This window comes from Telluria sp. Soil_C_11, assembly GCF_057657395.1.
On record NZ_JBDGIN010000005.1, the window covers coordinates 1 to 54135 of the forward strand.

The 54135-nt window shown below is 67.7% G+C and carries 54 protein-coding genes and 2 tRNA genes (1 of these 56 only partly in view); 24 read left to right on the forward strand and 32 right to left on the reverse strand.

Features of this window, described 5'->3' with window-relative positions; genetic code table 11:
- Nucleotides 1-154: 154 nt before the first annotated feature.
- Nucleotides 155-1354 (reverse strand): selenoneine synthase SenA, encoded by a 1200-nt coding sequence (gene senA / locus AC3A6M_RS10260; protein ID WP_487852622.1) that lies wholly within the window; start codon nt 1352-1354, stop codon nt 155-157.
- Between the two features lie 44 nt (nt 1355-1398).
- On the opposite strand from senA, the gene senB reads away from it, so the two are divergent.
- The 3 genes from senB (at nt 1399) to AC3A6M_RS10275 (ending at nt 4820) form a co-directional block, all read left to right on the forward strand.
- Nucleotides 1399-2367 (forward strand): selenoneine biosynthesis selenosugar synthase SenB, encoded by a 969-nt coding sequence (senB, locus tag AC3A6M_RS10265; RefSeq protein WP_487852623.1) that lies wholly within the window; start codon nt 1399-1401, stop codon nt 2365-2367.
- A 10-nt stretch (nt 2368-2377) separates the two neighbouring features.
- Nucleotides 2378-3430 (forward strand): selenide, water dikinase SelD, encoded by a 1053-nt coding sequence (gene selD, locus AC3A6M_RS10270; protein ID WP_487852624.1) that lies wholly within the window; start codon nt 2378-2380, stop codon nt 3428-3430.
- A gap of 85 nt (nt 3431-3515) precedes the next feature.
- Nucleotides 3516-4820 carry a metal-dependent hydrolase family protein gene (locus tag AC3A6M_RS10275; protein ID WP_487852625.1) on the forward strand — a complete coding sequence of 435 codons (1305 nt, stop codon included), beginning with the start codon at nt 3516-3518 and terminating at the stop codon, nt 4818-4820.
- A 15-nt stretch (nt 4821-4835) separates the two neighbouring features.
- Here the strand turns inward: AC3A6M_RS10275 and AC3A6M_RS10280 are convergent, their stop codons facing one another.
- Complete coding sequence (locus AC3A6M_RS10280; RefSeq protein WP_487852626.1) at nt 4836-5480, reverse strand: DUF1906 domain-containing protein; 645 nt, start codon at nt 5478-5480, stop codon at nt 4836-4838.
- Nucleotides 5481-5784: 304 nt separating this feature from the next.
- Here AC3A6M_RS10280 and AC3A6M_RS10285 point away from each other — a divergent pair, with 304 nt between their 5' ends.
- From AC3A6M_RS10285 to AC3A6M_RS10295, 3 genes are all read left to right on the forward strand, one after another.
- Nucleotides 5785-5910, forward strand: coding sequence for a hypothetical protein (locus AC3A6M_RS10285; RefSeq protein ID WP_487852627.1), 126 nt, complete (start codon nt 5785-5787; stop codon nt 5908-5910).
- Nucleotides 5911-5993: 83 nt separating this feature from the next.
- Nucleotides 5994-7688: a 2-isopropylmalate synthase gene (gene leuA, locus AC3A6M_RS10290; RefSeq protein ID WP_487852628.1), complete on the forward strand. Its 1695-nt coding sequence runs from the start codon at nt 5994-5996 to the stop codon at nt 7686-7688.
- The gene (locus AC3A6M_RS10295) at nt 7688-8554 is read left to right on the forward strand and encodes a cupin-like domain-containing protein (RefSeq protein WP_487852629.1); all 867 of its coding nucleotides are present in this window, start codon (nt 7688-7690) and stop codon (nt 8552-8554) included. The genes leuA and AC3A6M_RS10295 overlap by 1 nt, the downstream gene beginning before the upstream one ends.
- A 4-nt stretch (nt 8555-8558) precedes the next feature.
- Here the strand turns inward: AC3A6M_RS10295 and AC3A6M_RS10300 are convergent, their stop codons facing one another.
- The 4 genes from AC3A6M_RS10300 to egtD are packed head-to-tail and all read right to left on the reverse strand — an operon-like array spanning nt 8559 to nt 12595.
- The gene (locus tag AC3A6M_RS10300) at nt 8559-9377 is read right to left on the reverse strand and encodes a YdcF family protein (protein WP_487852630.1); all 819 of its coding nucleotides are present in this window, start codon (nt 9375-9377) and stop codon (nt 8559-8561) included.
- On the reverse strand, nt 9374-10327 hold the full coding sequence (locus tag AC3A6M_RS10305; protein WP_487852631.1) for a YihY/virulence factor BrkB family protein: 954 nt from the start codon (nt 10325-10327) through the stop codon (nt 9374-9376). Before AC3A6M_RS10305 ends, AC3A6M_RS10300 begins: the two co-directional genes overlap by 4 nt.
- A complete protein-coding gene (gene egtB, locus AC3A6M_RS10310; RefSeq protein ID WP_487852632.1) occupies nt 10324-11547 on the reverse strand; it encodes an ergothioneine biosynthesis protein EgtB in 1224 nt (407 codons plus the stop codon). Before egtB ends, AC3A6M_RS10305 begins: the two co-directional genes overlap by 4 nt.
- A gap of 40 nt (nt 11548-11587) precedes the next feature.
- A complete protein-coding gene (gene egtD, locus AC3A6M_RS10315; RefSeq protein ID WP_487852633.1) occupies nt 11588-12595 on the reverse strand; it encodes an L-histidine N(alpha)-methyltransferase in 1008 nt (335 codons plus the stop codon).
- Between the two features lie 79 nt (nt 12596-12674).
- Between egtD and AC3A6M_RS10320 the strand changes: the two genes are divergently transcribed.
- Together AC3A6M_RS10320 and AC3A6M_RS10325 are read left to right on the forward strand one after the other, a co-directional pair.
- Nucleotides 12675-13322 (forward strand): ABC transporter ATP-binding protein, encoded by a 648-nt coding sequence (locus AC3A6M_RS10320; protein ID WP_487852634.1) that lies wholly within the window; start codon nt 12675-12677, stop codon nt 13320-13322.
- A 177-nt stretch (nt 13323-13499) separates the two neighbouring features.
- Complete coding sequence (locus tag AC3A6M_RS10325; protein ID WP_487852635.1) at nt 13500-13811, forward strand: hypothetical protein; 312 nt, start codon at nt 13500-13502, stop codon at nt 13809-13811.
- 53 nt (nt 13812-13864) lie between these two features.
- Here AC3A6M_RS10325 and AC3A6M_RS10330 read toward each other — a convergent pair whose 3' ends face one another.
- From AC3A6M_RS10330 to AC3A6M_RS10345, 4 genes are all read right to left on the reverse strand, one after another.
- Nucleotides 13865-14443 (reverse strand): hypothetical protein, encoded by a 579-nt coding sequence (locus AC3A6M_RS10330; protein WP_487852636.1) that lies wholly within the window; start codon nt 14441-14443, stop codon nt 13865-13867.
- Nucleotides 14444-14525: 82 nt separating this feature from the next.
- A complete protein-coding gene (locus tag AC3A6M_RS10335; protein WP_487852637.1) occupies nt 14526-15500 on the reverse strand; it encodes a Ppx/GppA phosphatase family protein in 975 nt (324 codons plus the stop codon).
- A 77-nt stretch (nt 15501-15577) separates the two neighbouring features.
- Nucleotides 15578-16750 carry a GGDEF domain-containing protein gene (locus AC3A6M_RS10340; RefSeq protein ID WP_487852638.1) on the reverse strand — a complete coding sequence of 391 codons (1173 nt, stop codon included), beginning with the start codon at nt 16748-16750 and terminating at the stop codon, nt 15578-15580.
- A 7-nt stretch (nt 16751-16757) separates the two neighbouring features.
- A complete protein-coding gene (locus tag AC3A6M_RS10345; protein ID WP_487852639.1) occupies nt 16758-17033 on the reverse strand; it encodes a hypothetical protein in 276 nt (91 codons plus the stop codon).
- Nucleotides 17034-17118: 85 nt separating this feature from the next.
- Between AC3A6M_RS10345 and AC3A6M_RS10350 the strand changes: the two genes are divergently transcribed.
- The 3 genes from AC3A6M_RS10350 to AC3A6M_RS10360 all read left to right on the forward strand — a co-directional run bounded on the left by AC3A6M_RS10350 (nt 17119) and on the right by AC3A6M_RS10360 (nt 21179).
- Nucleotides 17119-17853: a fused MFS/spermidine synthase gene (locus tag AC3A6M_RS10350; protein WP_487852640.1), complete on the forward strand. Its 735-nt coding sequence runs from the start codon at nt 17119-17121 to the stop codon at nt 17851-17853.
- 117 nt (nt 17854-17970) lie between these two features.
- Nucleotides 17971-20814, forward strand: coding sequence for a bifunctional diguanylate cyclase/phosphodiesterase (locus tag AC3A6M_RS10355; RefSeq protein WP_487852641.1), 2844 nt, complete (start codon nt 17971-17973; stop codon nt 20812-20814).
- Between the two features lie 170 nt (nt 20815-20984).
- A complete protein-coding gene (locus AC3A6M_RS10360) occupies nt 20985-21179 on the forward strand; it encodes a hypothetical protein (RefSeq protein ID WP_487852642.1) in 195 nt (64 codons plus the stop codon).
- A 3-nt stretch (nt 21180-21182) separates the two neighbouring features.
- Here AC3A6M_RS10360 and AC3A6M_RS10365 read toward each other — a convergent pair whose 3' ends face one another.
- Together AC3A6M_RS10365 and AC3A6M_RS10370 are read right to left on the reverse strand one after the other, a co-directional pair.
- The gene (locus tag AC3A6M_RS10365; RefSeq protein WP_487852643.1) at nt 21183-21557 is read right to left on the reverse strand and encodes a hypothetical protein; all 375 of its coding nucleotides are present in this window, start codon (nt 21555-21557) and stop codon (nt 21183-21185) included.
- Nucleotides 21558-21616: 59 nt separating this feature from the next.
- The gene (locus AC3A6M_RS10370) at nt 21617-21754 is read right to left on the reverse strand and encodes a hypothetical protein (protein WP_487852644.1); all 138 of its coding nucleotides are present in this window, start codon (nt 21752-21754) and stop codon (nt 21617-21619) included.
- A gap of 186 nt (nt 21755-21940) precedes the next feature.
- Here AC3A6M_RS10370 and AC3A6M_RS10375 point away from each other — a divergent pair, with 186 nt between their 5' ends.
- On the forward strand, nt 21941-22144 hold the full coding sequence (locus tag AC3A6M_RS10375) for a hypothetical protein (protein WP_487852645.1): 204 nt from the start codon (nt 21941-21943) through the stop codon (nt 22142-22144).
- A 22-nt stretch (nt 22145-22166) separates the two neighbouring features.
- Here AC3A6M_RS10375 and AC3A6M_RS10380 read toward each other — a convergent pair whose 3' ends face one another.
- The gene (locus tag AC3A6M_RS10380) at nt 22167-22343 is read right to left on the reverse strand and encodes a hypothetical protein (protein WP_487852646.1); all 177 of its coding nucleotides are present in this window, start codon (nt 22341-22343) and stop codon (nt 22167-22169) included.
- Nucleotides 22344-22552: 209 nt separating this feature from the next.
- A complete protein-coding gene (locus AC3A6M_RS10385) occupies nt 22553-22735 on the reverse strand; it encodes a hypothetical protein (RefSeq protein ID WP_487852647.1) in 183 nt (60 codons plus the stop codon).
- A 159-nt stretch (nt 22736-22894) separates the two neighbouring features.
- Between AC3A6M_RS10385 and AC3A6M_RS10390 the strand changes: the two genes are divergently transcribed.
- A complete protein-coding gene (locus AC3A6M_RS10390) occupies nt 22895-23794 on the forward strand; it encodes an alpha/beta hydrolase (RefSeq protein ID WP_487852648.1) in 900 nt (299 codons plus the stop codon).
- Between the two features lie 7 nt (nt 23795-23801).
- Here the strand turns inward: AC3A6M_RS10390 and AC3A6M_RS10395 are convergent, their stop codons facing one another.
- Nucleotides 23802-24098, reverse strand: a complete 297-nt coding sequence (locus AC3A6M_RS10395; RefSeq protein ID WP_487852649.1) for a 2Fe-2S iron-sulfur cluster-binding protein — start codon at nt 24096-24098, stop codon at nt 23802-23804.
- Between the two features lie 128 nt (nt 24099-24226).
- Between AC3A6M_RS10395 and AC3A6M_RS10400 the strand changes: the two genes are divergently transcribed.
- Both AC3A6M_RS10400 and AC3A6M_RS10405 read left to right on the forward strand, forming a co-directional pair.
- A complete protein-coding gene (locus AC3A6M_RS10400; RefSeq protein ID WP_487852650.1) occupies nt 24227-25405 on the forward strand; it encodes a L,D-transpeptidase family protein in 1179 nt (392 codons plus the stop codon).
- A gap of 26 nt (nt 25406-25431) precedes the next feature.
- Nucleotides 25432-26121: a M23 family metallopeptidase gene (locus tag AC3A6M_RS10405; RefSeq protein ID WP_487852651.1), complete on the forward strand. Its 690-nt coding sequence runs from the start codon at nt 25432-25434 to the stop codon at nt 26119-26121.
- Nucleotides 26122-26142: 21 nt separating this feature from the next.
- Here AC3A6M_RS10405 and AC3A6M_RS10410 read toward each other — a convergent pair whose 3' ends face one another.
- From AC3A6M_RS10410 to AC3A6M_RS10430, 5 genes are all read right to left on the reverse strand, one after another.
- Nucleotides 26143-27927: a M4 family metallopeptidase gene (locus tag AC3A6M_RS10410; protein ID WP_487852652.1), complete on the reverse strand. Its 1785-nt coding sequence runs from the start codon at nt 27925-27927 to the stop codon at nt 26143-26145.
- 223 nt (nt 27928-28150) lie between these two features.
- Nucleotides 28151-28726 carry a hypothetical protein gene (locus AC3A6M_RS10415; protein ID WP_487852653.1) on the reverse strand — a complete coding sequence of 192 codons (576 nt, stop codon included), beginning with the start codon at nt 28724-28726 and terminating at the stop codon, nt 28151-28153.
- Between the two features lie 10 nt (nt 28727-28736).
- On the reverse strand, nt 28737-29921 hold the full coding sequence (locus AC3A6M_RS10420; protein WP_487852654.1) for a zinc-dependent alcohol dehydrogenase: 1185 nt from the start codon (nt 29919-29921) through the stop codon (nt 28737-28739).
- Between the two features lie 271 nt (nt 29922-30192).
- Nucleotides 30193-31059 (reverse strand): KPN_02809 family neutral zinc metallopeptidase, encoded by an 867-nt coding sequence (ypfJ, locus tag AC3A6M_RS10425; protein ID WP_487852655.1) that lies wholly within the window; start codon nt 31057-31059, stop codon nt 30193-30195.
- Nucleotides 31060-31074: 15 nt separating this feature from the next.
- Nucleotides 31075-31260: a hypothetical protein gene (locus AC3A6M_RS10430; RefSeq protein ID WP_487852656.1), complete on the reverse strand. Its 186-nt coding sequence runs from the start codon at nt 31258-31260 to the stop codon at nt 31075-31077.
- A gap of 164 nt (nt 31261-31424) precedes the next feature.
- Between AC3A6M_RS10430 and AC3A6M_RS10435 the strand changes: the two genes are divergently transcribed.
- Both AC3A6M_RS10435 and AC3A6M_RS10440 read left to right on the forward strand, forming a co-directional pair.
- A complete protein-coding gene (locus tag AC3A6M_RS10435; protein ID WP_487852657.1) occupies nt 31425-32387 on the forward strand; it encodes a methyltransferase in 963 nt (320 codons plus the stop codon).
- A 157-nt stretch (nt 32388-32544) separates the two neighbouring features.
- Nucleotides 32545-34155, forward strand: coding sequence for a methyl-accepting chemotaxis protein (locus AC3A6M_RS10440; RefSeq protein WP_487852658.1), 1611 nt, complete (start codon nt 32545-32547; stop codon nt 34153-34155).
- Between the two features lie 45 nt (nt 34156-34200).
- Here the strand turns inward: AC3A6M_RS10440 and AC3A6M_RS10445 are convergent.
- From AC3A6M_RS10445 to AC3A6M_RS10485, 9 genes are all read right to left on the reverse strand, one after another.
- Nucleotides 34201-34290, reverse strand: a tRNA-Ser gene (locus AC3A6M_RS10445).
- 295 nt (nt 34291-34585) lie between these two features.
- Nucleotides 34586-34675: transfer RNA gene (locus AC3A6M_RS10450), tRNA-Ser, on the reverse strand.
- 82 nt (nt 34676-34757) lie between these two features.
- Nucleotides 34758-36053 carry a serine--tRNA ligase gene (serS, locus tag AC3A6M_RS10455; RefSeq protein WP_487852659.1) on the reverse strand — a complete coding sequence of 432 codons (1296 nt, stop codon included), beginning with the start codon at nt 36051-36053 and terminating at the stop codon, nt 34758-34760.
- A 110-nt stretch (nt 36054-36163) separates the two neighbouring features.
- Complete coding sequence (locus tag AC3A6M_RS10460; protein WP_487852660.1) at nt 36164-36376, reverse strand: hypothetical protein; 213 nt, start codon at nt 36374-36376, stop codon at nt 36164-36166.
- 205 nt (nt 36377-36581) lie between these two features.
- On the reverse strand, nt 36582-37898 hold the full coding sequence (locus tag AC3A6M_RS10465; RefSeq protein WP_487852661.1) for a replication-associated recombination protein A: 1317 nt from the start codon (nt 37896-37898) through the stop codon (nt 36582-36584).
- A 55-nt stretch (nt 37899-37953) separates the two neighbouring features.
- Nucleotides 37954-38634, reverse strand: coding sequence for an energy transducer TonB (locus AC3A6M_RS10470; protein WP_487852662.1), 681 nt, complete (start codon nt 38632-38634; stop codon nt 37954-37956).
- Nucleotides 38631-39254: an energy transducer TonB gene (locus AC3A6M_RS10475; RefSeq protein WP_487852663.1), complete on the reverse strand. Its 624-nt coding sequence runs from the start codon at nt 39252-39254 to the stop codon at nt 38631-38633. The genes AC3A6M_RS10470 and AC3A6M_RS10475 overlap by 4 nt, the downstream gene beginning before the upstream one ends.
- Nucleotides 39251-39892 (reverse strand): outer membrane lipoprotein chaperone LolA, encoded by a 642-nt coding sequence (lolA, locus tag AC3A6M_RS10480; protein ID WP_487852664.1) that lies wholly within the window; start codon nt 39890-39892, stop codon nt 39251-39253. The genes AC3A6M_RS10475 and lolA overlap by 4 nt, the downstream gene beginning before the upstream one ends.
- Before the next feature lie 86 nt (nt 39893-39978).
- Complete coding sequence (locus AC3A6M_RS10485; RefSeq protein WP_487852665.1) at nt 39979-42660, reverse strand: DNA translocase FtsK; 2682 nt, start codon at nt 42658-42660, stop codon at nt 39979-39981.
- 187 nt (nt 42661-42847) lie between these two features.
- Between AC3A6M_RS10485 and trxB the strand changes: the two genes are divergently transcribed.
- The 4 genes from trxB to AC3A6M_RS10505 all read left to right on the forward strand — a co-directional run bounded on the left by trxB (nt 42848) and on the right by AC3A6M_RS10505 (nt 47597).
- On the forward strand, nt 42848-43801 hold the full coding sequence (gene trxB, locus AC3A6M_RS10490; RefSeq protein WP_487852666.1) for a thioredoxin-disulfide reductase: 954 nt from the start codon (nt 42848-42850) through the stop codon (nt 43799-43801).
- Between the two features lie 58 nt (nt 43802-43859).
- Entirely contained in the window at nt 43860-44540 is a 681-nt protein-coding gene (locus tag AC3A6M_RS10495; RefSeq protein WP_487852667.1) for a Smr/MutS family protein, read from the forward strand.
- Nucleotides 44541-44718: 178 nt separating this feature from the next.
- The gene (locus AC3A6M_RS10500; protein ID WP_487852668.1) at nt 44719-46911 is read left to right on the forward strand and encodes an ATP-binding protein; all 2193 of its coding nucleotides are present in this window, start codon (nt 44719-44721) and stop codon (nt 46909-46911) included.
- An 80-nt stretch (nt 46912-46991) separates the two neighbouring features.
- The gene (locus AC3A6M_RS10505; RefSeq protein ID WP_487852669.1) at nt 46992-47597 is read left to right on the forward strand and encodes a trimeric intracellular cation channel family protein; all 606 of its coding nucleotides are present in this window, start codon (nt 46992-46994) and stop codon (nt 47595-47597) included.
- A gap of 6 nt (nt 47598-47603) precedes the next feature.
- Here AC3A6M_RS10505 and AC3A6M_RS10510 read toward each other — a convergent pair whose 3' ends face one another.
- The 3 genes from AC3A6M_RS10510 to AC3A6M_RS10520 all read right to left on the reverse strand — a co-directional run bounded on the left by AC3A6M_RS10510 (nt 47604) and on the right by AC3A6M_RS10520 (nt 50495).
- Nucleotides 47604-47945 carry a response regulator gene (locus AC3A6M_RS10510; RefSeq protein WP_487852670.1) on the reverse strand — a complete coding sequence of 114 codons (342 nt, stop codon included), beginning with the start codon at nt 47943-47945 and terminating at the stop codon, nt 47604-47606.
- A gap of 115 nt (nt 47946-48060) precedes the next feature.
- Nucleotides 48061-48399, reverse strand: coding sequence for a P-II family nitrogen regulator (locus tag AC3A6M_RS10515; RefSeq protein WP_487852671.1), 339 nt, complete (start codon nt 48397-48399; stop codon nt 48061-48063).
- A 26-nt stretch (nt 48400-48425) separates the two neighbouring features.
- Nucleotides 48426-50495: an NAD(+) synthase gene (locus tag AC3A6M_RS10520; RefSeq protein WP_487852672.1), complete on the reverse strand. Its 2070-nt coding sequence runs from the start codon at nt 50493-50495 to the stop codon at nt 48426-48428.
- Between the two features lie 31 nt (nt 50496-50526).
- On the opposite strand from AC3A6M_RS10520, the gene AC3A6M_RS10525 reads away from it, so the two are divergent.
- The 3 genes from AC3A6M_RS10525 to AC3A6M_RS10535 all read left to right on the forward strand — a co-directional run.
- Complete coding sequence (locus tag AC3A6M_RS10525) at nt 50527-51678, forward strand: GNAT family N-acetyltransferase (RefSeq protein ID WP_487852673.1); 1152 nt, start codon at nt 50527-50529, stop codon at nt 51676-51678.
- A 64-nt stretch (nt 51679-51742) separates the two neighbouring features.
- Nucleotides 51743-52756, forward strand: coding sequence for an SDR family oxidoreductase (locus AC3A6M_RS10530; protein WP_487852674.1), 1014 nt, complete (start codon nt 51743-51745; stop codon nt 52754-52756).
- Nucleotides 52753-54135: the 5' portion of a thiamine pyrophosphate-requiring protein gene (locus AC3A6M_RS10535; protein ID WP_487852675.1), read on the forward strand. Its footprint extends 402 nt past the window's final position; the window shows 1383 of its 1785 coding nt (coding positions 1-1383); it begins with the start codon at nt 52753-52755; its stop codon lies off the right edge, out of view. Before AC3A6M_RS10530 ends, AC3A6M_RS10535 begins: the two co-directional genes overlap by 4 nt.

A 54135-nucleotide genomic window follows, 5' to 3' on the forward strand; every position in this document is an offset into this window, starting at 1 on the left:
AGCCGCCTTTACCGTCCAGGTATTGCTGTACCACCGAGAGCTTGAAACGCTCATCGTATTTCGTCATGAAAAAACCCCAAAAGTTGGTGTCCAACTTTCGGGGTTCAGTTCACTCGGCCGCTTTTTTTTCGTCCGCACCCAGGCGCCCGGGCGCTCAGGGCGCGCAGGTGCGGAAGCCGTTGAAGATATCGTCGCGTCCGGGCGTGAAGAAATTCCGGAATGCCGGGCTGCGGAAGCGCGCCGGCGTGGCGAAGGATGCCCCGCGCAGCACCTGCCGGCTGCCGAACCAGGGCGCCGAATATTCCAGGTAGCGGTCCGGCGCAAAGCCGGCATAGGGCAGGAAGGGCGTGGCCGTCCATTCCCATAGTTCGCCCCAGTTGAAGTCCGGATGCGCGGACGCGGCCGCGAACTCCCATTCCGCTTCAAGCGGCAGGCGCCGGCCGCTCCAGCGGCAGAAGGCCTGGGCCTCGTGCAGGGTCAGGTGCCGGACCGGCGCATCCGGTGCGAGCGCCACGCGGCGGCCGAAGCGCAGCTGCTGCCACCGTCCGTCGTCGCCGCGCCGCCAGTAACGCGGCGCGGAACGCGTTGTCTCCATCAGCCATGCCCGGCCCGCCTCGGACCAGTGACGCGCATCCTGGTAGCCGCCCTCCTCGACGAAGGCGAGGTAACGGGCATTCGTCACCAGCCCGGCGTCGATCGCGAACGGCGCCACGCGGCACACTGCGGCGTCTTTCTCGTTGTCGAACAGGAAACCGCGCGACTGGTCACCGCCGCGCAGGAAGCTGCCGCCGGCGAAGGCGATCTCCCCTGCCGGCAGCGGCGCCGGCATCGTTCCCACCATCTCGCTGCGCAGCGCCACGCCCAGGGTCTGCAGCGTGTACAGCAGGGCTTCGCCATGCATGTCCTCATGCGCCAGCGCGAGGCGGTACGGATACAGGGCTGCGTCATCGTTCGGCTCGGCGGCCAGGCGTTCGAGGATCCGCTCCAGCACCTCCTCGCAATAGGTCTGGATCGCGCCCGGCCCGGGCAGGTCGAGCGCCCAGCGCGTGCGGTGCGCCACCAGGTTCGAATCGAACCAGTCGTCGCCGCGCGCCAGCAGGCTGTGGCCGAACGCGTCGCCCGGCCGGCTGCTGCTGGCGGCGCGCAGCACGAACCATTCGGCGAACCAGGCCGTGTGGCCCAGCTCCCACAGGGGCGGATTGATGATGGGAAGGCGCGGCACGCGCGCCGCGTCGGCATAGCCAGCCTCCGCGAGAGTATCGAACAGCGCCAGCGTATAATGCCGCGCATCCCGCAGCATGCTTGCCAGCCGGTCAGGTCCGGTGTGCCGGAACGATGGGTCGAAGTGGTCCATGCGGGCATTCTACGATCGTTTTCACCAAAGTCTTCCCAAAACCGATGGCGCGCCCCCACATCCTGATCGTCAGCCCCGCCTCCGCCCGCGAGAACAACGGCAACTGGCAGACCGCCAGCCGCTGGATGCGGCACCTGTCCGCGCACGCGCGCGTCACGGTCGCGCAGGGATGGGCCAGAGGCCAGCCGGCGCCCGACCTGATGATCGCCCTGCACGCGCGCCGCTCCGCCGCCGCGCTGGCCGCGTTCGCCGAGGCGCACCCGGACCGGCCCAGCGTGCTGGCGCTGACCGGCACCGACCTGTACCGCGATATTCAGCAGGACGCGGCCGCGCGCGCCTCGCTCGCCCTCGCCACCGCCCTGGTGGTGCTGCAACCGCAGGGGCTGGAGCAACTGGCTCCGGCGGAGCGCGGCAAGGCCCGCGTGATCTACCAGTCGGCCCCGGCGCTGCGTCCGGCGCGCGCCCGCGCGGGCGACTGCGATGTCGCCATGATCGGCCACCTGCGCGAAGAAAAGGACCCGCTCACCTTCATGCAGGCGAGCCGCCTGGTGACGGCGCCCGGGGTGCGCCTGCTGCACGTGGGCGGCGCGCTCGACCCGGCGCTCGGGCAGGCGGCGCGCACGACCCGGCTCGACGAACCGCGCTACCGCTGGCTGGGCGCCCTGCCCCACATGGCCGCCCGGCGACGGCTGGCCCGCTGCCGCGCGATGGCGATCTGCTCGCGCATGGAAGGCGGGGCCAACGTGATCATCGAGGCGATCACGAGCGGCGTGCCGGTGCTGGCTTCCGATATCGGCGGCAACCGCGGCATGCTGGGCGAGGACTACGCCGGCCTGTTCCCGGTAGGGGATCCCGCCGCGCTGGCGCGCCTGATCGACCGCATCGCCATCGACGACCGTTTTCGTGGGCGGCTGCTGCGCCAGTGCGCGGCGCGGCGTCCTTTGTTTGCTCCAGCCAGGGAACGAGCGGCCTTGCTCGACCTGGTGGATAATCTCCTTTTACGCACTCCTTGACGAGCCATCCATGACCACTCCTGACCAAGCCATCAAACTCACCTCCTTCTCTCACGGCGGCGGCTGCGGCTGCAAGATCGCGCCCGGCGTGCTGTCCGAGATCCTGAAGAAATCGACCGGCTTCCCGGTGCCGAAGGAACTGATGGTCGGGATCGAGACCGCCGACGACGCCGCCGTCTACAAGCTGAACGACGAGCAGGCCCTGATCGCCACCACCGACTTCTTCATGCCGATCGTCGACGATCCCTTCGACTTCGGCCGCATCGCCGCCACCAATGCGATCTCCGACGTGTACGCGATGGGCGGCACGCCGATCATGGCGCTGGCCCTGGTCGGCATGCCGGTCAACAAGCTGCCGCTGGAGACGATCGGCAAGATCATCCAGGGCGGCGAATCGATCTGCGCCGAAGCCGGCATCCCGATCGCCGGCGGCCATACCATCGATTCGGTCGAGCCGATCTACGGCCTGGTGGTGATGGGCCTGGTGCATCCGTCCAGGGTCAAGCGCAACGCCGATGCGCGCGCGGGCGACGTCCTCGTGCTCGGCAAGCCGCTGGGCGTGGGCGTGCTGTCGGCCGCGCTGAAGAAGGACAAGCTGGATGCGGACGGCTACGCGGCCATGATCGCCAACACCACCAAGCTGAACAAGCCGGGCAAGGCGCTGGCCGAACTCGACGGCGTGCACGCGCTGACCGACGTCACCGGCTTCGGCCTGCTGGGCCACCTGCTGGAACTGGCGCGCGGCGCCAGGCTTAAGGCGCAACTCGACATGGCGAAGATCCCGCTGCTGCCGGGCGTCGAGCAGCTGGCCCACGAGGGCTTCTTCACCGGCGCCTCCGGCCGCAACTGGGACGCCTACGGCAACGACGTCGAACTCGGCGCGGGCGTGAGCGACACCCAGCGCGTGCTGCTGACCGACCCGCAGACTTCCGGCGGCCTGCTGGTGTCCTGCGACCCGGCCAGCGTCGACGAAGTGCTGGCCCTGTTCGCGCGCGAAGGCTTCGGCCACGCCGCCGTGATCGGGCGGATGGAAGCGGGCGAGCCGAAGGTGACAGTGCGCTGAGCAATGGGTTAAACTTTTCGCAGCTGCAGACCAGGCCTTCCCAACGCAGGAAGGCCTTTTTTTCGACCATGCGAGAGGAGACGGGATGAACAAGCTTTACCAGGCGGGCCTGCTGCTGGCCATCGGCGGTGCGGGACATGCGGCATGCGCGGCCACCCAGACGGTCGACTGCGGCCGGCTGCTGGACGTGAAGAGCGGCACCTGGGTTGACAAGGTCAGCATCGTGATCGAGGACGGCACCGTCAGGTCGGTCGGCCCGACGACCGGCAGCCCGGGCGGCGCCGGCCACCTCGACCTGTCGCGCCACGCCTGCCTGCCGGGCCTGATCGACATGCACGTGCACCTGACCAGCGAGACCCAGCCGCTGATCGAGGATTACCGCGACCGCCTGACCGCCGATGCGCCCGACCTGGCCTACCGTTCGGTGGGCTACGCCAGCCGCACCCTGATGGCCGGCTTTACCACGGTGCGCGACCTCGGCGCCCAGGATGCGCTGAACGTCTCGCTCAAGCGCGCCATCAACGCCGGCACGATTCCCGGACCGCGCATGTTCACCGCCGGGAACGCCATCGCGACCATGGGCGGCCACGCCGACCAGACCAACAACCTGTCGCACCGCCTGAGCCATGCGATCGGCACGCCGGGCCCGATGGAAGGCGTGATCGGCAGCCCGGACGAAGGCCGCCAGGCGGTGCGCGCCCGCTACAAGGAAGGCGCGGACCTGATCAAGGTGACCGCCACCGGCGGAGTGCTGAGCCAGGCCGCCAATGGCCAGAACTCGCAGTACACCGAGGACGAGCTGCGCGCCATCGTCGGCACCGCCAGGGACTACGGCTTTCGCGTCGCCGCCCATGCCCACGGCGCCGAGGGCCTGAAGCGCGCCCTGCGCGCCGGGGTCGACTCGATCGAGCACGGCACCCTGATGGACGAGGAAAGCATCGCCCTGTTCAAGAAGATGGGCGCCTGGTACGTGCCGACCATCTCGGCCGGGCGCTTCGTGGCCGACAAGGCCAGGGACCCGACATATTACTCGCCGCTGGTGCGCCCGAAGGCGGCCGCCATCGGACCGCAGCTGCAGGCCACCTTCGCGCGCGCCTACAAGGCCGGCGTGAAGATCGCCTTCGGCACCGACGCCGGCGTGTTCCCGCACGGGCAGAACGCGAAGGAATTCGGCTACATGGTGGAGGCCGGGATGACGCCGATCGACGCGATCCGCGCCGCCACCATCCACGCCGCAGCCCTGCTCGACCAGCCGGCCCGGCTGGGCCAGGTGGCGCCCGGCTTCGCCGCCGACATCGTCGCGGTCGAGGGCGACCCGCTGCGCGACATCCACCAGCTCGAACAGGTGAAGTTCGTGATGAAGGAAGGCGTGGTCTACAAGAGCTTGTGAGCCGGGCCTTGTGCGCTAGACGCTGAACAGCCCGGCGTCGCGCTCCGGATGGGTGGCGTCGGGATCGACGCCGAGCACGATGCCGTCGGCGCCCACGATGCGCGCCGGCAGCATCTGGATGAGGTCGTAGCGCTTCTGGTCGGCATATTGCCGGGAGCCGGCGAATCCGCTGGACTGCGACAGCCAGCTCAGGCTCGCGATGCCGCGCTCGACCAGGGTTCCGCAGCACAGTCCCGAACCGTACACGCCGACCCGGTACGAGGGCTGGCCGTGGTTCGCGACATACAGCGCCGCGTGCACGCCGGTGAAGTAATTGCTGATGCCGCCATCGAGGTCGGCCTGGGTCGGATCGTAGTCGACCGCGAAGTAAATGGCCGTGCCGAACGGCTGGCCGATGCTTTCCCGCGCCATGCGGAAGGCCTGGGCGCCGTCCGCCAGGCCCTGGGCGCGGGTAAAGAAGCTCGCATGGGTGCCGGACGTCTCCCACACCACGCCGATCCGCAGGCCGGCGCCCGACAAGGCGCGCGCCTCGCCCAGCGACAGATTCTTGGCCGCGTTGTTGCTGTAGTAGCGCAGCACGAAGTCGTAGCCCTGGGCCTTCAGCGCCCCGGCGTGGCGCGTCAGCTCCATGGTCGTGTCCAGGCCGTTCAATACTGGCATGTCGCCTCCCCGAGGTTCCCGATAAGAAGCGTGTACGGTGCCATCCCGGCCGCTTTGGAGCTTATTTGGCGTCAACAATCTTTTGTGAAACTTTGCCGTGGTAACCAAACGACAAGTCAATAAAGGCTTGACAGACCAAACAATATTCACATAGAGTGAAGAAATGTTCTCCCAAATGCCTCTGTCGACTTCCCTACCGCTGACCAGCGCGCTATCGCTGGCAGGCCTGCTACTACGCGCGTAAATCGCCGCGTCGTCCTCCCGGCTCCCCGCCGGAACCCGTAGCCCAAGGAAAGTTGTACCGATGTTTGCCACCGATTTCACACCTGTCATCACCACCGCCGGAGCTTCCGGGCTGATTGCCGGCGAACGCGCGCTGCCCTCCTCCGCATCGCTGTTGCTATCGCTACCGATCGGTTGCCGGGCCTAGCGTTCCGTGGCCCGTCCGGCAGCCTGCGCCACACCGAAATCACCGTCTTTCGTCCAGATTCAGCACATACCAGGAGCTCCACCATGTTGACCAATCCCGCCGCCAAATACCGCCCCTTCCCCGCCGTCCAGCTGGCCGACCGCCAGTGGCCGAGCCGTGTCATCACCCAGGCCCCTATCTGGATGAGCACCGACCTGCGCGACGGCAACCAGGCGCTGATCGAGCCGATGAGCCCGGAAAAGAAGCTGCGTTTCTTCGAGAAGCTGGTGCAGATCGGAATCAAGGAGATCGAAGTGGGCTTCCCGTCCGCCTCGCAGACCGACTTCGACTTCGTGCGCATGCTGGTCGAAGAAAACCGCATCCCCGATGACGTCACCATCATCGTGCTGACCCAGGCGCGCGAAGAGCTGATCCGCCGCACCGTGGAATCCTGCATCGGCGCCAAGCGCGCCATCGTCCACGTCTACAACTCGGTGGCGCCGGTGTTCCGCCGCGTGGTGTTCGGCATGAGCCAGGACGAGATCGTGCAGATCGCCGTGAACGGCACCCGCCTCATTAAAGAACTGGTCGCGCAGCATCCGGAAACCCGCTGGGGCCTGGAGTATTCGCCGGAGTCGTTCTCGACCACCGAGCTGGAATTCTCGAAGCGCATCGTCGACGCCGTCAGCGAAACCTGGCAGCCGACCCCGGAGAACAAGCTGATCGTCAACCTGCCTTCGACCGTGGAGGCCAGCACCCCGAACGTCTACGCCGACCAGATCGAATGGATGTCGCGCCACCTGGAGCGCCGCGACAGCCTGGTCATCAGCGTCCACCCGCACAATGACCGCGGCACCGCCGTGGCGGCCGCCGAGCTGGCCGTGATGGCCGGCGCCGACCGCGTCGAAGGCTGCCTGTTCGGCAATGGCGAACGCACCGGCAACGTCGACCTGGTGACCCTGGCCCTGAACCTCTACACCCAGGGCGTGCATCCGGGCCTGGACTTCTCGGACATCGACAGCGTTCGCCAACTGGTCGAAGAGTGCAACCAGATCCCGGTCCACCCGCGCCATCCGTATGTCGGCGACCTGGTGTTCACCGCCTTCTCCGGCTCGCACCAGGACGCGATCAAGAAGGGCTTCGCGGTGCAGAAGAGCGACGCGATCTGGGAAGTGCCTTACCTGCCGATCGACCCGGCCGACCTGGGCCGCAGCTACGACGCCGTCATCCGCGTCAACAGCCAGTCCGGCAAGGGCGGCATGGCCTACCTTCTGGAGCAGGAATACGGCCTCGAACTGCCGCGCCGCCTGCAGATCGAATTCTCGCGGGTGGTGCAGCGCCACGCCGACGCCACCGGCACCGAAGTGGCGGCGTCGGATATCCACGCCCTGTTCGCCCGCGAATATTTCGACCAGCAGGACCCGGCCTACCGCTACGTCTCGCACCGCATGGCCGAGGACAGCGAAGGCGAACACCGCGTCCAGATCGACGCCTCGGTCGAGCATGAGCGCGTCACCCAGCACCACGCCGGCCAGGGCAACGGCCCGATCGACGCCTTCGTGAATGCCATCGGCCTGGACATCCGCCTGATGGACTACCACGAGCACGCGATCGGCTCGGGCGCCGATGCGAAGGCGGCCTGCTACGTCGAACTGCGCGTCGGTAACGGCCCGACCCTGTTCGGCGCCGCCATCGACAGCAACATCCTGACCGCGTCGTTCAAGGCCGTGCTGTCGGCGGTAAACCGCCACCTCGCCATGGCTGCGCAGGACCAGCAGCCGGTCGCGCGCGCGGCCTGATGAGCGAAGGCGGTACCGTCAAGCGCCTGCCGCCGCGGCTGGACCTGCAACCGGCGGCGGCGCGCGAACAGAAGGCCGCGCAGGTGCGCGGCGTGTCGTCGATCCAGGCGATGCGCGAAGCGATCCGCGCCGCCGCCCGCGACCTGCCGGCCATCACCGAGGTGCCGCGCCTGGGCCGGCTCGACAGCGCCGCCTTCCGCGCCCGCGCCGCCGAGGGCCTGCCCTTTTTGATCAGCGGCGTGGTCGGGCGCTGGCCCTTGTGTTCCCTGACCCCGCAGGCGCTGCGCGAACGCTTCGGCGAGGTGCCGGTGCGGGCGCGCGTCGGCGACTACGTGGCGACGGCCTTCGCGCCGGACCGCGCGATGCGCGACATGTCCCTGCGCGCGTACCTCGACCTGAGCGCGGCTCCCGCCGACGATCTTCCCCCTTATGTCGGCAACCTCGAACTGCGCGAGCTGAACGCCATGTGCCACTGGCCCGCCTGGTTCGACAAGATGGGACCGCCGCGCTTCTGGCTCGGCCCGGCGCGCACCGTCACGCCGCTGCACTGCGACTACGACGACAATATCTTCGCGCAGATCTGGGGGACCAAGCGGATCTTCCTGGCGCCGCCGCACCACGACCAATTCCTCTACACCCGGGAAGCGAATCCCGTCCTGTTCGGCTCTCCCTTCGATCCGGAAGCGCCGGATTTCGACGCCTTTCCGCTGGCGCGCCAGGCGGCGATCGTCGAGGTCGTGGTCGGGCCGGGCGACATGTTGTACGTGCCGGCCGGCTGGTATCACCAGGTGCGGGCGCTGACGTTTTCGCTGTCGTCGAACCGCTGGGCGCGGGCGGTGCCGCTGGCCTTGCGGGACGGCGCCTAGCCGGTCAGGACGCGCCGCCAGCGCTGCCGGCGAAGCGCAGCCGGTACCAGGCGAAGCCGAGCAGTTCATACATCGCGTACCAGGAGCGGCGCATTCCCTCGGCACTGGGCACCCAGGAGGCGGCCGACCGCGCCTGGCCGCCGAAAAACATGGTCGGTGCGCTGACCACGTCCAGCCCTTCGCGTTCGAAGGCCATCCGGGCGCGCGGCATGTGCATGGCATCGGTCACGAGGAGGATGCGCCGCACGCCCTGCGGCCGCAGCATCGCGGCGCTGAAGGCCGCGTTTTCGCCGGTGTCGCGCGAGCGCGGCTCGATCCACCTGACCGGCACGCCGAAGTCTTCCCGCAAGGCGATGGTCATCGCATTGGCCAGCGCGCCGGCACGGAGATCGGCGCGGGAATAGCCTGCCTGCGCGCCGACGCCGCCGCTGACGAGGATGGGCAGCCCCGTGCGCCGCTGCAGGTGCGCCGCGTAGCGCAGCCGCGCCAGGGCAAGGTAGTCGGGAATATCGAGGCCGCCGTATTCGGGCGCATCCTGCAGTCGTCCGGCGGCCAGCACGACGATCGCCTGGGCGCCGGCGCGTTCCGGCGCCAGCAGCGGCGAGGTCAGGCCTTCCAGCGGCCTGACGAGCAGGGACGCGCCGGCATTGGTGGACAGGAAGGCCAGGAATGCCAGGCCCGTGCCGGCGACGATGCGTCCGGTGCGCGGCCAGCGGCGCCACAGCAGGAGGCCGATCGCGATCCACAGGAACAGGCTGGCGGGAGGAAGGATCAGGCTGCGCGGAATGGCGTTGAGCAGGTCGAGCACCGGACTGAAGATCATGGATCGTCCTGGTTGCTGCCGCGCGGCCGCGTCTCCATCTTCTTCGGCTCCCGGCCGGCCCCGCCCTGCCCCACCCGCTCGTACTCGGCGATCACCTGCGCCCCGAACAGCAGCAGCGCCGCCCCGATCTCGAGGCTGAACATCACCACGATGGCGGTGCTCATCGAGCCGTACACGACGTTCACCTTGGACAAGGTCGAGAAGTACCACACCAGCACATGCCGCGCCGCCTCCCACAGCAGCGCCGCGGTGACGCCGCCCACCAATGCATGCGACAGCGACAGCCGGCCGACCGGCATCACCAGGTAGATCGAGGTCAGCACCAGGATCTCGCCCGCCAGGCCGAGCAGGTACAGCAGGGCGCCCGACACCCCGTGCAGCGACCAGCGGTGGCCGAACAGGTCGACGTACTCGGTGCCGATCACCTGCAGTGTGCCGGCCACCAGGGTCACGATCATGACCCCGAAGCCGAGCGCCAGGATGTAGCAGTAAGGCAGCAGCGCCGAGACCAGGAAGTGGCGGCGCCGCACGGCGACGCGGTGCACGAAGATCACGCTCATCGCGTTTTCCAGCACCGTGAAGGCGAAGGAGCTGAAGAACAGCATGGTGGCGACCAGCACCCAGGTGATGAGGTCGCGCGCGTCGAGGAAGTGCGCGACCTCGGCCACGATCGAGGCCGACTGGCCGGGCACCAGCAGCTCGAGGTAGCGGCGCATGGTCAGCAGCAGCTCGGCCTCGTCGAGGAAGTGCGACAGCACCACCACCACCAGCATCAGGAAGGGCACGATCGACAGCAGCGCGTAGTAGGCGACGGCGCCGGCCAGCAGCAGGCCCTGGTTGGCCCGGAAGCTTTTCAGTACGCCCAGCGCGAAGGCGAACGGATGGGCCAGGATGTAGGCATTCGCGCGCCGGTTCAGGAGACGCAGGCGCAGGCCGCGCGTGCCCTTCATCTGGCCAGCCTGATGCCGGTAAACTGCCAGCGGCTGCCTGCCGGGAAGAAGTTGCGGTAGCTGGCGCGCGCGTGCCCGTGCGGGGTGGCGCAGGACGAGCCGCGCAGCACGTACTGGTTGACCATGAACTTGCCGTTGTACTCGCCCAGCGCGCCGGGCGCCGGCGCATAGCCGGGGTAAGGCGCGTAGCTGCTGCTGGTCCACTGCCAGCATTCGCCGAACATCTGCGCCAGGCCATCGCTGCCGGCCGCGCGCGGGTGCAGGTCGCCGCAGGAGACCGCGACGTCGCGCGCCGCGAATTCCCACTCGGCTTCAGTGGGCAGGCGCGCGCCGCGCCAGCGCGCATAGGCGTCGGCTTCGTAGAGCGAGACGTGGGTGACGGGCCGCGCCGGGTCGAGCGGATGCAGGCCGTGCAGCGTGAACTCCATCCATTCCCCGCCCTCCTGGCGCCAGTAGAAGGGCTGGACGATCTCGCCGCTGCAGACCCGGTCCCAGCCTTCCGACAGCCACAGGCCCGGGTCGCGGTAGCCGCCGGCCTCGACGAATTCGAGGTACTCGCCGTTGGTCGCCAGGCGCGAGGCCAGCTGGAACGGCGCCAGGTACTGGCGGTGGCGCGGCAGTTCGTTGTCGAAGCAGAAGCCGGGCCCGCGCTGGCCGATCTCGGCCAGGCCGCCTTCGAAGTCCAGCCAGTCCAGCGTCCCCGCCGGGCAGGATTCGGGCAGCGCCGAGTTCAGGTAGGCCGGGTACAGCGGGTTCTGCGCCAGCAGGTGCTTCAGGTCCGTCAGGATCAGTTCCTGGTGCTGCTGCTCGTGCTGCATGCCCAGCTCCACCAGCGCGGCCAGCTCCTGGTCCTGCGGCGCGTCCTGGAGCAGGCGCGCGATGCGGGCGTCGACGTTGCGGCGCCAGGCCAGCACCTCGTCGAAGGCGGGGCGGGTCAGCAGGCCGCGCCGGGCCCGCGGGTGCTTGTCGCCGACGCCGTTGTAGTAGGAGTTGAACAGCACCCGGAAGGCCGGGTGGAAGGGCCGGTAATTGCGCTCGCGCGGCTCCAGGATGAAGGTTTCGAAGAACCAGGTGGTGTGGGCCAGGTGCCACTTCACCGGGCTGGCGTCCGGCATCGACTGCGCGCAGCAATCCTCGGCCGACAGCGGCTCGGCCAGGTGCACCGAGCGCTGGCGCACCTGCTCGAATTCGCGGGCCTGGCGCTGTTCGTTCGCTCCCATGATGTCCTCCGCGTGGTTCGGTACAAGCTCGGTGACAGGCTCAGTGCATGGCGCCCGGCGGGATCGCGCGGGCGTGGATCACCGCGAACCATCCGCGCTCGTCGGTCCAGACCCCGGAGGCGGCGAAGCCGGCCTGCTCCAGCAGTCCGACCGCGCTGCTTTGCCGGTACTTGTAGCTGTTCTCGGTGTGGATGCACTGGCCGGCCTCGAAGCGGCGGCTGCCGCCCTGCCAGCTGACCTGCTGCGCGGTGCGCGCTTCCAGGTGCATCTCGACCCGGCCCATGCGCTCGTTGTAGAAGCCGTGGTGGCGCCAGGCGCGGATGTCGAAGTCGGCGCCCAGCAGGCGGTTGGCGTGGCGCAGCACGTTCAGGTTGAAGGCGGCCGTGACGCCCAGCGCATCGTCGTAGGCGGCGTCCAGCACCGCGCGCTCCTTGGCCAGGTCGATGCCGATCAGGATGCCGCCGTCCGGGCCGCACTGGGCGCGCACGCGGCGCAGGAAGGCCAGCGCCTCTTCCGGCGTGAAGTTGCCGATCGAGGAGCCCGGGTAGAAGAACAGGCGGCGCTCATGGCGCACCACGTCCGGCAGGCGCCAGTCGCCGCCGGAAAAGTCCATGCCGAGCGCGTTCATCTCGATGTGGCGGAAGCGCTGCTGCAGGCGCTCGACGGCGTCCTGCAGGAAATCGGCCGAGATGTCGACCGGGACGTATTGGGCCGGATGCAGCAGCGGGAACAGGCGCGCCGCCTTGGCGCAGTTGCCGGCGCCGAGGTCGACCAGCGTCGTCCCCGGGCCGACCGCGCGCGCGATCTCGCCGCCGTGGCGCGCGAAGATCGCCGCCTCGGTGCGGGTCGGGTAGTACTCGGGAAGCTCGCAGATGGCCTCGAACAGCTTCGAGCCCAGCGCGTCGTACAGGAACTTGGGCGAGATGCACGCGTGCGGCGCGCGCAGGCCGGCCTCCAGTTCGGCCCTCAGGCGCAGCGTCTCGGCCGAGGTGTCGGAGGTGTTGTCGAGGGCGGCCAGGGCAGGCGCGTCGGACGGATGGTTCAGCATCGGTGGTTCCCGGGATGTTGACGTTCTTTCCATCATACGCGAATTGGGTCAAGGTCGACGCATGCTAAAGTATCATTCTATGCTCGAACTCGTCGACCTCTCCAAATCCTATGGCGGCAGCAAAGTGCTGGCCCATCTCTCGCACCGCTTCGCACCTGGCGAATTCGTCGCCGTGATGGGCGAGTCCGGGGTCGGCAAATCTACCCTGCTGAACCTGATCGCCGGCCTGGATACGCCCGACAGCGGCCAGGTGGTGGTCGACGGGGTGCCGATGTCGGCGCTCGACGACGATGCCGCCACCCGGCTGCGCCGCAGCCGCATGGGCTTCATCTTCCAGGCCTTCCATGTGCTGCCGCACCTGACGCTGGAACAGAACGTGGCCCTGCCGCTGCTGCTGAACGGCAGCCTCGACACCGGCCGCGCGCGCGCCATGCTCGACGCCGTCGGCCTGAAGGGACGCGGCGACGATTTTCCGCGCCAGCTGTCCGGCGGCGAGCTGCAGCGCGTGGCGATCGCGCGCGCCCTGGTGCACCGCCCCGCCCTGCTGCTGGCCGACGAGCCGACCGGCAACCTCGACCCGGAAACGGCGGGCGGCATCCTCCACCTGCTGCGCGACGAGATCCGCGAGAGCGGCGCCGGCGCGATCATGGTCACCCACTCGCACGCCGCCGCGGAGATGGCCGACCGCATCCTCGTCTTGACACGTTCTGGATTGAAATTGGCGTAAGTTCCGTGCAGAAAGACGGATCTTGCAAGCTTTTATTCCTGAACAGTGCGTCAAACTTGTCAAAGCCGTAGTAGCATTCCAACAAACCCACCCAGCATAAGCCACACAATTACGGTCGGGCAAATTCTCCAAAACAGTCGGTCTGTCTTGAATGTTCATCCACACTGGAGAAAATTCATGAGCGTACGACAGAAAAAACAGGAGCTGCTGGAGGCCATGCACCGTGCCCGGGCCATGGAGCCGTCCAGCTTCGTTCCGAACCCTTTGCTCGATACCCTGATCCAACGCATGCAGCTGAAGAACGACGCAGAACTGTGCCGCGTCCTTGAAGTGCAGCCGCCGATCATCAGCAAGATCCGGCACCGCAAGCTGAACGTCGGCGCCACCATCCTGCTGAGGATGCACGAGAAATCGAATATCCCGATCCGCGAGCTGAAGGAACTCACGGCCGAGGCGCGGGTGAATACCCCGGGCCGTACCACGCACTGAGGGCGCGGACCGCGATCGCCGGCCCGCGCGCATGACGCCGCCGGGCCGGCGCCTCACTCTGCCGGAGGGCGCCCGGTCTTGAGCTGAGGCAGGCCGCCGAGCACCGCGCGCAGGCTGGCCACGTCGAGCTGGCCCAGCAGGGCCACGCCGATACGCAGCAGTTCGCTCTTCTTGACCTCGAAACCGGCCTTCAGGCAGGCCTGCTTGACGGCGCCGAGCACGGCGTACTCCTGCTCGGGCATGGTGAAACTGTCGCGCACCAGCGTGGGCCGCGCCTGTGGCGCCGCTTCCGGGCGGGCGGTTTCCGCTGCCCGGCCTGCGCGGGCTTTCGGGGCCGGCCTGGCGGCGGATTTGGCCGCCGCCCTGGCGGCCTTGGCGGCCGGCGCGACGGCGCTCTTCGCGGGCTTTGCCGCGGCCGGCTTCTTCACCGCTGCCTTGGCCGCCTGCGGGGCGGCCGGCTTGCGTGCAGCCGGCGCGGCAGTCCGGATGGCCGTGGCGGTCCTGGCGGCTTTCGCGGCCGTGGTCTTCGCGGCCGTGGTTCCTGCGGTCCTGGCGGCAGTGCCCCTGGCCGCCCCTGCTGCTTTCGCGCGCGCCGTTTTCGCGGCGGCGCCGGCGGCTGTCGTCTTCGCCATCCCGTGCTCCATCGTCAAACAAACCAAACAATATAGTCGATTTGGAGCCGATCCGGAAGGATGGCACGCGCGGCGCCGGGATTCAGGCCGGCAGGACCTGGCGCTGGCGGTGCAGCTCGTGCAGCAGGCCGTGGCGCAGGCCGGCATCGGTTTCCAGCAGCGTGCCGATCTCCAGCTCTTCCATCAGCGCGATCAGGATCGCCAGCGCGGCGGCCACGTCGCGCACCAGCAAGCGTCCGAGCCCGGCCAGCGGGCGCCCGCCGCGCGCGTGCTCCAGCACCCGGGCGCCGAGCAGTTCGAGGCCGGCGCGGTCGACACCGGCGGCGCCTCCGCAATCCGCGCCCACGCCGGCACCGCAGTCGGCGCCATTCTCGCGCGCCAGCCGGGCCAGGGTGCGCACCGTGCCGGATGCGCCGTACACGCAGTCGCGCGCGTCCGGCGCGTAGTCGGCCGCATGGTCGGCCAGGCGCACGCGCGCCGAGGCCACCGCGGCCGCGAACGACACCGCGTCGATGCGGCCGTTGCCGAAGAAGGTCAGGGCCTGGCGCACCGTGCCCAGCGCCACCGAGCCGGCGCGCCTGACCCGCATCCCCTGCCCCAGCGCGAACTGGGTCGAGCCGCCGCCGATGCCCAGCACCAGCGCGCGCACGCCTTCGGGGGCGGCGCCGGCCACGCCCATATAGGTCAGCATGCCCTCCTCTTCGCCGGACAGTACCCGCACCTCGTGGCCGAGGGTCTGCTGGGCCGCCGGCAGGAACAGGTGGGCGTTGCGCGCCATGCGCAGGGTCGAGGTCGCGACCGCGCGCATGGCGGCCAGCGGACGCGCGCGCAGGCGCTCGCGCAAGCGCGCCACGCAGTCCAGCGCGTCGCGCATCGCATCCTGGCTCAGGCAGCCGCTGGCGTCGAGGCTGGCGGCCAGGCGCAGCGGCACGTGCTCGGCGTCCAGCGCCACCGGGACGCCGTCGCGGTAGCTCGCCACCAGCAGGCGGAAACTGTCCGAGCCGAGCACCAGGGCGGCGTAGGTTGGCGCGGACGGATCGGGTTGTTGGTCGTTCATGACGGTTCCGGCGAAGTAAACGGCGACACGATAGCGGGCCGGGATGACGCTTCGATGACAGCGCCGGGCCGCATCGCTCAGGCCTCGACGGGAATGGCCGGCGCCGGCGGCGCCAGCTCGACGCGATTGCGCCCGCTGTTCTTGGCCGTGCGCAGGGCCTCGTCGGCGCGCGCCAGCAGGGTCACGCTGCTGTCGTCGGCGCGGATCGTGGTCACGCCAAAGCTGGCGCTCAGCGTGAGCATGGCACGATCGAGCTTGACCGGGGTGGCGGCGATCGCGGCGCGCATGCGCTCGGCGACCATGGCGGCGTCGTCCAGGCAGGTGCGCGGCAGCAGGATCGCGAATTCGACGCCGACCAGGCGGCCCAGCATGTCGCTGTCGCGCAGCTGGCGCTTGCAGACGTCGACCAGGGTGCGCAGCACCACGTCGCCGGCCGGGTGGCCGTAGCTGTCGTTGACGCGCTTGAACTGGTCGAGGTCGAACAGCACCAGCGCGGTCGGCGGGCCGGGGCGGCGCGCCAGCGCCATCCACGGCGCCAGCATCTGGAAGAAGCCGCGCCGGTTGGCGCAGTCGACCAGCGGGTCGACCACCTCCAGGCGCGCCAGCTGGTCCTGGACATCTTCCTTACCCAGCAGCAGCCAGCCGAAGCCGCCCAGCAGCATCAGCAGGTACAGGGCGCCGGAATACAGCTGGCGCAGCAGTTCGTTGCTCATCCAGCCCCAGCCGGACGGCGCCACCAGCACCAGGGCGCCGCGCGCGCCCACCACCAGGGCCAGCAGGGCGGTCGCCAGCGCCAGGAAGCGGCGCAGCATCGATGCCTGGCCCCAGCGGCGCGCGAGGGCGGCGGCGGCCGACAGGTAAAAGGCGCCGAGGATCAGCGACGCCGCCAGCGCGCGCAGGCCGATCTCGTCGATCCAGTAACACAGCAGGAAAGCGGCGAGCGCCAGCCCCAGCGCCGGGGTCGTCACGCTTTTCCAGCGGCGTCCGCCGGCGCGCTCCCACAAGGCCCCGGCTTCCCAGGCCACGCCGGCGATCACCAGGCCGTAGGCCACCGGCAGCGCCAGCCGCTCGGGCACCACGCCGGACGCGCCGATCGCCAGCAGCAGCCAGCCGGCCGCCTGCATCTGGCGCGACCAGCCCCAGGTCGACAGGGCCGCGGAGCGTCCGTCGCCGTGTTCGAAGAAAAACAGGGCCGCGCAGATCGCCAGGTTGCCGAGCGCCAGTGCGAGGACGATGGTGGTGGAATCCATGGGCGCCTCAGAATTCGTGGACCACGGCGCTGCTGCCGTCGCCGACCTTGCTGGCCCAGGCGCGCGCCCAGTACTGCATCTGGGGCTCGCTCGGGGCGTCGTGCCAGAACACGATCAGGGTGCCCTTGTGGTCGTGGATCTGGGTCAGCTTTTCCACGAAGCCCGCGTCGCCCTCCGCATCCGCCAGCGCCATCGCATAGCCGTAGACGCGGTCGAGCCGCTCGATGCGGTCGGGCTCCGTCTGGCTATTGGTGGCGGTGATGGTGGGATGGTCCAGGAACATGAGGTCTCCGTAAGGCTGCGGCGGCCAGCTTATCAGAAACTTATCCATCGCAACAAGCTGGACCCCGGTCGCATATACTCGGGCCATGCCGAATCTTCCGAAGCCGCTGGTGCGTACCGAAGGCGACCGCCGCATCCTGGAATTCACGCCCGGCGACATCCAGAGCGCGATGCGGCTGTCGCGCCCGGGCGCGCTGGTGCTGGCCTACACGCGCGCCATGATGTGCTTCGCCCTGTTCGTGCCCCGCCCCCGCCACATCCTCATGGTCGGGCTGGGCGGCGGTTCGATGGCCAGGTTCTGCCACCGCCACTTCCCGGCCAGCCGCATCACCGTGCTCGAGCTGCGCGCCGACGTGATCGCCCTGCGCGAACAGTTCCTGGTGCCGCCCGACGATGCCCGCTTCCGGGTCATCCACGCCGACGCCGCCGGCTGGATGGCGCGCATGGCCCGCGAGGGCAAGGCGATTGCGGACGTGATCGTGGCCGACGGCTTCGACGAGGCCGGCCTGCCCCCTGGCTTGTCCAGCCGCTCCTTCTACGAGGATTGCCGGCGCCTGCTGCTGCCGCACGGGGTGCTGGCGGCGAACGTGTTCAGCTACGACCCGCGCCACGACGCGGTGCTCGATGCGCTGGACCGGGCGTTCGACGGCCGCAGCTGCCGGCTCGACAAGGTGGCCGGCAACAACCGCATCGTGTTCGCGGGCGGCGGCATCCAGCCGCGCGCCGCCCGGCTGCTCCCGGACTCACGGCTGGGATTATTGAACCGGCTATATGTGCGCCTGATTCTTATGCGGATTGCATTGCGCGCTGTTTTTGCCTAGCCACACCTGGCTGCGCCACCGGCTTGCGAGCGACAATTTGTTTGCGGAAACAACCGTTTATGTGACAAACTTGGCCGTTCTCATGCCTTCAAGCAAGTACTCTTTATAGGATCCTGGATGCCGCGTCGCCGACTGCCGATTTCGCTCACGCTTGCGGCGGCCCTCACGCTTGGGGGCGGCCTGGCCACGACCGCCGTGCTGACCGTCGCGGTCAACCGGCTCGAGATCGACAACAAGACCCTCGCCTTCGAACAAGGCACCAAGGTACGCGTGGCCGCCCTGCGCCAGGGCATGGACGAGGCGATCGAGGTCCTGAACGTCACCAACCAGCTGTTCACCACCGTGCAGCCGGTCACGCGCCCGCAGTTCCACGATTTCACCAGCCCTCTGCTGCTGCGCAACCCGTACATCAAGGCCTTCAACTTCCACCGCGCGGTGGCGGACGCCGACCGTGCCGCGCTCGAAGCCGAGCTGCAGCGGGTCCGTCCGGGCACGGTCCTGCGCGAGAACGTCGACGGCAAACTGCTGCCGGCGCCGCGCCGCCCGCACTACAACGTGGTCGACTACCTCGAACCGATGCAGGGTAACGAGCCGGCGCTCGGCCTGAACGTCGGCGTGAACGGCGAAGTCGCGGGCGCCCTGGCGCGCGCCCACGCCACCGGACGTGCGACCGCCACCGGCCTGCTGCGCCTGGCCCAGGACCCGGACGGCAACCCCAGCTTCGAGGTGGTGATGCCGGTCTACGGTCCGGCCGGGAACCTGCTCGGCGACACCGCCGCCGTCATCTGCGTCCAGACCCTGGCGCGCTCCGCGCTGGCGCGCGCCGGCCTGCTGGAAGACGGCAGCATCCTGCTGAAACTGTATATCGGCGCCCGGCCGGCCACGGGTGCGATGGTGTACGCCAACCACGAGGCCGGCGAGGCTGCCGTGCCGCAACAGCCGGCGCCGCGCTGGCTGGCCCGCCCCGTCGCGCACTCGCTGGACCACTTCGTCTCCGCCGGCCAGACCTGGACCGTGGAAGCGGCCGTCGCACCCCGGCCCTGGCTGGCCGACCACCTGGCGTCGACCCTGCTGCTGGCGGGCGGCGCCCTGTCCACGCTGCTGCTGGCCGCCTTCGTGCAAGCCGCCGGCCAGCGCGCGCGCAAGGTGCAGGAACTGGTGCGCGAGCGCACCGCCGACCTGAAGCTGAGCAACCAGCGCCTGATCGACGACGTGCTGGCCAGGAAGCGCACCGAAAAGGCGCTGCAGGAAAGCGAGCAGCGCTTCCGCCAGCTGGTGGCGATGTCGTCCGACTGGTACTGGGAACAGGACGACCAGCTGCGCTTTGTCGCCGTGACCGGCGATTTCGCCGAGAAATCCGGGATCGCCGTCGATCGCATCCTCGGCAAGACCCGCTGGGATTTCGTGTCCGGCCTCGCCGACAGCGACTCCGGGCGCGAGCACATCGCCGCCGTGGCGGCGCGCGAACCCTTCAAGAACCTGGAATACCGCGCCCTCGACGACAACGGCGAGGAGCGCTGGTTCTGCGTCAGCGGCCAGCCGATGTTCGACGATACCGGCCGCTTCACGGGCTACCGCGGCACCGGCAGCGACATCACGGCGCGCAAGATCACCGAGCAGCGCGTGCACCACGTGGCCCAGCACGACGTGCTGACCGGCCTGCCGAACCGCTCGCTGCTGCAGGACCGCCTGGGCCAGGCCGTGGCCTACGCGACCCGCAGCGGCCATCCGGTATGGGTGATGCTGATCGACCTGGACCGCTTCAAGTACGTCAACGACAGCATGGGCCACAAGGCCGGCGACGTGCTCCTGATGACGGTGGCGGCGCGCCTGCGCGGCTCGCTGCGCGACACTGACACCGTGGCGCGCCTGTCGGGCGACGAATTCGTGGTGATCCTGTCGCAGCACGAGGACCAGCCGCTGTCGAGCGACATCGTGCAGCGCGTGATGGACTCGGTGGCCCAGCCGGTGATGCTGGGGCCGAAGGAATTCTTCGTCACCTGCAGCATCGGCGTGGCGGCCTATCCGAGCGACGGCACCCCGGCCGAGAGCCTGATCGAGCATGCGGACATCGCGATGTACTGCGCCAAGAAGGCTGGCCGCAACAACTTCCAGTTCTACACCCCGGCGATGAACGAGGAGTCGCTGGAGCGGGTGCGCATCGAGAGCGCGCTGCGCAACGCGCTGGAGCGCAACGAACTGGTGCTGCACTACCAGCCGCAGGTCGACCTGAAGACCGGCCAGATCGTCGGGATGGAAGCGCTGATCCGCTGGAAGCATCCGGAGCTGGGCATGGTCCCGCCCTCGCGCTTCGTCGGCGTGGCCGAGGACACCGGCCTGATCGTGCCGATCGGCGCCTGGGTGATGCGCACCGCCTGCGCCCAGAACAAGGCCTGGCAGGATGCCGGCCTGGGACGCCTGCGGGTGGCGGTGAACCTGTCGGCGCGCCAGTTCAGCGCCACCGAGCTGCTGCCGGGGATCGAGCAGGTGCTGCGCGACACCGGCCTCGATCCGTCCTGCCTGGAGCTGGAGCTGACCGAGAGCCTGTTCATGAGCGACGTCACGCCGGCGGTCGAACTGCTGCACCGCATGAAGGCGCTCGGCATCAAGCTGTCCATCGACGACTTCGGCACCGGCTACTCGAGCTTCTCCTACCTGTCGCGCTTCCCGATCGACGTGCTGAAGATCGACCGCTCCTTCGTCAACGACATCACGCACGACGCCAACGACGCCGCGATCGTGGCCTCGATCATCGCGCTGGCGCACAACCTGCGCCTGTCGGTGATCGCCGAGGGCGTGGAGACGGCCGAGCAGCTCGATTACCTGCGCCACCAGGGCTGCGACGAAATGCAGGGTTATTACTTCTCGCGCCCGCTGCCGGCCCAGGAATTCGAGCAATTGCTGCGCCAGCGCCGCGGCCTGGCGGCGCTCGAAGACGAGCCGCAGGTCGCCGTCGCTTGACGATTCTTTGACAATTTGTTGAACAAAGACCGCTAAGGCCTTGTATTCTTTGTTTTATCCACAATTTTTTGTGGCAGAAAAGAAATCATTCCCCTACAATAGCCGTGAATCTTTTGCAACAATGATCCACGGATAATAAGAGGGATGATATGAACTATGAGGCGGGCGGAGTGAACGACACCCTGAGCGTGGCGGACCGCAAGCAGCGCACCGATATGCGCACCCGTGACCTGGTCAACCAGGCGATCGCGTCGATTCCGACCCTGGGCCTGCAGCGCGCCGCCGAATTCCTGGCGGCGATGAACGTGCCGGCCGAGATCGCGGTGCGCACCCTGGTCTATCCGCACCGCCGCCGGGCCAACTGAGTCTTAACGTTCCTGGGCGCTGATGTCGGCCAGCGATTCGCGGCCGCGTTCGGTGAGTGCATAGCCGCCGTCCACCGCGGCGATATGGGACTTACGGCTCAGGAACTGCACCACATCCTCATCCAGCGCGCTCGCGGGATCCCGCTCCAGCGCGCGCAGCGCTTCGACACAGCGCCGCAGGAACAGCACTTCCTGCCCCTTCTCGGTCAGCGACAGGCTGCCGTTCTTCGCATACTGCACCAGCTTCAACCCGGACAGGCGCTTGGCGTTGCGGCCGACGCAGGCATTCATCGAAGCACTGCGCCGGTCGCCGCGATCTCCGCGGCGGATGAGTTCGAGGGCGTCGTATTCGTCGCCCGTCAGTTTTTCGTTCTTCATTCAGACTTTCGTTGGGAGCAAAGGTCGCCATGGTAAGGCGGCCCGGGTTCCGCCGCAACTTACTTCAAGGCCCGCAACGCCGCCCAGGCCAGCCCGGCCCCGGCCAGCGCACCCAGCGCCAGTGCCGCCTGCAGCCGCCGCGACGCCAGCAGCGAGCCGCGTCCGAGATAGATCTTGTTATGCAAGGTGCTGCCCATGCTGTCCTCCCCGGGAAATGGTTGACCGATGAACCATTATAGAAAGTTTCCAGAAGGCACTATGTGCGCAAGCATACAAATGTCGATTTTGTATCCATAAAGCAACGTTCGTATCGAGCGCCGGAGGGCTGGCGTGACTGTTAGGATTACAGCAACAAGTCAACCAGCCAACCCAAGGAGTTCACCATGAATACCTCGACCCCCAAGCCGGATCCCGGCGCCAAAGGCCCGCCGATGATGCACGAAGGCGATATCGGCAGCGGCGAAATCACGCCGGGCCAGCATGAAACCAATGAGATGATCAAGGAGATCCCTCCGCTGCCGCGCAATGGAGGCAAGCAGGATGCCGGCGAGACCGGCAACCGGCAGGGCGGCCAGGGCAAGGCCTGAACCGCCAGGCTTCCAGCCCGCCCTAGCCCGCCTTGATCGGCGCCTGGGGCGCCCGCGGTTCCTCGATCGGGGCGCGCGACGGTGCGGGCACGTCGTCGGGATCCGGGCTCGGCTGCGGTGGCGGCTGGTCCGGATCGGTCGGATCGGGCGTGGTGTGGGCGCGCAGATCCGGATTCGGTTCTTGTTCGCGGATAGTCATCCTTTTTTCCTCCATCGTGCAAACAGCGCGGCTGTGGAAGCCGCGCCGTTGTCGCTTATCGGCCGGAGGGCCTCCCGTCATCGCCCGGAAGGGCTCCAATCATCGACCGGAAGGCCTCCAATCATCGACCGGAAGGGCTCCGGTCATCGCCCGGAAGGGTTCCGGTCATCGCCCGGAAGGGCTCCCGTCATCGCCCGGAAGGGCTCCCGTCATCGCCCTTCCTTTTGTTTCGCTCCGCCGCCGGCGCCTTTGCCCTTGCCGGCCTTGATGGTGGTCTTTTCGTTGTGGCTGCTCTTGTCCGGATTGACGCCGGCCCGGCGCTTGGCCAGGTCCTCTTCCGAGGCGTTGGCCGACTGCTTGTTCTGGTTGCCGCTGGATTTCGATTGAGTCATGGCAATTCTCCTGAAGTGGAAAACGAAAAAATGTGAAAACGTGACAAATGGATGACGTTTTCGCGCAGACTAGCATGCCAGGGCGGTGCCGGCTTTCAATCGTGCGCGGTGTTGGTATGATGGCCTTCTTGCCGTTTTTACATTGGAAAGATCTCACCCATGCTGCGCCGCCTGCTCCCCCTTGCCCTCGCCATGACCTGTGCCGGCGCCACCGCCGCCGCGCCGAAACCCATGACCCTCGCCGACTACCTGGCCCTGAAGGGCCCGGTGCCGAACGCCACCTTCGAATACGGCAGCGCGCCTTCGCAGTTCGCGGAGCTGTTCCTGCCGGGCGGCCCCGGCCCCTTCCCGGTGGCGGTGCTGGTGCACGGCGGCTGCTGGACCAGGGAATTCGGCGGCATCACGCAATTGCGCAACCTGGCCGGCGCGCTGGCGGAGCGCGGCATCGCCTCCTGGAACATCGAATACCGGCGCGTCGACGAGGCGGGCGGCGGCTATCCGGGAACCTACCAGGACATGAACGCCGCCCTCGCCATGCTGGCCCAGCAGGCGCGGCGTTATCCGCTCGACCTGAACCGCCTGGTGGCGGTCGGCCACTCGGCCGGCGGCCAGCTGGTGCAATGGATGGCGGGCCGGCCGCGCATTCCGGCCACGAGCCCGCTATACCAGCCGGACCCGCTGCCGGTGCGGAACGTGGTGAGCCTGGGCGGGCTGGCCGACCTGCGCCGCGAACAGGCCCTGATCAAGTCGAGCTGCGACCGCGAGATCGGGCAGTTGACCGGCGCGCCCGGCGACAAGCGCAGCGACGTGTTTTCCGACACGAATGCCGGCGACCTGCTGCCGAACGGCAGCCGCATCATCCTCGTGACGGGCGAGCTGGACCGCATCTCGCCGCCGCGCGTCGCCAGGGATTTCGCGGCGCGCGCACGGGCCGCAGGCGATGCCGCCGAGGTCGTGATCCTGCCGGGCGCCAGCCACTACGACGAAGTCTCGGCCCATTCGCACGCCTGGCCGCTGGTGCTGCAGGCGATCGAATCCGCGCTCAAGCCGAACCGCTGACCGGCCGTCAATCCCAGGCGATCCGCCTGGCCAGCCGCTGCTCCACCGTCACGTCGCCTTCCGGCACGGCGACGCAGGGCAGCACATGGCCTTCGCGTTTCTCGTCGAAGGACAGCCCCGGCCACTCGACCAGGTAGCGCACCTTGCCGCTCGCCAGCCGGCAGATGCAGGTGCGGCAGGTGCCGTTGCGGCAGGAGCTGGGCAGGTCGATGCCGGCCTGCTCGGCGGCATGCAGGATGGTCGTGTCCGCGGGTGCGGGAACGGTCCATCCGGAAGGCTGGAAGGTGATCGTGAAGTCGGTCATGATGGCGATTGTACCGTCCTCCGTGGCGTCCGTACGCCGGCCCAAGGATGGGTTCGTTCGCGCACAGACCCTGGCCCGGTGCGGCACTACGCTGAGGTTTCCAACTGTAAGTAATGCAGGAAACCAATATGAAAAAAATCGCCCCCGCCATCCTGGCAATCCTGGCCGGCAGCGCATGCGCCGCCGCCGGCGCCCAGCAGGCCTACCTCGTCAAGAACAGCCAGGCCGCGACCGTGCAACAGGCTCCCCGGCAAACCACGCAGGCGACCCAGCAGCGCCCGGCGACGGCCGTCAACGTCCAGCCCGCCGCGCCCGCGCGCGCGCAGGCGAGCGCGGCCCAGCCGGCTCCTGCGGCTCCAGTCCCGGCGCCGGCCCCGGCAGCCCCGGACCCCGCCGCGCAAATGCCGGCCGCGGCCCCGGCCCCGCAGGCACCCGCCGCCGGCGCGCCGGCCGCCGCCCTCACCGAGTCCGACCGCCTGTTGCGCGCCCAGGTCCTGCTCGACCGCGCCCACTTCTCGCCGGGCGAGATCGACGGCGCCTACGGCTCCAACATGCGGCAGGCGCTGGCGGGCTTCCAGAAGGCGCGCAACCTGCCGGTCACCGGCAAGCTCGACGACGCCACCTGGAACGCCCTGAATGCCGATACGGCGCCGACCCTCATCGGCTATACGCTGGCGGACGCCGACGTCGCCGGCCCGTTCCGCCCGGTCCCCGACGACATGATGGAAAAGGCCAAGCTGCCCTCGCTCGGCTATGCCAGCGTGCAGGAAGGCCTGGGCGAGAAGTTCCACGCCAGCCCGGGCCTGATCGAGAAGCTCAATCGCGGCAAGAATCTTGCCCGCGCCGGCGAGCAGATCATGGTGCCGAACGTGACCGGCACCCCGGCGCTGCCGCCCGCGGCCCGGGTCGTGGTCTCGCGCGACGCGCACATCCTGACCCTGGAAGACGCCGGCGGCCAGGTGCTGGCGCAGTATCCGTCCTCGACCGGCAGCGAGCACGATCCGCTGCCGATCGGCACCTGGAAGGTTGAGGGCGTGGGGCGCAATCCGACCTATAACTACAACCCGAAACTGTTCTGGGACGCCAAGCCGGGCGATGCCAAGGCCAAGGTCCCGGCCGGCCCCAACAACCCGGTCGGCGTGGTGTGGATCGACCTGTCGATCCCGCACTATGGCATCCACGGCACCCCGGTGCCGGGCCTGGTCGGCAAGACCGAATCGCACGGCTGCATCCGCCTGACCAACTGGAGCGCGGCCGAAGTCGCCGGACTGGTCAAGGCGGGTACCGAAGTCGTGTTGCAGGAGTAAGTACTACCAACCACGAGGAGACCACGATGAGATGGCTGTTGACCTTCCTGCTCGGCGTGCTGGTCGGCGCCGGCGGCCTGTTCGCCTGGCTGCGCCAGATGCCCCATGAGCCGCCGGCGCCCGCCCAGGCTGCGAACACCGGTTCCCTGCCCGCCCCGCCGGGACCGGACATCGAGAGCAAGCTGCCGCCCGCGCCGAAGGTCACGCCCGACCTGACCGAACTCGACCTGCCGCTGCGCCCGTCCACCGCCGCGCTGCCGGCCGGGACCAGCGTACCCGAGCTCCCCTCGGGCAAGCTGATGGTGCCGGTCGAAGGGATGGCGCTGGCGAGCATCAAGGACAATTTCGACCAGCCGCGCGGCGCCGAGCGCCACCACGAGGCGCTCGACATCATGGCGCCCAAGGGCACCAGGGTGGTGGCGACGGCCGACGGCAAGATCGTCAAGCTGTTCACCAGCAAGCCCGGCGGCCTGACCGTCTACCAGTTCGATCCCAGCGAAAAATACGCCTATTACTACGCCCACCTCGACCGCTACGCCGACGGCCTGAAGGAAGGCATGGAGATCAAGCGCGGCGACCCGATCGGCTATGTCGGGTCGACCGGCAACGCCGACCCGAACGCGCCGCACCTGCACTTCGCGGTGTTCGAGCTGACGCCCGAGAAGCAGTGGTGGAAAGGGACACCGGTCGATCCCTATCCGCTGCTGGCGCAGTAAACAGGCCGGGCGGCCCCGCCCTCACTCGTCGACGTCGGGGCCGACGTTGATCGCCGCATAGGCGCGCTGCACGGCGATGGCCTCGCGGCTGCCCTTGCCGTACAGCTCCTCGGCCGACTCGATCATCCTGGCGCGCGCATTCGCATAGTTGGTGCTCGCGGTGAACTTGGTGGTGTTCGCCTTGAACCAGATGCGGTACGCCTTGTCGAGGCCGATGCCGCTCATCGCCGCCGGCGCCTTGACCAGGTATTTGCTGTAATAGTCGCTGGCCTTGTCGGCGCTCGAGCCTTGCGACAGGAAGTAGAACATGCGGTTGTTCGGCCCGCTGCTGTAGTGCACGTCGATGCGCTTGAGCGAGCTGCTCCAGGCGTCCGGGCTGCTGCCGTCCTTGCTCGGCTTGTACATCCAGCGCAGCGGCGTGCCGCTCTTGCTGATCTCCTTGCCCAGCACCCAGTCGTTGCCGGTGGCGGGAATCGTCTCGCCCTTCCCGCCCGCGCGCGCGTAGGCTTCGACCACTTCGCCGTTGATATCGGAAGCGGATTCGTTCAAGCCGCCCGATTCGCCCGAGTAGGTCAGGTTCGAGGTGGCGGCCGTCACGCCATGGCCCATCTCGTGGCCGATCACGTCGATCGAACCGAGGCTGGTGAAGCTGGAGCCGTCGCCGATGAACATGCAGCGGCAGGTGTCGCTGTAATAGGCGTTGTCGTAGGCGGTGTCGACGTGGGCCGCGATATAGGTCGCCGTGTTGTGGCCGTCCAGCGATTGCCAGCCGAAGATGTTCGAAAGCAGGTCGTAGGTGTTCATCAGGCCCCACATGGCGTTCACCGCCGCGGTCTGGCCATTGGCGTCCGTGGTCGAGCCGCCCGGCACATAGTTCTTGCCGTCGCCCCAGGTGTTGGTGTCGTTGACGTAGACGTTGCCGGCGGTGGTGCCGTGGTTGGCGTTGGTGATCGCCATCGCGCCGAACATGCCGCCCGTGCCGCGGCTGTCGTCGATCATCCTGTACTTGCCGTCGGCCAGGGTGGTGTTGATCGGTACTTCGCCGTTGTACTGGCTCTTGCCGACGCCGACCACGGTCTGCAGCATGTTCCACTGCGCGAGGATGCTGCCGTCGCGCGCGCTCACCACGGTGTCGAGGTAGACCGGCTTCTCGCCCACGTGCATGCGGGTGTGGACCAGGTAGGCCAGCTCGTAGTGGTCGACGACGTCCTCCACGTCGAGGGCGTTGAGTTCGTATTCCGGCTTGTCCCGGGCGGCCGCGGTGCGTTCGGTGCGCATGACCGGATAGATGATCAGCTCGGCGCTCGGCGGGGCCACATGGCGCGCCGTCGCGCCCTGGCTGCCGAGGGCCACGTCGATCGCCTGCTTGGGCGAAATCGCTGGCGTGACGCTGAAATCGCTGCCCGGACCGCCGCCCTCGGCTGCGCCCGCACCGGTATTCTTTCCGAGGCCGAGGCGGCGCTCGGAGCTCGACTCGGACTGGATCCGTCCGTTCGGGTCCAGCACCACCACCGATTCCGAACCGAAGACCGGCACGCCCTTCCAGGTATGGGCGACGCGCGCGACCTGGGTGCCCTGCATGCCGGGATGCTGGGTCAGCACCGTGAAGCCATGGCGTGGGTCCAGGCCGCGTTCGGCCCGGCGCGCTTCGAGCTGGGCCACGATGGCGGCCTTCGACTGCGGCGTGGCCGGCGCCGGCGCGCTGACGGTCGTCAGGGGAAGCGGCGCCGCCATGAGCGGAGCGCCGGACAGGGAGAAGACGGCGCCGATCGACGCCGCCAGAAGTGTGCGGGAACGCAGGTTCATCTCGCCTCCATTCGGTTGGACTGCACCAGGAGCCGGTTCGGGCGAACTCGGCTTTGGGCGCCATCAGAGTGTGGACGAGGTTCCGTAAAGAGATTTGCTCAAGCACAAAAAGCCCCACAGCGGCCGAGGCCGGTGTGGGGCGTATCGTGGGGCGGTACGACCGGTACCGTCTTGCCAGCGTTACCGCTACACACGCAAAACTTGGCGGGATAGCGCCGGTATTTCAGCGCTGGCGCCGGCGCATCAGGTAAACCGCGGTACCCACCACCGCCGTGGCAAGCGCTGCCTTCTTCACCAGCCCCGCCTTGTTGTGCTCCCACTCGGCCTTGATGCCCATCTCGGCGAACACGTTCGGCACCTTGCCCTTGGCCAGGTCTTCGCCGATGCCCTCGACCACGTTGACGCGGTCGGCGGCCAGCAGGATCAGCCAGTGGCGCATGTCGTTCTCGGACCAGCGGAAGGCCAGCCGGCGCATCATGCCGGACAGGCCTTTCGGCGGCTGGGCGGTGCCGAAGATCGGCGTGATGCCGGGGCGCTCGGTCGACGTCAGGATCTCGACGGTTTCCGGTTGCTGCGGCAGCTTGCCCTCATGCGCGTGGATGAAGCGCGGCGGGGTGCGTTCCATCGGCACGGCCGGGCGGTTCTTGCGGTCGAGGTCGGCGCCCCAGCCCTTGATGTGGGCCAGCTGTTCGCGCGAGGGCCGCTGCGGCACCATCGGATAGTCGTTCTGGTGCTCGTCGGCGTGGCCGTGGCCGTGGTGCTGGTGCGAATCCGGATTCACTTGGTCGGAAGTTTGCATGGGGGGCTCCTTAATGCAGTGCGCTGGCCTGGACCGCGCGGACCTCGTGGGCGCGCGGCGGGATCAGGACGGTCTTGATGCAGTTGTCGAGCTTGCTCGAGAAGATGTGGTAGGCGTCGGCGATTTCTTCGAGCGGCACGCGGTGGGTGATGATGTCCTTCGGGCTCAGGCGGCCTTCGCGGATATGCTCGATCAGGCGCGGCAGGTGGCGCTTGACGCTGGCCTGGTTGGCGCGGATCGTCAGGCCCTTGTTCAGCACGTTGCCGATCGGGACCATGTTGAAGGTCGGCCCATACACGCCCACGATCGACACGTTGCCGCCCTTGCGCACAGAGTTGATGCACCAGTGCAGGACCGTGGAGGAGCCGGCCTGCATCTTCATCAGGCGCCCGGTCAGGGTCTGGGCGATCGAGCCGGCGGCGTCGCCGCCCACCGCGTCGATGCAGACGTCGGCGCCCATCCAGTCCGTCATCTTCTTGATGTGCTCGGCCATGTCCTCGACTTCGCGGAAGTTGACCACCTCGCACTGGGCCCAGCGCTTGACGAATTCGAGGCGGTATTCGAGCTCGTCGACCACGATCACGCGCCCTGCCCCCATCAGCCAGGCCGACTTGGCGGCCAGGATGCCGATCGGGCCGGCGCCGAAGATCACCACGGTGTCGCCTTCGCTGATGTCGCCCATCTCGGCCGCCTGGTAGCCGGTCGGCGTGACGTCGGTGAGCAGCACGGCGTCGTCGTCGTGGATGTCGTCCGGGATCACCATCGGGCCGACGTCGGCCATCGGCACGCGCACGTACTCGGCCTGCCCGCCGTCGTAGCCGCCGGCCGTGTGCGAGTAACCGTAGATCGCCCCGACCGCGGTCGATTCGGGGTTCGTGTTGTGGCAGTTGCCGTACAACTCGTGCTGGCAGAAGAAGCAGGAGCCGCAGAACAGATTGAACGGCACCATCACCCGGTCGCCCACCTTCAGCGTCTGCACGTCCGAACCGACGTCCTCGACCACGCCGATGAACTCGTGGCCGAAGGTATGGCCGACGCGGGTATCGGGCACCATGCCATGGTACAGGTGCAGGTCGGAACCGCAGATGCAGGTGCGGGTCACGCGCACGATGGCGTCGCCAGGATGTTCGATGACGGGATCGGGCTTGTAATCTGCGCGGACGCGATATGGCCCCCGGTAATTCATTGCCAGCATATGTCCTCCTCGGATTGGTTGACGGCCCGCAGCTCAAGCGGGCACTTGGACAAGAAGTTATGTCAAAACGCCAAGGAAGGCGATACGCGCACGGAAACGAACGCGGGTTTCCGGACAAATTTTGTATCCGATTGTTTTTAAAAGGAAATTTCTTATTCGCTAGAAACGACAACGGCCGAGAAGCGCAGCCGTACATTCGGTACGGCCGGTCCGCCGTAGCGGAGCATCACCGGCCGCTCCCGCGACGCGCAGTAGGTTTGCGAGGCTCTCCTCAAAGCTGGCGCGCCTCGAAGGTGTTGCACTGCTCCACGCTACCGGTCTGCAAGCCCTTCGTGAACCAGCGTACCCGCTGGGCCGAGGTACCGTGGGTGAAGGAATCGGGCACCACCTCGCCGCGCGACTGGCGTTGCAGCGCGTCGTCGCCGATTGCGCTGGCCGCTTTCAGGGCCGACTCGACGTCGCCCTGCTCGATGATCTGCTTGGCCTCGTTGGTGTGGTAGGCCCAGACGCCGGCGAAGCAGTCGGCCTGCAGTTCCACGCGCACCGACAGCGCATTCGCCTCGGTCTCGGACAGGCGCTGGCGCATGCTGTCGACCTTGCCGGAGATGCCCAGCAGGTTCTGCACGTGGTGGCCGACCTCGTGTGCGATCACATAGGCCTGGGTGAATTCGCCGCCCACGTGGAAGCGCTGCTGCATCATGTTGAAGAAGGACAGGTCGATGTAGACCTTGCGGTCCGCCGGGCAGTAGAACGGCCCGACCGCCGCCTGGCCGGTGCCGCAGCCCTGGGTCGGCGTGCGGCCGTCGTACAGCACCAGCACCGGCGGCGTGTAGGTGCCGCCGTTGGCCTTGAAGATCTGGGTCCAGGTGGTTTCGGTGTAGCGCAGGACCGTCCGCACGAACTGCGTCTCCTGGTCGTTGGCGGGCGGATGCGAAGGCGCCTGCTGGACCTGGGCCGGCGAACCGCCGGACAGCAGGTTCAGGATCGTGCCGGGCGAGACCCCGAAGAACCAGGAACCGATCAGCGCGATGACGATCGTGCCGATCCCCACCGTGCCGCCGCCGATGCCGAAGCCGCCGCCTCCACCACCGCGGCGGTCCTCCACGTTGTTACTCTGTTCGTCGCCTTGCCAACGCATGCTGTTCTCCTTGCTTTATCGTCCCGTGGGCCGCTTCAGGCCCACCGCGCCCGCCTGTTCGCGGGCATCCTTGTTGCGGAATTCCTCATCGGCCGCGATACCGGCGCGCCGCTCGTCGTGCAGCTGGCGCTCGTGGCGTTCGCGTTCGACTTCACGCTCGAGGCGGGAATTGAGTGAAGCGTTCGGCAGTTTCGTGCTCATGACCATCCTTCGTGATTTGCCGGGCGCCATCGCCCAGCCCGTTGTTCGAGTATGCGCGGGCATGCCCGGCGGGTATGTACGACCCTTCACATAATGCATCGACTTTTCACTATTATGTACGCTGTCGCACGGAGACGTCCCGACACCGAAGTCATGCTGGCGCCATGACCCTGAACCTGCGCTCCCCGTCCGCCCTCTCCGCCCTCGGCCGCCGGCTGCTCGGCCAGGATTATCGCTTCACCACCGTCACCCCTGCCACCCACAGGCGCGTCAACCGCCGCCCGGAAAACGCCTGGGCGCAGGACCTGCGCGGCGTGCTCGGCTGGAATCGCCCCTACCGCGCCGGCGTGCTGCCGGCGGAGCTCGACGCCCTGCTGCTCGATGCCGGGCTGCGCGAGGAGGTCGAGCAGGATGGCAGCAGCGGCTGGCGCGCGCGCATCCGCGCCTCGACCATCGGCCGCCAGCTCTACTTCCATTCCGCCTGGCCGACCGACGACGACGACGCCGTGTTCTTCGGCCCCGACACCTACCGCTACGTCGCCGCGCTGCGGCGCGCGCTGGCGTCGAAACTGCTGCGCCGCCCGGTCCGGCGCGCGGTCGACATCGGCTGCGGCGCCGGACCGGGCGCGATCGAGCTGGCCCTGTGCCGGCCCGACGCCACCGTGTACGGCGCCGACATCAACGCCGACGCGCTCGCGCTCACCGAGATCAACGCGGAACTGAACGGCGCCGCGCAACTGATCCCCTGCCGCAGCAACCTGCTGGACGGCGTCGACGGCCACTTCGACCTGGCGATGTCGAACCCGCCCTACATCCTCGATCCGGACGAGCTGCCCTATCGCCACGGCGGCGGCGAGCATGGCGCCGCGCTGTCGATCCAGATCGTCAGGACCGCCCTGGCGCGCCTGCATCCGGGCGGCAGCCTGCTGCTGTACACCGGCGTCGCGATCGTTGACGGCGAGGACCGCTTCCTGGCCGCGATCCGCCCGCTCCTCGACGCCGCCTGCGAGGAATGGCATTATGAAGAGCTGGACCCGGACATCTTCGGCGGCCAGCTCGACTGCGAAGGCTACGAACAGGTGGAGCGCATCGCCGCCGTGTGGCTGCACGCGGTGAAGCGGCGCTGAACGCCGGCGCCGTCGAAAGAAAACCACAGATCCATTATCAGGCTGTAATCGATTGCCAAAATTCCCAGTCGGCAATTTTCATTGCATCATATAATCGGCTGCACCCGTTCAACGCCAGGCCTCAGCTCCGGCCATCGGCACCCATTGCTGAATCCCTATGAAGATCACCAACCTCAAGGTATGGGCGCGGCTTGCGCTCGCTTTTTCCATCGTCCTCGTCCTGATGGTGGCCCTGGCCATCAACGGCGTCGTCAACATGGCGACCATGCAGGACAAGATGACCCGGATCGTCGAGAGCGACAACGTCAAGGTGCGCCTGGTGGCGGGCCTGCGCCAGTCGGTGATGAACGCGATCATCAACGGCCGCAACATCGCGCTGATGAGCGACGCGGCCGAGATCGACGCCGAGAACAAGCGCCTGGCGGCCAACCGCGCCGAGTACAAGGTCCTGTCCGACAAACTGTCCGCCATCATCTCCAGCGAGGCCGAGAAGGCCGACCTGGCCAGGATCGCCGCCACCCGCGCCGCCGCGGTCGACGTGGTGACCAAGATGACGGCGCTGGTGAAGGCCGGCGAGCGCGAGCAGTCGAACCGCGTGCTGCTGGACGAACTGCAGCCGCTGCAGACCAAGACCATCGTCGCGATGGACGACATGGTCAAGCACCTCGAACAGCAGATGAACGCCGCCGCCGATGAAGCCGCGGCGGCGCACCAGGCGGCGCGCCGCGAGACCCTGGCGATCACCCTGGCGGCCCTGCTGCTGGGCGGCGCCATGGCCTGGATGATCACGCGCAGCCTGCTGCGCCAGCTGGGCGGCGAACCCGGCTACGCGGCCGACATCGCCGGCCGCATCGCCAACGGCGAGCTGGACGTGAAAGTCGCGCTGCGCGACGGCGACCGCGCCAGCCTGCTGTTCGCCATGGAGACCATGCGCGCCCGGCTGGCCGAGCTGGTCGGCCACGTGCGCCAGGCCACCCACCACATCACCCATGCCTCCAGCGAAATCGCCAGCGGCAATGCGGACCTGTCGGCCCGCACCGAGATCCAGGCCGGCTCGCTGGAAGAGACCGCGTCGACGATGGAAGAACTGACCTCGACCGTGAAGCAGAACGCCGATCACGCCCAGACCGCCAACGCCCTGGCGCGCGCCGCGTCGAGCGTGGCGGCGCGCGGCGGCGAGGTCGTGGCCCAGGTGGTGGACACCATGGGCTCGATCAACGACTCCTCGAAGAAGATCGTGGACATCATCTCGGTGATCGACGGGATCGCCTTCCAGACCAATATCCTGGCGCTGAACGCGGCGGTGGAAGCGGCACGCGCCGGCGAACAGGGCCGCGGCTTCGCGGTCGTGGCCGGCGAAGTCCGCAACCTGGCCCAGCGCTCGGCCGCGGCGGCCAAGGAGATCAAGGCCCTGATCGACGACTCGGTCGGCAAGGTCGACACCGGCAGCCGCCTGGTCAACCAGGCCGGCATGACCATGAGCGAAGTGGTCGACAGCATCGGCAAGGTGGCCGACATCATGGCCGACATCAGCGCGGCCACGGCCGAGCAGACCCACGGCATCGAACAGGCCAACCGGGCGATCATGGACATGGATGGGGTGACGCAGCAGAACGCGGCGCTGGTCGAGGAAGCGGCGGCGGCCGCGCAGGCGATGCAGCAGCAGGCGGCGGAGCTGGCGACGCTGGTGAGTGTGTTCAAGGTGGGGGTTGCGGCGCAGGCGGTGGCGCCTGGAGTGACGCAGCGGGCGATGCTGGCCATGCGCTGACCCAAAGCAAAAAGGCTCCCGAGGGAGCCTTTTTGCTTTACGTCTTGGCGGAGAGGGTGGGATTCGAACCCACGGTACGGTCACCCGTACGCCTGATTTCGAGTCAGGTACATTCGACCACTCTGCCACCTCTCCTGGTAACCGGTCGCTTGTTCGCGAGAGCACGCATTATAGGGGGTGGTTGGGAATCTCGCAAGGTGGTTTTGCCGCGTATCTTTTAGTACTGCAAAGCTAGAGGGACGAGCGCGCGCCCTCGGCGCGCGGGGCTGTGATTTGTGCGCGGCGCGCACAAATCACAGCAGTCGGGCGATTCGGGCGGGCCGGGCTGGCAGGCCCGGCCCTTCGAATCCCAACGGGAAGCGCGCAGGCGCTTCCCTCCCTCTCCGCCAAAAACAAAAAAGCGCCCAGTGGGCGCTTTTTTGTTTTGTCTTGGCGGAGAGGGTGGGATTCGAACCCACGGTACGGTCACCCGTACGCCTGATTTCGAGTCAGGTACATTCGACCACTCTGCCACCTCTCCTGGTAACCGGTCGCTGTATTCGCGAGAGGCCACATTATAGCAGGCCCCGGCGAAAACGGAAGAGTAATTTATCCAGCGAAACTCAGGCGGCCGGGGTCAGGCGCTCGAGGCCGCCCATGTACGGACGCAACACTTCCGGGATCACCACGCTGCCGTCCGCCTGCTGGTAGTTCTCCAGCACGGCGACCAGCGTGCGGCCGACTGCCAGGCCGGAGCCGTTCAGGGTGTGCAGCAGTTCCGGCTTGCCTTGGGCGTTGCGGAAGCGGGCCTGCATGCGGCGGGCCTGGAAGGCTTCGGTGTTCGACAGCGAGGAGATCTCGCGGTAGGTGTTCTGCGCCGGCAGCCAGACTTCCAGGTCGTAGGTCTTGGCGGCGCCGAAGCCCATGTCGCCGGTGCACAGCGACATCACGCGGTACGGCAGGCCCAGGCTCTTCAGGATGAACTCGGCCTGGCCGACCATCTCTTCGAGCGCTTCGTACGATTTTTCCGGATGCACGATCTGCACGAGCTCCACCTTGTCGAACTGGTGCTGGCGGATCATGCCGCGGGTGTCGCGGCCGTAGCTGCCGGCTTCCGAACGGAAGCACGGGGTGTGGGCGGTGACCTTGATCGGCAGGGTATCCAGCGGCACGATCTCGTCGCGCACCATATTGGTCAGCGAGACTTCCGAGGTCGGGATCAGGTAGAAGTTCTCGCCCTCGCCCTCGGCGCCGCCCTTCTTCACGGCGAACAGGTCTTCGCCGAACTTCGGCAGCTGGCCGGTACCGCGCAGCGAATCCGCGTTGACCATGTACGGGGTGTAGCACTCGGTATAGCCGTGCTGGCCGGTGTGGGTGTCCAGCATGAACTGGGCCAGTGCGCGGTGCAGGCGGGCGATGCCGCCCTTCATGACCGAGAAGCGCGAGCCGGTCAGCTTGGTCGCGGTGTCGAAGTCCAGGCCCAGCGGGGCGCCGACGTCGACGTGGTCCTTCACTTCGAAATCGAACTGGCGCGGGGTGCCTACCTTGCGCACTTCGACGTTGCCGGTCTCGTCCTGGCCGATCGGTGCGGACTCGTGCGGCAGGTTCGGGATCGCTTCCATGAAGCGCGCCACCTTTTCCTGCACATCGGCCAGGGCCACTTCGTTGGCCTTCAGCTCGTCGCCGATGCCGGCCACTTCCGCCATCACGGCGCTGGTGTCTTCGCCTTTGCCCTTCAGCATGCCGATCTGCTTCGACAGGCTGTTGCGCTTGCCCTGCAGTTCTTCGGTGCGCGTCTGGATCGCCTTGCGCTCGGCTTCGAGGGCATTGAAGCCGGCGACGTCGAGCTGGAACTTGCGGGTCGCGAGGCGCGCTGCGACGTTGTCGATGTCTTTGCGGAGAAGTTGGATGTCAATCATGTCGGGGTCGTTGCGTTGCGATGGGTTTTATCGAATGCGCAATTGTACCAAGCCGACAGCCACTGGTCCGCGAGTTTCGTCGATCGATTCCTCGACCGGTACGGCGGGAATCAGTTCAGCGCGGCTTTCTCGGCAGCCGTCAGGCGCTGGGCCTTGACCACGACCACCGGCATCTTCTGGTTCACTGCCGGGCTGGCCACGACTGCGGCCGGGGCGCTGCGGACGACGGCCGGAGCCTGGGCGGAGGCCACGGCATAGCTGGCGAAGTTGGTCACGACGGCGGCGACGAGGAAGGCGGCTTCGAGGTTTTTACGGAATTTCATGATGTTCTCCTTGCGATTCGGTGTGGGTGGTGTGCTTCGCGATGTGCTTTGGTATGGTGGTACTGTAGCCATTCCCTTCCACGACCTCCATCGACTTGCGACGAAGCGCACGAAATGCAGGATGAAACGCGAAAAAGCCGATCTTTTCCGGCGCGCGGCACCGCCGGCGGCAGTGTCCGGCGCCGCCAGCCGCTCTGATGACTGGTCAGGACTCGCCGTCGCGCGCCTCGTCGTCGAGGCTGCGCAGCCAGGCCAGCTTCTCGGCGATCTTGGCCTCGATCCCGCGCGGCACCGGCTGGTACCAGCCCGGCTCCGGCATGCCGTCCGGCAGGTAGGTTTCGCCGGCCGCGTAGGCGTGCGGCTCGTCGTGGGCGTAGCGGTAGGCGTGGCCGTAGCCCAGTTCCTTCATCAGCTTGGTCGGCGCGTTGCGCAAGTGGACCGGCACCTCGCGCGACTTGTCCTTCCGGACGAAGGCCATGGCGGCGTTGAAGGCGTTGTAGCCGGCATTGCTCTTGGCGGCGATCGCCAGGTAGATCACGGCCTGGCCGAGCGCCAGCTCGCCCTCGGGGGAGCCGAGCCGCTCGAAGGTCTCGGCGGCATCGTTGGCCAGCTGGATCGCGCGCGGGTCGGCGATGCCGATGTCTTCCCAGGCCATGCGCACGATGCGCCGCGACAGGTATTTCGGGTCGGCGCCGCCGTCCAGCATGCGGCACAGCCAGTACAGGGCGGCGTCCGGATGCGAGCCGCGCACCGACTTGTGCAGGGCCGAGATCTGGTCGTAGAAGTTGTCGCCGCCCTTGTCGAAGCGGCGCGCGTTCAGGGTCAGCGCGTTCTCGACGAACTCGCCGGTGATATGGGTGATGCCGGAGGTCTCGGCCGAGGTCTTGGTCTGCTCCAGCAGGTTCAGGAAGCGGCGCGCGTCGCCGTCCGCATAGCCGACCAGGGTCTGCACGGCCACCTCGTCGAACTGCAGGTCCTGCAGCACGCGCTCCCGGGCGCGTTTCAGCAACTGGCGCATCTCGTCGTCGTTCAGGGCCTTCAGCACGTACACCTGGGAACGCGACAGCAGCGCGGAATTCACTTCGAAGGACGGGTTTTCGGTGGTGGCGCCGATCAGGGTCACCAGGCCCGATTCCACGAAGGGCAGCAGGGCGTCCTGCTGCGACTTGTTGAAGCGGTGGATCTCGTCGATGAACAGGATGGTGTGCTTGCCGCCGGCCAGGTAGTGCTCGGCCTGTTCGATGGCGGCGCGGATGTCCTTCACGCCCGACAGCACCGCCGACAGCGCGATGAACTCGCAGTCGAAGGCGTTCGCGGTCAGGCGCGCCAGCGTGGTCTTGCCGACGCCCGGCGGGCCCCACAGGATCATCGAGTGCGGGCGGCCCGACTGGAACACCAGGTTCAGCGGCTTGCCGGGACCCAGCAGGTGGCTCTGGCCGATGACCTCGGCGATGGTCTTGGGCCGCAGCGCCTCCGCCAGCGGCGGCGAGGGCTCGGTCTTGAAAAGGTCGTGGTTGTCCATGCCGCCAGTGTAGCCGAATGCGGGCCACTTATATAATGGCCCGCATGAACCGGCCCTAGCGCAGCAGCACGCGCCCGTACATGGTGTCGGTGCGCACGCGCTTTGCCTGCGGATCGTATTCGAAGCGGCATTTGCCGAGGTAGCCGGCGACCTCGTCGGCGAGCGCCGGGTCGATGCCCTTGCCCTCGGTCCGGATGCGGCGCGGCGCGCCTTCCCCGTCGATCAGGAAGCGCACCTTGACGCCCCGGGCATCGCTGTTCTGCCGGTCGAAAGGCTGGAACCCGTCGATCCTGCCGGCAGGTCCGCAGGTGGCGGGCAGCATGTTGGCGTACGCGCGCTCCTCCTCCAGGCGCCATTCGAATTCCAGCGGCAACTCCCTGCCATGGGCCTCGGCCGCCTGCTGCGGGGTGTACTTACAGTTCAGGACGAGCGCGACGGTGGCATCGTCGAGGATGGCCCAACCGCTGGACCTGACCACCCGGGGCTCACTGGCCCGGCCGTCGGGCAGCAGCTTGTATTTGATCCGCGTGACGCCCTCGATCTCGTAGCGCTGCGCCTCGCGCGGCCAGATCGGGGCGGGACAATCCCCCACCGGCAGGCTCCTGTGCTTGCCCATGCCGGGAACCACATGGAGTTCGGTGGCGCCCGGATCGGCACCGCCCTGCGTCTGGCAGGCGGCCAGCGCGGCGGCCGCCGCCGGCACGGACAGCGCCAGGATGAATCCTCGGAATCTCATTTCAGCAGCACCCTTCCGTAAGCAGTATCGGTACGTTCACCCTTGAGGTCCGGATCGAAGCCGAAGCGGCAGCCCGCCACGTACTTGACCACGGCGTCCGCGGTCTCGGGCGGCAGATGGGCGCCTTCCAGCTTCACGCCGCGCGGCTGGCCGGAAGGGTCGACCAGCAGGCGCACCTTGATGCCATCCGCGCCGCTGGGCGCGTTTTCGTAGGGAAGGAAAGCGGCGAACCGGCCGGCGGCCGGACAGCTGCCGGGCACCAGGTGCGGGCGCAGGACGGCACCGCCGTTCAGGCGCCAGACATACGTGACCGGCAGCGCGGCACCCCTGGCACGCGCCGCCTGCTCCGGCGTGAAGGTGCAGGACCGGATGGTGCGGATCGCCGCGTCGTCGAGCAGCGCCCAGCCGCTCGATGTCGCGACCCGGACCTCGCCCACGCGGCCGTCCGCGGTCAGGTGGAAGCGCAGGGTCGTGACGCCTTCGAGTTCGTAGCGCACCGCCTCGCGCGGGTATTCCGGGGCGGCGCAGGATTTGGCCGGGATCGGCGCCTGGGCCGAGGCCGGCGCTGCGGCCGAGGCGGCAAGTGCCGCCGTCAGCAGCGGCACCGCCCCCCGGGTCACTGGTTGACCACTTCCGCCCCTTTCGGAGCCTCGAACCTGAACTGCTGGGCGCCCAACTGCGGGTTGCGCTGGAAATTCGTGAACTTCAGCACCGAGGTCTGGCCGAAGGAATCCTTCAGCTCCATCGCCTGCGGCACGCCGTCCTTCAGGCCGATGCCGATGTGCTCGAAGGTCGTGTCCTTCGATTTCGGCGTCGCCGAGAGCCACTCCAGCCCATCGCGGGTGCCCGCTTCGGCCAGCGTGAAGTTCTTTTCCAGGTCGTTGCTGCCGAACAGGATCGCGGCCGGCGAGCTGCCCAGCGCGTTGCCGAGCTTGCGGGTGGTGACCTGGTTCAGGTCCTTGTCGTAGATGTAGAGCGTCTCGCCGTCGGCCTGCAGCACCTGTTCGTAGGGCTTCTGGTAGGTCCAGATGAACTTGCCGGGCCGGGCGAACACGAAGGTGCCCGACGACGACGCCGGGGCCTTGCCGGTGGCCGCCTTGCTGCGCACCTGGGTCTGGGTGAACTCGCCGCGCGCGGCCTTGGTCCCGGCGACGAAGGATTTGAACTGCTCGAGGGCGCTGGCGGATGCCGCGCCGCTCAGGGCCAGGGAACCGGCCGCCACCAGCGCGGCCAGAGTGAATTTCAGCTTCATGGTCATTGATGTATTCCTTTTCTTATATGTTCATGAAGGCGGCGTCTGGATGCGTGGGCACCCCGTGCCCACGACGCCACGGTGCCGCGCGATCATTCGGCGCTGGTGGCCGGCACCAGGATGTCGCGGTTGCCGTTCGACTGCATCGGCGACACCAGCCCGCTCTGCTCCATCTGTTCGATCAGACGGGCCGCGCGGTTGTAGCCGATGCGCAGGTGGCGCTGCACCAGCGAGATCGAGGCCTTGCGGTTCTTCAGCACGACCTGTACCGCCTGGTCGTACAGGGCATCGGATTCGCCGCCGCCCTCGCCCGCCGCCGCGCCGTCGGCGCCGCCGCCCTCTTCCAGCACGCCGCCTTCGAGGATGCCCTCAATGTAATTCGGTTCGCCCGTCGACTGCAGATGTTTTACAACTCGATGCACTTCGTCGTCCGAGACGAAGGCGCCGTGCACGCGGATCGGCAGGCCGGTACCCGGCGGCATGTACAGCATGTCGCCCATGCCCAGCAGGGTTTCCGCGCCCATCTGGTCGAGAATCGTGCGCGAGTCGATCTTCGAGCTCACCTGGAACGCGATACGGGTCGGGATGTTGGCCTTGATCAGGCCCGTGATCACGTCCACCGACGGGCGCTGCGTCGCTAAAATCAAGTGGATGCCGGCGGCGCGCGCCTTCTGCGCGATACGGGCGATCAGTTCCTCGACCTTCTTGCCGACCACCATCATCAGGTCGGCCAGTTCGTCGATGATGATGACGATGGTCGGCAGCTTGTCCAGCGGCTCCGGCGCGTCCGGGGTCAGCGAGAACGGATTCGGGATGTGCTCTTCGCGCTTGGCCGCTTCCAGGATCTTGCCGTTGTAGCCGGCCAGGTTACGCACGCCCAGCTTCGACATCAGCTTGTAGCGGCGCTCCATCTCGTTCACCGCCCAGTTCAGGGCATGGCCGGCCTGGCGCATGTCGGTGACGACCGGCGCCAGCAGGTGCGGGATGCCTTCGTAGACCGACATTTCCAGCATCTTCGGGTCGATCAGGATCAGGCGCACGTCGTCCGGGTCGGCCTTGTACAGCAGCGACAGGATGGTGGCGTTGATGCCGACCGACTTGCCGGAACCGGTGGTGCCGGCCACCAGCAGGTGCGGCATCTTGGCCAGGTCGGCGATCACCGGCTTGCCGGCGATGTCCTTGCCCAGCGCGACGGTCAGGCTGGAAGCGCTGTCGCCGTACACCTTGGAGCCGAGGATCTCGGTCAGGCGCACGATCTGGCGTTTCGGGTTCGGCAGCTCCAGCGCCATGTAGTTCTTGCCGGGGATGGTCTCGACCACGCGGATCGAGGTCAGCGACAGCGAACGCGCCAGGTCGCGCGCCAGGTTGACGATCTGGCTGCCCTTCACGCCGGTGGCCGGCTCGATCTCGTAGCGGGTCACGACCGGGCCCGGATAGGCGGCCACCACCTTGGCTTCGACGCCGAAGTCGGACAGCTTCTTCTCGATCAGGCGGCTGGTGAATTCCAGGGTCTCGATGGCGACCGATTCCTGGGCCGGCGGCGCGTCGTCCAGCAGGCCGAGCGGCGGCAGGGTCGAATCGCCCGGCATGCCCTCGAACAGCTTGTTCTGCCTTTCCTTCTCGGCGCGCTCGGAGCGCGGCACGCTGACCACCTGCGGCTCGATCTTGATCGGCGCCAGCGCGGGCGCGGATGCCGGCGCGGATGTGGATACGGATGCGGGCACGGCGGGCGGCGGCGCGAAGGCCGGTTCGCGCGGCGCGGCCGCCGGCGCGGGTGCGCGCGGCGTCACCACGCCGTCCTCGTCGATATCCTCGTCCAGCATCGGCTCGGCGCGCGGCTCCAGCTTGGCGTCCGGCTTCGGCTCCTTCCCGGCCTTGTCGCCTTTGGCGGCGACCTTCGACATCATCCTGGCCAGCAAGCCCGGCGCCGGGGCCGGATCTTCCCCATCCGCGCCTTCTTCCCGCTGCGGCCCGGCCTTCGGGGCCGGTGCCGGCGCGGCATGCTTTTCGACGTATTTGGCGCGCTCGTTCACCACCACCTCGTCGCGGCGGCTGGCCGCGACCTCGCCGTGGCGGCGGTCTTCGCGGTCTTCGTAGCGCAGGCGGAACCAGTCAAAGGTCAATTCGATTTTTTCGCCGATGCGCTCGGCCACCGCCAGCCAGGACACCTGGAAGTACCAGGAAAAACCCAGGCCGAACAGGAGCAGCAACAGTAAGGTTGCACCGGTGGATCCGAGAGCGCCATAGGCCGCGCGGCCAATCAACTGGCCAAGCACGCCGCCGTGCTCGTGAGGCAGGGACACTTGCAGCCACCGCATCCTTAGGAATTCCAGGCCAACGCTGCCGGTGAACATCAGGGCGAAACCGACCCACCGCACGATGGCCTCTCCCTCGTGCTCGGGTTCCCGCTCGGGTTGAGCCGCCTGGAGCACGAAGCGGCTGTGCAGCTGCCGGTAGCCCTTCCATACAGCGCGCGCGAAGCAGACGCACAGCCACCAAACGGAAAAGCCGAAGATGAACAGCAGCAGGTCGGCCAGCCAGGCGCCGGCGCGGCCGCCCAGGTTGGCGACGTGGGTCACGACGTTCTCGTGCGACCAGCCCGGATCGGCCTTGTTATAGCTGAGCAGGATGAGGACGAAATACAGCAAAACCACGGCGGTGACCAGCCAGCGCGCTTCCGACAGCAAGCGCACCAGCCGGTTCGGCATCGGCTGCCGCGGCGGCGCAGGCTTGCGGGTATAGGTCGAAGTGGTCGATTGACTATTCTTGCTCATGCTGATTCGAACGGATGCTGCGGGGTAGTTTCCCCAAAGATCGACCATTCTAAGCGATATATTGCCGAGTGGGCCCATGATTCATGCTCGCGTGCATGATCGACTATAATGTGCGCCACAACTGCCCTTGATAAAGCGGCTTTTCGGCCCCAGTTCCCTTTCCCCACCAATAAGACGAATTCCTGCAATGACGACTCGTAAACACGCCAAAGTCCTGATTCTCGGTTCCGGCCCGGCCGGCTACAGCGCCGCCGTCTACGCCGCGCGCGCCAATCTGAACCCGATGCTGGTGACGGGCGTCGAGCAGGGCGGCCAGCTGATGACCACGACCGACGTCGAGAACTGGCCGGGCGACCCGCTGGGCGTCCAGGGTCCGGAACTGATGCAGCGCCTGCTGCAGCACGCCGAGCGCTTCAATACGGAGATCGTGTTCGACCACATCCACACGACCTTCCTGAACGAGAAACCGATCCGCCTGGTCGGCGATTCGCACGAATTCACCTGCGACGCCCTGATCATCGCGACCGGCGCCTCGGCCCAGTACCTGGGCCTGCCGAGCGAGCAGGAATTCATGGGCAAGGGCGTGTCGGCCTGCGCGACCTGCGACGGTTTCTTCTACCGCAACCAGGAAGTCGCGGTGATCGGCGGCGGCAACACCGCGGTCGAGGAGGCGTTGTACCTGTCCAACATCGCCAGCAAGGTGACCCTGATCCACCGCCGCGACAAGTTCCGCGCCGAGCCGATCCTGGTCGACCGCCTGATGCACAAGGTCGAGGAAGGCAAGATCGTGCTGGAACTGAACCACACCCTGGACGAGGTGCTGGGCGATGCCAGCGGCGTCACCGGCCTGCGCCTGAAGTCGACGGCCGAAGAAGCGACCAAGGAGATCAAGGTGCACGGCCTGTTCGTGGCGATCGGCCACAAGCCGAACACCGGCATCTTCGACGGCCAGCTCGAGATGCACAACGGCTACATCAAGACCCGCAGCGGCACCGAGGGCATGGCCACGGCCACCAGCGTCGAAGGCGTGTTCGCCGCCGGCGACGTGCAGGACCACGTGTACCGCCAGGCGATCACCTCGTCGGGCACGGGCTGCATGGCGGCGCTGGATGCGCAGCGCTACCTGGAAGCTTTGGAATAACTTGGACCCCCGCCTGCGCGGGGGCGACGACTTTATTTGCGCGGGGCGACGAGACGACATGGCGGGCTTGAAAGACTTCTCCGACCTCAAATCCTTGCGCGACCAGCTCAAGGAAGACCAGCGCCAGCGCGCCATCGAAAAGGCCATCCGCGAGCGGCGCGAACGCATCGAACGCGAGAACGCGACCGAGTTCCGCGCGGCCGTCAAGGACGTCAAGCCGATGCCGGAATCGGACCGCTACGTCTGGCGCCCGGCCCAGGAAGCCGAGCTGCGCGCCTCGTCGACCGGCCAGCGTCCCCGCTTTCCCGAGGACGAGGTCGCGGCGGTGCTGCGCGAATCGATGCTGTCCGACCAGTTCGACGTCGACGGCCTGCTCGACGAAGACCCGACCCTGAGCTGGTCGGCGCCGGGCGTCGGGCCGGACGTCGTCAAGAAGCTGCGCAAGCGCCACTGGCAGGTCGAGGACGAGCTGGACCTGCACGGCTACACGCGCGACCTGGCGCGGCGCATGGTGGATGCCTTCCTGCGCCGCTCCGCCAAGAACGGGGTCCGCTGCGTACGCATCATCCATGGCGTCGGTTATGGCTCGGCGGGCGGCGAGCCGGTCTTGCGCGGCATGGTGCACAGCTGGCTGGTGCAGACCGCGGAAACCGTCGCCTTCTGCGTTGCCGGCCGCACGGACGGCGGCAATGGCGCCCTGGTCGTGCTGCTGCGGCCCGCCCTCGAAGGCGACGACTGACTTTTACATTTGTTCACCTTTTCTATGTAATACGGCTCAGAAAGCCCTGATTGTTGGGTTTATTTGTGGAACGCAGGACGGAAAAGGTGCGAAAGTTGTAAAATCCTGCCCAAGCAGCGCCGCCGGGGCCCTGCATGAGAAGGGATGATACGAATTGAAGTCCACACCTCCAGTGCCAATGGGCGCCCCCCGGCGTGTCGATCTGCAGAACTGCGCAGATGAACCGATCCACGTCCCAGGTTCGATCCAGCCGCACGGAGCGCTGCTCTTCTTCACCGCCGCAGGCGAGCTCGAAGGCTGGAGCGAAAACGCTCCCGCCACGCTCGCCCTCCCGCTCGAAGCCGGCCGTCCGTTCGCCGGACTCGGCCTGCCCGAGGGCGTCGCCGAACTGGTCCGCGAATGCCTGGACGCCATGAGCGAGGGCGAGGCCGCGCCGATGGTCGCCGCCATCGTCATCGGCGCGGCCGAATACGACTGCGTGGTGCACGCCAGCCAGGGCCGCGTGATCGCCGAATTCGAGGCGCGCGAAGTCGCCACCGATACCGTCGCCCAGTTCGCGATCAAGGCGCACAGCTCGATCGACCGCCTGCGCCGCCAGAAGACCGTCGATGCCCTGCTCGACACCGCGGTGCGCCAGGTGCGTGAATTTACCGGCTTCGACCGCGTGATGGCCTACCGCTTCCGCGCCGACGACAGCGGCGACGTGGTGGCCGAGGCGCGCCGCGAGGACCTGACGCCCTACCTGGGCCAGCGCTACCCGGCCGGCGACATCCCGCCGCAGGCGCGCCGCCTGTACGTGTTGAACACCCTGCGCATGATCGCCGACGTCACCTACGACGCCGTGCCGCTGCTCGGCGCGCCGGATGCCGCGCCGCTCGACATGAGACATGCGGTGCTGCGCAGCGTCTCGCCGATCCACATCGAATACCTGCAGAACATGGGCGTGGGCGCCTCGATGAGCGTGTCGATCGTCATCAACGGCCGCCTGTGGGGCCTGATCGCCTGCCACCACATGGGCCCGAAGCGCGTGCCCTACTCGATCCGCATGGCGGCCGACGTGCTGGCCCAGGTCATCGCGTCGACCATCCAGGGCCTGGAATCGCGCCAGGAGGCCGAGCTGGTTGCACGCGCCGCCGCGGTGCGCACCAGCCTGGTCGAATCGCTGCTGCTGGAAGAGGATCCGCTCGACGCCCTGGTCAAGCACGCGGACGGGCTGATGGCCTCGACCGATGCGCGGGCCCTGGTCGCCACCCAGTACGGCCGGGTCGTGTGCCGCGGCGTCGAGCAATCCTGCGGCGAAGCGATCGCCGCCACGCTGCCGGAAGGCGCGCACGACCTGCTGGCGCGCGCTTGCCTGGACGACTGGCCGGCGGATGCGCGCGCAGGCCTGGGCAAGTGGGCCGGCATGCTCGGCCTGCCCTTCGACCCGCCCAGCAACGGCTGGTGCCTGCTGCTGCGTCCCGAGCAGATCGAACAGGTCGCCTGGGGCGGCAAGCCGGACAAGAGCGAAACCTATGGCCCGATGGGCGAGCGCCTGACCCCGCGCGGCTCCTTCGACGCCTGGCACGAGACCGTGCGCGGCTGCGCCCACGAGTGGGAAGACGGCGTGCTGGCCCATGCCCGCCTGACCCTGGGCGAGCTGGCGCGCGTCTCGAATGCGCGCCGGGCCCAGCTCGAGGCCACTCGCGCCCAGCTGCTGGCGATGCTGGGCCACGACCTGCGCGACCCGCTGCACTCGATCAACATGGCCGGCATGGTGCTGGAAAAGACCGATGGCGGCAACAAAAGCGGCACCCTGGGACGCCGCATCCAGTCGTCCAGCAACCGCATGCAGCGCATGATCGGCCAGGTGCTGGACATGAGCCGCATCGACCGCGGCCTGGACCTGGGCGTGGCGCTGGAGCCGGTCGACCTGGCGGCGCTGGTCGCGGACATGGTCGAGGAAGCGCAGCTGGCCTACCCGGCCATCGTGTACGACCTGCGCATCGACGACCCGGCCGTGGTGATGGCCGACAGCGGCCGCCTCGGCCAGGTGCTGTCCAACCTGCTGAGCAATGCGCGCCACCATGGCGAGCCGAACCAGCCGATCGAGATCCGGCTGGGCCGCGCGGACGGCGAGGCCGCCATCGCCATCGCCAACGCGGGCGCGCCGATCCCGCACGAGATCGAATCCGGCCTGTTCAACCCCTTCAAGCGCAGCTCGCTGAACAATCCGCGCAACCGCACCGGCATGGGCCTCGGGCTCTACATCGCCCAGCAGATCGTGCGCGAACACGGCGGTGAGATCGCCTACCGCCATGAAGCCGGCGGCGCGGGCGGGAACGGACGCGTGGTGTTCACGGTGCGCCTGCCGCTCGCACGCCAGGCGTGATCCCGGCCACGGACCGCGCCGGTTCCCTGCTGCCGGGCCTGGCATGTTAGTCTAGCAACATCGCCACTCGCCCACATTGCATGAGACTGGTCACCGTCATCGAAATCACCGCAGTCCTGGTCGCTGCGTTCTCCGGCTTCATCGAAGCGCGGCGCAAGCGCATGGACCTGGTCGGGGTGTTCACCGTCGCCTTCATCGCCGCATTCGGCGGCGGCACCCTGCGCGACATCCTGCTCGACAGGCGTCCGCTGTTCTGGGTCCAGCACCAGGAATACGCGATCCTGATCTTCGTGCTGGCCCTGGTGGCCTCGCCGCTGATGCGCACGCTGCGCCACATCGTCTCCGAACGCCTGATCGTGATCGCCGACGCGATCGGCCTCGGGCTGTTCTCGGTGGCCGGGGTGGTGGCCGCGCAGGACGCCCACATGCCCCTGTTCATCGCTTCGATGATGGGGGTGATCACCGGGATCTTCGGCGGGGTGCTGCGCGACATCGTGTGCAACGAAGTGCCGATGGTCTTCCGCGACGGCAAACCCTACGCCATCTGCGCCTTCCTCGGCTGCTGGCTGTTCCTGTTGATGGGGATGCAGGACGTTCCCAGGGAATTCGCGCTGTGGTCGAGCGCCCTCTTCATCAGCGGCCTGCGCCTGCTGACCTGGCGCTTCAACCTGCAGCTGGGCCGCTGAACCGCGTCAGAGACTGGCCGCGAGGTGCTCGGCCAGGATCTCGAGCGAGACCGGTTTCGCGAAGAACGCCACCCCGGCCAGCACCGGTCCGACATCGATCGGATTCGCCGATATCATGATCGCCGGCAGCGCGGGGTCGAGCGCACGCAGGCGGTGCAGCAGCTCGTCGCCATGCATGCCGGGCATCTTGTAGTCGGTGATGACGAGGTCGGGCCGCTCGGCCCGGAATGCCAACAGCGCCTGTTCGCCGCTGTAGGCCACCGAGACCCGGTAGCCCTTGATGGTCAGATAGCGCTGGATGACGTAACCTACCGCTTCTTCATCGTCGACGATCAGGATGTGCTTCAATGGTCTGGCCCGCGTGCAGTTCGGCCCTTCGGCCAATGTGACATTTCAAAAACGCAAATGTAACATGGCGCTGGTCGAAACGACAAGCGGATTTGATCAAATTGATGACGCCGCTTCAGACCGCGTCCGGGCCGGTCTCGCCGGTGCGGATGCGGATCACCTGTTCGACCTCCTGCACGAAGATCTTGCCGTCGCCGATCTTGCCGGTGCGGGCGGCCTTGATGATGGCGTCCACCACCTGCTCGGTCATGCCGTCGTCGACCACGACCTCGATCTTCACCTTGGGCAGGAAGTCGACCACGTACTCGGCGCCGCGGTACAGCTCGGTATGGCCCTTCTGGCGGCCGAAGCCCTTCACCTCGGTGACGGTGAGGCCGGTGACGTTCACTTCCGCCAGCGCTTCGCGCACCTCGTCCAGTTTGAAGGGCTTGATCACGCAGGTAATCTGTTTCATTGTTTCTCTCCTTTCAGGTTTGATCGTTATCCCTCGTCGGGGATCTGGTCCAGCTGCGCCATCCACACCACGGCTTCCGAATCGCTGGGAGCGCGCCAGTCGCCGCGCGGCGACAGCGATCCGCCATTGCCGACCTTCGGCCCGTTCGGCACGCAGGAGCGCTTGAACTGGCTGGTCTTGAAGAAGCGCCACAGGAAGATGCCCAGGTTCTTCTTGATCGCCGCCAGTCCGTACTCGTTGCGCGCCGGGCTGCCGCCTTCCGGCCAGGGGCCCGCGTTGCGGTCGCGCCAGGCGCTGTACGACAGGAAGGCCACCTTGGCCGGCGCGAAGCCGTAGCGCAGCGTGTAATACAGGTTGAAGTCCTGCAGCTCGTAGGGACCGATGAAGTCCTCGGTCACCTGGGCCGGCTTGCCCTCTTCTTTGCCGGTGCCGGTCTTGCCCGGCACCAGCTCCGGGCTGATCTCGGTTTCCAGCACGGCGATCAGGACGTCGGAGCCCGTGTCGCCGATCTGGTGGGTATCGGCCACCCAGCGCACCAGGTGCGAGATCAGGGTCTTCGGCACGCTGGCGTTCACGTTGTAGTGCGACATGTGGTCGCCCACGCCATAGGTGCACCAGCCCAGCGCCAGCTCCGACAGGTCGCCGGTGCCGATCACGATCGCATGGTGGTGGTTCGCCAGCCGGAACAGGTGGCTGGTGCGCTCGCCGGCCTGCACGTTCTCGAAGGTGACGTCGTATTCTTCCCGGCCCTCGGAATACGGATGGCCGAGGTCCTTCAGCATCTGGATGCAGCTGGGGCGGATGTCGATCTCGTGGGCGGTCGCGCCGACCACGTCCATCAGCGCGCGCGCCTGGCGCAAGGTCCTCTCGCTGGTGGCGAAGCCCGGCAAGGTGTAGGCCAGGATGTTCGAACGCGGCAGGCCGAGGCGGTCCATGGCCTTGGCGCAGACCAGCAGCGCATGGGTCGAATCCAGGCCGCCGGAGACGCCGATCACGACCTTCTTGTGGCCGGACGACTGCAGGCGCTGCAGCAGGGCCTGGACCTGGATGTTGTAGACCTCGGTGCAGCGCTCGTCGCGCCGCGCGGCCGCAGCCGGCACGTAGGGGAAGCGCTCGATCGTGCGCGCCAGCGGCAAGTCCCTGTCCAGCGGCAGCGCGAGGGCGAAGCGCTGCACGCGGAATTTTTCGACTTCAGGCGCATGCCGGCGCACCGACTGCGCGAAGGTGGTGGTGTGCATGCGGTCGACCGACAGGCGCTCGAGGTCGACGTCGGCAAAGATGATGTGCGAATCGTCCAGGAAGCGCTCGGACTGGGCCAGCAGGTCGCCCTTTTCGTAGATCAGGGACTGGCCGTCCCAGCTCATGTCGGTGGTCGATTCGCCCAGGCCGGCCGAGGTGTACAGGTAGGCCGCCAGGCAGCGCGCCGACTGCTGGCTCACCAGCTGGTGGCGGTAGCCGCTCTTGCCCACCACCACGTTCGACGCCGACAGGTTGACCAGCACGGTGGCGCCGGCCAGCGCGGCGAAGGAGGACGGCGGTACCGGCACCCAGACGTCTTCGCAGATCTCGACGTGGAAGCGGAACAGCGGCATGTTCTCCAATTCGAACAGCTGCTCCGGACCGAAGGCCACGTCCTGGCCCAGCAACGCGATGCGGTCCACTGGCGCGTTATCCGCCGCGCTGAACTGCCGGCTTTCGTAAAATTCGCCATAATTGGGCAGGTAGCTTTTCGGCACCACGCCCAGGATCTTGCCGCCGGCCACGACCACGGCGCAGTTGAACAGCACATGGTTCACGCGCAACGGCGCGCCGACCACCATGGCCAGCGGCAACTCGCGCGAGGCCTCGACCAGTTGTGCGAGCGCGGCGAGCACGGCGTCGAGCAGCGCGCGCTGGTGGAACAGGTCGTCGCAGGTATAGGCGGACAGGCCGAGTTCCGGAAAGGCGACCAGCACGGCGCCGCGGTCCGCCGCCGCGCGCGCCAGCTTCAGCGTTTCCTGGACATTGAACGCCGGATCGGCCACGCGGCAGCGCGGACTGGCGACTGCCACGCGCGCGAAATCGTGCGAATACAGGTTAAAGAATCGCGTATCCATTTGTTCAGCTTTTCATTATTCGGAAGTCATCTTGAATTATCGCACGCATATCGCTTCCTCCCTGTCCGAGATCGGGCAAGCGGCCTGGGACGGGCTGGTCGCCCTGCAGGACCAGCCCAACCCTTTCCTGTCCTACGCCTTCCTGCACGCCCTGCACGAGTCCGGCAGCGCCACGCCGGAAACGGGCTGGCAGCCGCAATTCATCGCGCTCTACGACGGCGATGCGCTGGCCGCTGCCCTGCCCCTCTACGTAAAAGGCCACTCCTACGGCGAATACGTGTTCGACTGGGCCTGGGCCGACGCCTACCAGCGCCACGGTCTCGATTATTATCCGAAGCTGTTGTCGGCCATTCCGTTCACGCCGGTGACCGGTCCGCGCCTGCTGGCCCGCGACGAGGCCGCGCGCGCGGCCCTCATCGACGTCCTGCAGGCCACCCAGCAGGCGTCCGACGTGTCCTCGACCCACATCCTGTTCCCGCCCGACGCGCAGGCGAAGCAGTTGGGCGATGCCGGCTACCTGCTGCGCAGCGGGGTGCAGTTCCACTGGATGAACCAGGGCTACAAGGACTTCGAGGAGTTCCTGGCCACGCTGGAGCCGAAGAAGCGCAAGAACATCCGCGCCGAGCGGCGAAAGGTGCGGGAGGCCGGCGTGACGCTGCGCCGCGTGCGCGGGCGCGATGCCCTTGATGACGACTGGCGCTTCTTCACCCGCTGCTACCGCCACACCTACGCCGAGCATTTTTCGAAGCCCTACCTGAACCTCGACTTCTTCCGCCGCATCGGGCGCGAGATGCCGCAGAACCTGCTGCTCGTGATCGCCGAGCGCGACGGCGCGCCGATCGCCGCCTCCCTGGTCGTGCACGACGCCACCACGCTATACGGCCGCTACTGGGGCGCACTGGAGCACGTGCCCTGCCTGCACTTCGAGACCGCCTACTACCAGCCCCTCGAATTCTGCATCGAGCAGGGCATCCAGGTGTTCGAAGGCGGCGCCCAGGGCGAGCACAAGATGGCGCGCGGCTTCCTGCCGACCCGCACCTGGTCGGCGCACTGGCTGGCGCATCCTTCGTTCGCGGACGCGGTGGAGCGCTTCCTGGAACGCGAGACGGGCGGAATCGACGACTATATCGACGAGTTGAACGACCGAAACCCGTTCAAACCAAATACATTTGCACAAACATAATGGATCGCGGTCCCCCGCCGCTTGGTGCTAAGCTTTCCTCCTCCAGGCAAACGCGAGGAAAGCCATGCCCGACAAAACGGGGGAAGTGGTCGTCATCACCGGCGCGAGCGCGGGCATCGGGCGCGCGGCGGTCCGTGAATTCGCCCGCCACCACGCCAGGATCGCCCTGATCGCACGCGAGCCCGAACGGCTGGAAGCGGCGCGGGCCGAGGCGGAACGGCTGGGTTCCCCGCAGGCCATCGCCATCGCCGCCGACACCGCCGACCATGCCCAGCTCGAAGCCGCCGCCGAGCGCGCCGAACGGGAACTCGGCCCGATCGGCATCTGGATCAACAATGCGATGGCGACGATGTTCGCGCCCTTCGTCGACATCGCCCCCGAAGACTTCCGCCGCGTCACCGACGTGACCTATCACGGCTTCGTCTGGGGCACGATGGCCGCGCTCAAGCGCATGCGCCCGCGCGACCGCGGCACCATCCTGCAGGTCGGTTCCGCCCTCGCCTACCGCTCGATCCCCCTGCAGTCGCCCTACTGCGGCGCCAAGCACGCCATCAAGGGCTTCACGCAATCCCTGCGTACCGAGCTCGAACACGAGCACAGCAGGGTGAAGCTGGTGATCGTCGACATGCCGGGGGTGAACACGCCCCAGTTCGAATGGTGCAAGACCACCCTGGCGCGCCACCCGAAGCCGACCGGCACCACCTACCAGCCCGAAGTCGCCGGCCGCGCCATCTACTGGGCCGCGCATGCGAACCGCGCCGAGATCTGCGTCGGCTATCCGACCCTGGGCGCGGTGCTGGCCGAAAAATTCGTGCCGCGCCTGCTCGACCGCTACCTGGCGCGCACCGGCATCGCCGGGCAGCAGACCGATGAACCGATTCCGGCCGACCGGCCGAACAACCTGTGGACGCCGGTACCGGGACCGTTCGCGGCCCACGGCAGCTTCGACCGCGGCGCCTGGAAGCGCAGTCCGGAATTCTGGGCCGCGAAGCACCGCGGCCTGTTGTGGGCCGGGGCCGCGCTGGGTGTGGGCTTGTACGGATTGAAGCGCCGGAACCTGAACAGGAGAAGAGGATGAGCAAGACCGTCGGTGATTTCTTCGTCGAACGCCTGTACGACTGGGGCGTACGCACCATTTTCGGCTACCCTGGCGACGGCATCAACGGGGTGCTGGGCGCCCTCCAGCGGTCCAGGCGGAAGATCGAATTCATACAAGTGCGGCACGAGGAGATGGCGGCCTTCATGGCGTCCGCGCACGCCAAGTTCACCGGCGAGCCGGGGGTCTGCCTGTCGACCGGCGGACCGGGCGCGGCCCACATGGTCACCGGCCTGTACGACGCCAAGCTGGATCACATGCCGGTGCTGGCGATCTGCGGCCAGGCCCCGCGCACCGCGCGCGGCGCGCATTACACCCAGGAAGTCAACCTGGACCGCCTGTTCCAGGACGTGGCCGACTACGTCTACGAGGCCGAGGTGCCGTCCCAGGTGCGGCACCTGGTCGACCGCGCCATGCGCACCGTGCTGGGCCGCAATGGCGTCGGCGTGCTGATCCTTCCGGGCGACCTGCAGGAACTGCCCTACGAAGACCCGCCACGCAAGCACGGCTCGGTCCAGTCGGGCATTGGTTATGCCAAACCGCGCGTGGTGCCGCACGAGGTGGACCTGCGGCGCGCGGCCGAGGTCCTGAACGCCGGCAAGAAGGTGGCGATCCTGGCCGGCGCCGGCGCCCTGCGCGCCACCGACGAAGTCATCGCCGTGGCCGACCGCCTGCAGGCCGGCGCCGCCAAGGCCTTGCTGGGCAAAGCCGCCCTGCCCGACGACCTGCCCTGGGTCACCGGCTCGATCGGCATCCTCGGCACCAAGGCCAGCTGGGAGATGATGACGCATTGCGACACCCTGCTGATGATCGGCTCCGGCTTCCCCTACGCCGAGTTCCTGCCCGAGGAAGGCAAGGCGCGCGCGGTGCAGATCGACATCGACCCGACCATGCTCGGCATCCGCTACCCGGCCGAGGTCAACCTGCACGGCGACAGCGCGGAAACGCTGCGCCTGCTGCTACCCCTGCTGGAACAGAAGGACGGGGCCTGGCGCCGCCAGGTGGAAGGCGAGGTGCGCGACTCGTGGAAGGTGCTGGAGAACCGCGCGCTGCAGCCGGCCCACCCGCTGAATCCGCAGCGCGTGGCCTGGGAACTGTCGCCGCAGCTGCCCGCCGACGCCATCGTCACCAGCGACTCGGGTTCCTGCGCCAACTGGTATGCGCGCGACCTGCGCGTGCGGCGCGGCCAGATGTATTCGCTGTCCGGCGGCCTGGCCTCGATGGGCGCCGCCGTGCCCTACGCGATCGCCGCCAAGTTCGCCCATCCGGGCCGGCCCGTGGTCGCGATGGTGGGCGACGGCGCCATGCAGATGAATAACATGGCGGAGCTGATCACGGTGTCGAAATACTGGCGCCTGTGG

What these genes read in the sequence shown, in the direction of transcription:
- senA (WP_487852622.1), bottom strand. Translation starts at nt 1,354, where the DNA reads ATGGACCACTTCGACCCATCGTTCCGGCACACCGGACCTGACCGGCTG.
- senB (WP_487852623.1), top strand. Translation starts at nt 1,399, where the DNA reads ATGGCGCGCCCCCACATCCTGATCGTCAGCCCCGCCTCCGCCCGCGAG.
- selD (WP_487852624.1), top strand. Translation starts at nt 2,378, where the DNA reads ATGACCACTCCTGACCAAGCCATCAAACTCACCTCCTTCTCTCACGGC.
- AC3A6M_RS10275 (WP_487852625.1), top strand. Translation starts at nt 3,516, where the DNA reads ATGAACAAGCTTTACCAGGCGGGCCTGCTGCTGGCCATCGGCGGTGCG.
- AC3A6M_RS10280 (WP_487852626.1), bottom strand. Translation starts at nt 5,480, where the DNA reads ATGCCAGTATTGAACGGCCTGGACACGACCATGGAGCTGACGCGCCAC.
- AC3A6M_RS10285 (WP_487852627.1), top strand. Translation starts at nt 5,785, where the DNA reads ATGTTTGCCACCGATTTCACACCTGTCATCACCACCGCCGGAGCTTCC.
- leuA (WP_487852628.1), top strand. Translation starts at nt 5,994, where the DNA reads ATGTTGACCAATCCCGCCGCCAAATACCGCCCCTTCCCCGCCGTCCAG.
- AC3A6M_RS10295 (WP_487852629.1), top strand. Translation starts at nt 7,688, where the DNA reads ATGAGCGAAGGCGGTACCGTCAAGCGCCTGCCGCCGCGGCTGGACCTG.
- AC3A6M_RS10300 (WP_487852630.1), bottom strand. Translation starts at nt 9,377, where the DNA reads ATGATCTTCAGTCCGGTGCTCGACCTGCTCAACGCCATTCCGCGCAGC.
- AC3A6M_RS10305 (WP_487852631.1), bottom strand. Translation starts at nt 10,327, where the DNA reads ATGAAGGGCACGCGCGGCCTGCGCCTGCGTCTCCTGAACCGGCGCGCG.
- egtB (WP_487852632.1), bottom strand. Translation starts at nt 11,547, where the DNA reads ATGGGAGCGAACGAACAGCGCCAGGCCCGCGAATTCGAGCAGGTGCGC.
- egtD (WP_487852633.1), bottom strand. Translation starts at nt 12,595, where the DNA reads ATGCTGAACCATCCGTCCGACGCGCCTGCCCTGGCCGCCCTCGACAAC.
- AC3A6M_RS10320 (WP_487852634.1), top strand. Translation starts at nt 12,675, where the DNA reads ATGCTCGAACTCGTCGACCTCTCCAAATCCTATGGCGGCAGCAAAGTG.
- AC3A6M_RS10325 (WP_487852635.1), top strand. Translation starts at nt 13,500, where the DNA reads ATGAGCGTACGACAGAAAAAACAGGAGCTGCTGGAGGCCATGCACCGT.
- AC3A6M_RS10330 (WP_487852636.1), bottom strand. Translation starts at nt 14,443, where the DNA reads ATGGCGAAGACGACAGCCGCCGGCGCCGCCGCGAAAACGGCGCGCGCG.
- AC3A6M_RS10335 (WP_487852637.1), bottom strand. Translation starts at nt 15,500, where the DNA reads ATGAACGACCAACAACCCGATCCGTCCGCGCCAACCTACGCCGCCCTG.
- AC3A6M_RS10340 (WP_487852638.1), bottom strand. Translation starts at nt 16,750, where the DNA reads ATGGATTCCACCACCATCGTCCTCGCACTGGCGCTCGGCAACCTGGCG.
- AC3A6M_RS10345 (WP_487852639.1), bottom strand. Translation starts at nt 17,033, where the DNA reads ATGTTCCTGGACCATCCCACCATCACCGCCACCAATAGCCAGACGGAG.
- AC3A6M_RS10350 (WP_487852640.1), top strand. Translation starts at nt 17,119, where the DNA reads ATGCCGAATCTTCCGAAGCCGCTGGTGCGTACCGAAGGCGACCGCCGC.
- AC3A6M_RS10355 (WP_487852641.1), top strand. Translation starts at nt 17,971, where the DNA reads ATGCCGCGTCGCCGACTGCCGATTTCGCTCACGCTTGCGGCGGCCCTC.
- AC3A6M_RS10365 (WP_487852643.1), bottom strand. Translation starts at nt 21,557, where the DNA reads ATGAAGAACGAAAAACTGACGGGCGACGAATACGACGCCCTCGAACTC.
- AC3A6M_RS10370 (WP_487852644.1), bottom strand. Translation starts at nt 21,754, where the DNA reads ATGGGCAGCACCTTGCATAACAAGATCTATCTCGGACGCGGCTCGCTG.
- AC3A6M_RS10375 (WP_487852645.1), top strand. Translation starts at nt 21,941, where the DNA reads ATGAATACCTCGACCCCCAAGCCGGATCCCGGCGCCAAAGGCCCGCCG.
- AC3A6M_RS10380 (WP_487852646.1), bottom strand. Translation starts at nt 22,343, where the DNA reads ATGACTATCCGCGAACAAGAACCGAATCCGGATCTGCGCGCCCACACC.
- AC3A6M_RS10385 (WP_487852647.1), bottom strand. Translation starts at nt 22,735, where the DNA reads ATGACTCAATCGAAATCCAGCGGCAACCAGAACAAGCAGTCGGCCAAC.
- AC3A6M_RS10390 (WP_487852648.1), top strand. Translation starts at nt 22,895, where the DNA reads ATGCTGCGCCGCCTGCTCCCCCTTGCCCTCGCCATGACCTGTGCCGGC.
- AC3A6M_RS10395 (WP_487852649.1), bottom strand. Translation starts at nt 24,098, where the DNA reads ATGACCGACTTCACGATCACCTTCCAGCCTTCCGGATGGACCGTTCCC.
- AC3A6M_RS10400 (WP_487852650.1), top strand. Translation starts at nt 24,227, where the DNA reads ATGAAAAAAATCGCCCCCGCCATCCTGGCAATCCTGGCCGGCAGCGCA.
- AC3A6M_RS10405 (WP_487852651.1), top strand. Translation starts at nt 25,432, where the DNA reads ATGAGATGGCTGTTGACCTTCCTGCTCGGCGTGCTGGTCGGCGCCGGC.
- AC3A6M_RS10410 (WP_487852652.1), bottom strand. Translation starts at nt 27,927, where the DNA reads ATGAACCTGCGTTCCCGCACACTTCTGGCGGCGTCGATCGGCGCCGTC.
- AC3A6M_RS10415 (WP_487852653.1), bottom strand. Translation starts at nt 28,726, where the DNA reads ATGCAAACTTCCGACCAAGTGAATCCGGATTCGCACCAGCACCACGGC.
- AC3A6M_RS10420 (WP_487852654.1), bottom strand. Translation starts at nt 29,921, where the DNA reads ATGCTGGCAATGAATTACCGGGGGCCATATCGCGTCCGCGCAGATTAC.
- ypfJ (WP_487852655.1), bottom strand. Translation starts at nt 31,059, where the DNA reads ATGCGTTGGCAAGGCGACGAACAGAGTAACAACGTGGAGGACCGCCGC.
- AC3A6M_RS10430 (WP_487852656.1), bottom strand. Translation starts at nt 31,260, where the DNA reads ATGAGCACGAAACTGCCGAACGCTTCACTCAATTCCCGCCTCGAGCGT.
- AC3A6M_RS10435 (WP_487852657.1), top strand. Translation starts at nt 31,425, where the DNA reads ATGACCCTGAACCTGCGCTCCCCGTCCGCCCTCTCCGCCCTCGGCCGC.
- AC3A6M_RS10440 (WP_487852658.1), top strand. Translation starts at nt 32,545, where the DNA reads ATGAAGATCACCAACCTCAAGGTATGGGCGCGGCTTGCGCTCGCTTTT.
- serS (WP_487852659.1), bottom strand. Translation starts at nt 36,053, where the DNA reads ATGATTGACATCCAACTTCTCCGCAAAGACATCGACAACGTCGCAGCG.
- AC3A6M_RS10460 (WP_487852660.1), bottom strand. Translation starts at nt 36,376, where the DNA reads ATGAAATTCCGTAAAAACCTCGAAGCCGCCTTCCTCGTCGCCGCCGTC.
- AC3A6M_RS10465 (WP_487852661.1), bottom strand. Translation starts at nt 37,898, where the DNA reads ATGGACAACCACGACCTTTTCAAGACCGAGCCCTCGCCGCCGCTGGCG.
- AC3A6M_RS10470 (WP_487852662.1), bottom strand. Translation starts at nt 38,634, where the DNA reads ATGAGATTCCGAGGATTCATCCTGGCGCTGTCCGTGCCGGCGGCGGCC.
- lolA (WP_487852664.1), bottom strand. Translation starts at nt 39,892, where the DNA reads ATGACCATGAAGCTGAAATTCACTCTGGCCGCGCTGGTGGCGGCCGGT.
- AC3A6M_RS10485 (WP_487852665.1), bottom strand. Translation starts at nt 42,660, where the DNA reads ATGAGCAAGAATAGTCAATCGACCACTTCGACCTATACCCGCAAGCCT.
- trxB (WP_487852666.1), top strand. Translation starts at nt 42,848, where the DNA reads ATGACGACTCGTAAACACGCCAAAGTCCTGATTCTCGGTTCCGGCCCG.
- AC3A6M_RS10495 (WP_487852667.1), top strand. Translation starts at nt 43,860, where the DNA reads ATGGCGGGCTTGAAAGACTTCTCCGACCTCAAATCCTTGCGCGACCAG.
- AC3A6M_RS10500 (WP_487852668.1), top strand. Translation starts at nt 44,719, where the DNA reads ATGGGCGCCCCCCGGCGTGTCGATCTGCAGAACTGCGCAGATGAACCG.
- AC3A6M_RS10505 (WP_487852669.1), top strand. Translation starts at nt 46,992, where the DNA reads ATGAGACTGGTCACCGTCATCGAAATCACCGCAGTCCTGGTCGCTGCG.
- AC3A6M_RS10515 (WP_487852671.1), bottom strand. Translation starts at nt 48,399, where the DNA reads ATGAAACAGATTACCTGCGTGATCAAGCCCTTCAAACTGGACGAGGTG.
- AC3A6M_RS10520 (WP_487852672.1), bottom strand. Translation starts at nt 50,495, where the DNA reads ATGGATACGCGATTCTTTAACCTGTATTCGCACGATTTCGCGCGCGTG.
- AC3A6M_RS10530 (WP_487852674.1), top strand. Translation starts at nt 51,743, where the DNA reads ATGCCCGACAAAACGGGGGAAGTGGTCGTCATCACCGGCGCGAGCGCG.